The sequence below is a fragment of the uncultured Jannaschia sp. genome (assembly GCF_947494025.1).
Taxonomy (GTDB): Bacteria; Pseudomonadota; Alphaproteobacteria; order Rhodobacterales; family Rhodobacteraceae; genus Jannaschia.
This window is the reverse complement of the sequence record NZ_CANLTQ010000020.1, coordinates 1-52103: the sequence shown is the minus strand read 5'-3', so window position 1 is coordinate 52103 and position 52103 is coordinate 1. Positions and strand designations below refer to the sequence as shown.

Here is a 52103-nt window from a genome sequence, read left to right as displayed (position 1 = left end):
CGCGATAGGCTACCGTTCACCGGCCGACATGGAGCGCATGGCGGCATGACCCCGTCCACTTTCCCGGGGCAGGATCAGTATGGCTGTGACGCCTATGGTAGTCAGCAACGAACATGCTGGCTGACGTAGCAAGCGCGCGCCATGCCGAGTTGTGAGATGCCGAACCGTAGTTGATCGGTGAAGCTCAGCGGTTTCTCGATTCACGTTCCGTTTCCTCATGATAGAGTCCGGTCATGCCCTGCCCTGTCCCCTCTTTTCCGGAGACGACATGACCACCCCTGCCCGCACCCGCTCCGGCCCGATCGCGCTCGCCGGCGCTGCCGCGCTCGGCGCTCTCGCCAGCATTGCCCCGTCCACGGCCTCGGCTGCGGACTACGACATGGACTGCAAGCTGCTGCTGTGCCTGCCCGGCGGCTTCCCGTCCGGATGCAGCGACGCCTTCGATCACATGATGGACCGCCTGCGCGACGGCAAATCCCCCATCGGGTTCTGCGCCATGTCGAACGGCGCGGAGTACGACGCCTACGAGATCGACTACGCGATGAAGAGCCCGACCTCGCCGCAGGGCTGGGAATGCCCCGAGGGAAAGCACCTCTACCACCGGACCTCTTCCGACGAGAACGGATGGCGTCAGACCGTCAATACGTTCTGCTACGACACGGCCTATTCCCATACCGGATGGACCAGCGACGAGGGCTACAGCACCGTCACGACCTATACCAACAAGACCCCGCCGCAGCGGGCCGACGTCTGGGTCAACCTGACGCTGGAGCCAGACACGCCACAGGCGTATTCGCAAGGCTGGCAGAAGTTCGACACCGGCCGGGGCGTCCCCGTGACCGTGCGCTACACGGATTGATCCGCGTCGCGATCTTGCTGGTGGCAATGACGACAGCTCCGACCCTGGCCGCGGCCCAGGTCGGATGTCTGCCGCCCGAAGAGCCCTTCGCCTATGCGCCGCCCGAGGACGATCCCGAGCTGCGCGATCTCATCGACCAGCAGTACCAGGACTACATCGACGGCACCGAGGACTACCTGAACTGCCTCAACGACGAGGCGATGCGGGCGCGGACCGAGTTTCGGGCCATCTTCGACCGCTACGTCCGGTATTTCGGCGACGGGGCCGGCGTCCAGTTCGAGGCGATCGACTAGGGCGTGGTCCCGAACCGGCCGTTCGTCCCTGCTGCGGCGATTAGCTGCTTCGAGCCCACCTTGAGCGATGCTGCACGCCGTACCAACGGCTGTTTCGATAGCCCTCCGTTTGATCAGACTGGCCGATTGAAATTCAACCAGCTAACAAACGACTGTGTAGCTATTATCGACAATTCAATTTACGGGAAATAATTCGTTGCTAGAGAAGAACGCGAAAATACAGCATTCGGCCCTCAAATGGCTTACCGAAGCTGCGAAGAAACACCAACTGCCCTATCAGGTCGTCGGAGGTTTGGCAGCGCTGGCACACGGCGGTTTCCGCCCGTTGCACGATATCGATCTCTATATGCCGTTCGGCGACCCCAGGTGGACCGGTTTCTTAGACACAGTAAAGGGTTACGTGACTTGGGGGCCTGATTCAGTTGTAGAAGGTGCATGGGACCTAACCTACGTCAAAATCAACTACCACGGGCAGAAGATCGAGATTGGTGACTGTGAAAATTTGATGATTCAGGACTGGCAAACTGGAAAGTGGATCAATCAGTCTATTGAGTTCGGCTCTTCCGTATCGAGAACGATCTTGGGCTGCGAAATCGACGTGATGCCTGTAGATCAATTGATTGCATACAAGCAACTTCTCGGACGGGATGTTGATCAACAGGATGTTCGAGAGCTGACATCCAGCAGGCTATAACGAAAGTTCACTTTGTCCCGCACAGTAGACCTTCCGGCGTCGCGCAGCGAACAGCTGCTTCACATGATTTCCACGCCCCGCTCTACCGGAGCGACCCTCGCCACTTGTCTGCGGCGAGCCGCAGATGCGGGCAGGCCCGGACCAGATCGACGGCCTCGCGCAGCGTCGGCAGGTGCATCCGCACGACGGGATCACCGGCCGAACTAAGACGCCCCTTCGACATCGCGAAACGGTGCATGACCCCCGCGAGGTCGTCGCTCGTCCGCCGGTTCACCGGATCGCCCCGCTTTCCCTCCACCGCGATCACCAGCCGAACCGCGTAATGCTCGCCGCCGATGTCGGCGGGCGGGGCCGGGAAGTCGTCCGCCGTCACCCCGATCAGGCGGAGCTGGAGGCAGGACAACACCAGCCGGCAGGCATCGGCCAGGTCCTCGACGAAGACGAAGGTGACGGCGTTGTAGGGCTGGACATAGTGCCCGCCCCGGAGCCGTGCGAGATAGGGCGGCAGGTAACGGTAGGCCGTGGGCTCGGCCGCGAGGCGCACTGCGAAGCAATGCGGCGCGTATTCGTGGCGGCGTGGTCTCCGTGTTCCCATAGCCGAGAACAATAACAGAACATCCGCCGGGACAAGCGGTGCCGCCGTGTCCCGACCCGAGCGGTGCGCCCGGCCGCGCCCGTCCCGCGGGAGAGGGAAAAGCGGGCTTCTTTCAGGGTGAATGTCCGGAAGGGAGAGACGGGAGCGGTGCGCCACGGCGAGACCGGACCACGACACGCGAGACCGGCCGGGCAGCGTCCCAGCCCCGGCCGAGGCCGAGCGTGCCCGCGCAGGCTCAAGGGCGCACGAAGACGCCCCACCGGGACCCCACCAGCAACTCCGAAAGGGGGTGAGACCAACGAAGACCTTCGATGACTACATCGCAGCGCGCCGGCCCGAGGCTTGGGCGCTGCTGAGGAAGGGCGGCCTGTCCACCAAGATCGCCCGCGCCTTCCTCCTCCAGCACGGCACCGTCTGACGACGAGCCCCGCCGTAGCCCCTCGCGGGGCTACGGCACCTCTATCCCATCCGGCGCTGCGGCACCAAGCAGAATGGAGGCCCTCATGCCCGACTTCACCCGACACAAGCATCCCGTCCTCGCCGTGCCCTGCGGCGAATGCCGCGCCGCCGCCGGCGCATGGTGCAAGCGCCCGAGCGGCCACCGCGCGGCCGACCTGCACCTGTGCCGACGCATGGCGGCCGATCGCACCTTCGTCACGCAGCACGGCGCCGACGCGACGATCCGCTACGACGCGGATCTCGGCCGCTGGCAGGTCGAGGCCGTCGAGACCTGCGCCCCGGCGGTCTCGTGACGATCGCGGACTGGCTGGAGCTGGCCTATGCGATCGACCAGCGCCGGCTGTCGGCCGCGAAGTACGCCGCCGAGGCCCGGCACATGCGGGCGTTCCCGGTGGGCGAGATCGAGGCCGAGATGGACGTGCAGCTCCTCGAACGCATCGTCGCGCTGCTGAAGGGCCCGCCGCATTATCGTCGCACTGGCTTCGGGCAGCCCCACCGGGGCGCGCGTGGCGCGGCACCGCAGACGCCGATCATCGTGGCGCTGAAGAACCGCGTGACGCGGCTGCGCGCGGCGGGCGTGGGCGGCAATCTCCCCCCGTCCGGCTGATCCGAAGGCTCCCGGTCCCGAGAGGACAAAGGGGCCTTTTTTCGTGGTGGATTTTCACCCCGGAGAAAGGACCCGGACCGATGGCCACGAAGCAGAAGCTCGATCCCGCCACGGAGATCACGAACGAGATCATCGCCCTATTAGAGAAAGGCACGATGCCTTGGCGGCAGCCGTGGCGGATCGCGGGCGGCGGCGTGCCGCTACGCCACAACGGCGAACGCTACCAGGGCATCAATGCCTTCCTGCTCGGCCTGCGCGCGGCGATGATGGGCTACAGCTCGCCCTACTGGATGACGTTCGCGCAGGCCAAGGCCCTCGATGCGAGTGTCCGCCGCGGAGAGCGGTCCTCCATTGTCGTGTACTATGGCACCGCAAGAAAACGCGGCGCGGAAGCGAGCGATGCGGGTGGTGACGCCGCTGGCGAGGACGAGGGGCGCGACGGTGGCGGCAGCTACCGCTTCCTGAAGTCCTACCGCGTGTTCCATGTCAGCCAGATCGAGGGGTTGGACGCGTCCTACCATCCCGAGCCCGAGGGCGATCCGAACGACGGTCCAACGATGGACCCGGACGCCCAAGCGTTCTTCGACGCAATCGACATCGACGTGCGCTACGGCGGAGACCGGGCGTGCTACATCCCGTCCCTCGACCAGGTTCACATGCCGCCGCTGGATCGGTTCGAGAGCGCGGGCGGATTCATGTCTACCCTGACCCACGAACTTTCCCATGCCACGAAAGCGAAGCACCGGCTCGATCGCAGCTTCGGCGTCTCCAGCTTCGGCAATGAGGCATACGCGAAGGAGGAGCTGGTGGCCTGCATAAGTGAAGCCCTCATGGGTCAGCGCATGGGCTTCTATGCCGATCACATCGACAATCACGCTGCCTATATCTCGTCGTGGATCAAGGTACTGAAGACCGACACCCGGTTCCTGTTTACCGCGGCCGCCCATGCGCAGCGGGCCGTTGACTACCTCGTCGCGGCGTCCGAAGCGGGCATGAAGCAGAAGGAGATCGTCGATGCGGCAACGTGACGAACTGGCGATCCACAACGAGCGAGTAAAGCTCTACGTGACGATCTCGAACGCCGTCGGGCTTGCCTTCTTCGGGCTCGGCGTCGCGGCCCTTGGCGGATGGAACGGTCCCGATCACGCCTTGGGTGATCGTACATCTCGCCGTGGCTGTCGTAATGGTCGCAAATGCCTATATTGGTCTTGGACGTATTGAAACGGAAGACAGCGACCTGAACAGGGAGACACGCAAATGACCGGGCAACTCATCCTCATCGGCATGGTGCTGAGCTTCTCGTTCGGTGGTCTATTCTGGGCGCGCTGGTCTCAGAAGCGCCTCGAGCGCGACGATCCCGCCGCACGCGGCCCCGCCGAGTAGCCGCCCCACCTGCCATTCGATCACGCTGCGAGGCCCCCGCCCGAAAGGGAATGGGGGCTTCTTTTCGTTTGGATTTGGACCGAACGGAAAGGACGACACCATGAAGATCACCCGCACCTCCCGGCTGACCGGCACGGAACGGACCCGCGAGATCGACCTGACGCCGGCGCAGCTCGCCGCGTGGGAAGGGGGCGAGTTCATCCAGGACGCGACGCCGCATCTCTCCGACGCGGACCGCGAGTTCGTGATGACGGGGATCACCGCCGAGGAATGGACGGCGGCGTTCGGCGACGACGAGGAGGAGACCGCCTCGATCCACTAGACCACCCGGCCCCGGCCCGAAGCCCCCGCCCGAGAGGGAGTGGGGGCTTCGTCTCGTTCAGGCCCGAGCTGACCGGAAAGGATACCCCTCATGCCAGACCGCATCCGGCACATTGTCGCCTTCTACGAGATCGACCGCGCGTATGGCGGCCCGGAGGAAGGCGGCTGGTGGTACGATTGCGGCGAGCTGCGCCGCGTCCTGCGGGTCGTGCCGAATGCGGATGCGGCCTACGACCTCGCCGCCCGCGCCAATCGGCTGATGGACCGGCTCCAACGGGGCAAGCGCGATGTCGGGTCCGTCATCTACTCGGGCGGACGGTACTCGGCCTGCGTCTTCGAGGACACCGCGCCGCGTGCCTTTCCTGAGACCGTGCCGCGCTACGAGTAAGCGTCTTATATGAAAATATTAGTTTTACTTCGTCCGCCCCTGCATCGTTGCAAATGTTACACCGCCCTGATGATTTTATAATACATAATAATAGCTGGTAAATAAGAAAACTAGAGTTTATTAAACAGACCATTGTTACAGAAATTCTATTGCCCCGAAATAAAATACAATACTAGGCTATCAGAAAGAATAGATAGTGAAAGAGAAACCAGAAGAACTACCCAAATATATAGGTTTTATTAAATACTATTGGCTACTAATATGGATGCCAGTAGTTGAGCTATTTTCACGAGTAGCGGACGAGTTGGCTTTGTCTATATGGCTACGAAACTTAATACTATACTGGAATATATTAACCAGGAAACTGTGGGAAGAATTTTTTCGAGTTTTAGGGATAAGTTTTCCTTTTGGAGAACCCGCAAAAGATGCGCTGACCCTAACTCTTATTTGTTTTATAGTATCTGCTAGGCTTGCTTTAAAAAAGAAATCTACTTCTATCATTCGAGAAATAAATGGGATGAAGGAAGGTAACAACGCCAGGTCTGTTGCTTCGGTAATCGTCAGTCTTGTATCATTGATAATACTCTTATCATACTATACAGCTTCAACTATAGCTGGTGTGCCCCAGAAAAATAGTCTATTGGATTTTTTAGAAACCCTATTGTATTTGCAGTTAGTTATTCTGTTACTTATTATAGTGTATATAATAATTTCAACACCTTGGAATAATGTTTTTGACGGTAATATCCATGTGTTCATGAGCAGGTTGTTAATTGCTGCTCTGGCTTCTTTCGTTCTCCTTTTTATTGCAATATATGGCCTATACGAGTCAAGTTATTTTCTGCCAGATAGAGAAGGTCCGGCAAGTATATTGTCATTCATATATTTTTATGGAACTGTGTTCCTGTTTTCAGTCATACCGACCTTAAGTATTACTACACTTATAATTGTGGATTTTAAATCTCCGGTAGTCATACTGGTTTTCCTGATCTTCTTGGTAGCTCTTGATTTTATGCTATACGTGACGGAAATTGCTTTACATTATTTGAATGAAATAATTTCGAAAGCTCAAGTTTAGCGGTTGGTAAGCCCAACGCTTACGAGGGCCGCTCGTACCTGGCCTAGGTTTTCGAGCATACCGCGCCGCGCGCCTTCCCCGAGACTCGGCCGCGCTACGAATTAACCGCCGCCCGGCCTGCCGGAGCCTCCCGCCCGAAAGGGTGGAGGGGGCTCCTTTTCGCGTGGACTCAACCCCTCTGAGCGGAGCCTCTCATGGCCGACAAGAACCTCGTCCACAGAAAGCGCATCTCGCCCACGCTTATCCGCGAGCTGTCCGTCGCCTACGACAAGGGGGGCATCAATTATTGGGACTACAGCACCAAGCCGAAGGGCATCTACTTCCGCTCGACGGTCTACGAGCAGGAGGAGGGCTCGGTCTTCAAGACCTACAAGATCGGCATGGGCGAGTCACAGCGCGACGTGGGCTACATCTGCGTCGTGCCGCTGACGAACTATCGCCCGAAGGCGCTGCGCGAGGTCCGCGAGCGGGTCGCGGCACATGCCGAGGCAATCCACGGGCTCTGTGACATCGGCGATACCGAGGCGCTGGAGCAGCTCAAGGCGATCCTGGCCGCTTCGAGAGATCGGAGGCGGCTCTTTGTCGTCGTGGTCCCCAGACAGAGGAGAGAGACCATGACCGACACCGCCGAATACGTCACTGAGCCCGCGAAGGTGGCCGCGCAGAACGACGCCTTCCGCCGCAATGCGTGCCTCGCCATACCCTACGGCCCGAACGATCCCGTGCTGCGGGGCCGGGCCGTTGTGACCCAAGCGGTCGACGCGAAAGGGATGCCATTCGTCCAGGCCAGTCTCGCCGCCATCGGGCGGGTGACGGACTTCCCGGCCGACAACGACCCGGACGGCCTCCACGACTTCGGCGCGGTCGAGGTCGCGGGCACGACTGTCTGGTTCAAACTGGACCTCTACGACGGGTCCGACCTGAACTACGGCTCCGAGGCCCCCGACGACCCGGTCCGAACCTTCCGCGTGCTGACGATCCTGCTGCCGTCCGATTGGTAGGACCGCACGCCCTTCCGGCCGTTCTGCCCGACTGCGAAGCCCCCGCCTCGAAAGAGGAATGGGGGCTTTTTTCGTGTGCGGCCATGAGGCCGGGAAAGAGACTTGAGGAGAGACCCCATGACGACGACCGACCTGACCGCGATGGACGTGGCGCTGAAGGACCTCGCGCTGCACGCGCTGAACGCCCGCGCGGGCTCGCCCGAGACCTACGAGGCCGACGACATCGCCAACCTCGCGGCCTCGATCGACACGCTCGGCCTGCTCAATCCGCTGATCGTGCAGCGGACCGGCAAGACGTGGGGCGTGCTTGCCGGCGGCCGCCGTCTCGCGGCGCTGCGCCAACTCGTGAACGACAAGGACGCGAAGGGCTGGACGCAGCGGACCAGGGTGGCCTGCCGGGTGCTGGGCGATGACGTGGCGACCGCGACCGCGATCACCGTGGCCGAGAACGTCACACAGAAGGCGATGGACCCCCTGGACGAGTTCGAGGCGTTCGCGCGGATGATGGAGACCGGCGGCCACGATCCCGAGGGCATCGCCAGGATGTTCGGCGTCGAGCGGCGCCGGGTGATCGAGCGGCTGCGCTTCGGCCGGGTTCACCCCGACATCCGCGCCGCCGCGCGTGCGAAGGAGATCACGCTCGACGCGATGAAGGCGTTTGCGGACCATCCCGACCAGGCCGTGCAGAAGGACGTCTTCGACGCGATGCAGGGCAGCTACATCCAGTCGTGGACCGTCCGGGACAAGCTCCGGAACCGCGGCGTGAAGATGGGCGACGCGGTGGCGCGGCTCGTGGCCGAGGACTACCGCGCGGCGGGCGGCGACATCGCGGCCGATCTCATCGAGGAGGACTCGATCCTGACCGACGAGACGCTGGTCGAGCGGCTGCTGATGGAGAAGCTCGCGGCCCATGCCGAGGCCGAGCGGGCGCGACTGGGCTTCGCGTGGGCGGAGGCCGTGCGCGCGGCGGACTACAAGGCGCTGCAGGAGTACGGCCGCGTCTATCCCGGCGCGGTCGAGCCCACGGGCGAGGCCGCCACGCGCTGCCGGATCATCGCCGACCGGCTGGCGGAGATCGACGAGGCCCGCGACGCCGCGATGGATGACATCGAGGGGAACGACGAGAAGCCCGACCTCGAAGTCCTCGACGAAGAGTACGAGGCGCTGAACGAGGAATACGAGGGCCTCACGACGGGGTGGGCCGAGGCCGATCTCGGCCGCGCCGGGGTGCTGGCCTACTGGGACCAGGGGCGCATCGCCACGATCGAGGGGCTGGTGCGGCCGGAGGACCGGACGGATCGCCAGCCCGCCGCGACCGGCGAGGGCGCCACCCCGGCAGGGGGCGCAGGGAGCGCGGATGGTGCCGAGAACGGCGAGGCGGGCGAAGACGCGCTGGTACTGTCGGACTCGCTGAAGACCGACCTGCGGACCGAGCAGGCCGCCGTGATCGGCAGCGCGCTCGCGGGCGATCCGGACCTCGCGCACGACCTGCTGCTCTTCAAGATTGTGGCCGACCTCCTCGGCCGGGCCGGTCCCGTCAGCTACAGCTTCGGGGTGACGGCGAGCGCGGCGGACCGGCCCCACGGCAAGCCCGACGAGGTGGACGGGCAGGCCGCCGCGGCACTGACGGAGCTGTTCGAGGGTCTCGACCTGCATTGGTGGGCGGACGGGAAGTCCATGCCGGAGCGGTTCGAGGCGTTCCGCGCGGTCGATCCGGCGATGAAGTCCCGCATCGTCGCGGTGGCGCTGGCCGACGCCGTGAAGCCCACGGGCTACGGCCACGGCGAGGCGCTCATGGCGCATATCGCGCGCCAGCTCGTCCCGGACCTGCGCGCCGTGTGGCGGCCGACCGGCGGCGCGTTCTTCGGACGACTGAAGAAGAGCGTGCTCCTCGGCCTCATCGCCCGCGACCTGCACCAGCCCGAGGAGGCGGCGCGGCTGGCGAGCGAGAAGAAGACGGCGATCGTCGACTTCGTTGAGTCGCTGTTCGCCGCGCCCTTCGCCACGCTCACGCCCGAGCAGCGGCAGGCGGTGGAGACGTGGTGCCCGCCGGGCATGGAGATCGGCGAGTCCCGGAACCCCTACGAGGCGTTCGGAGAAGCCCGGCTGCGCGGCATGGAGAAGGACGAGGCCGAGGATCAAGCCGACGTCGAGGCGGACGCCGCCGATACGGACGAGGACGCCGAAGCGTGGGACGAGGAGGTGCCGTTCGAGGACACGGACCCGGAGGACACGGATAGCGCCCGTGCATGGGCGGAGGCCGAACACGCCTGATTCAGCGATGCGCCGGGAAGGGCCGTCTCTCTCCGAAAGGGGAAAGGCGGCCCTTCGTCGTGGGGAACCCGTCATCCCGCGAAAGGACCGATCCCCATGAATTGCCCGGCCATCGACACCCTCCTGCCTCTCATCACCCGCGACCTGCGAACCAGCGGCCTGACCGCCGCGAGCCTCGCCGCGCAGATCACCGAAGCCATCGGCGGCACCGACGCGGCGGGCGCGTGGACGTGGCGGCAAGCCTATGACCTCGTGCAGTCGGCGGCGATCCTGGCAGACCGCGACGTGCCGCTCGCATCCGATCCCGCCACGCGCCTCGCCCTGCTCACCGCCGGCGCGGGCGCGCGGCCGACCGAGACGCGGCGCTCGGAGGCGCAGATCCGGCTGCAACAGTTCAGCACTCCTTTGCCTTATGCGTATGTCGCGGCCGTCGCCGCCGCGATCCGGCCCGGTGACGTGGCGCTGGAGCCCTCGGCCGGGACCGGGGCGCTGGCGCACATGGCCACCCGCGCCGGGGCGAAACTGGTGCTGAACGAGATCGACCCGTTCCGCGCAATGCTTCTGGACGCCGTGTTCCAGCTCGCGCCCTCCCGGCACGACGGCGAGCACATCGACGATTTGCTGGACCGCCAGCATATCCCCGACGTGGTGGTGATGAACCCGCCCTTCTCCTCGTCGGTGTCCCGCGCGGCGGACCCGACCATCGCGCTGCGCCACGCCGTCTCGGCCGCCAGGCGTCTCGCCCCCGGCGGGCGGCTGGTGGCGATCCTGCCGATGGCGGCCTGCGCCGAGCGCCAGCCCGCGCTCTGGCGGCGGCTGACCGCGATCGTCGTCCCGCGCCTGCATCTCGGCCTGCCCGGCATCGTCTACCGGAAGATGGGGACGAACGTGGAGACCGCGCTTCTCGTTGCCGACGTGCCGGTCGAGGGCGGCGTGGGTGAAGTCACGATCCCGCTTCGGCCGATGAGCTTGTCGGACGCCCTCGACACGATCCGCGCGGAGCTGCCCGACCGACCGGCCCGCGTCGCGGCCGTTCCCGTTCTGACGAAACCGCGTCCCGCGCCCGTGCGCCCAGCCCGTCCGGTTGCCGCGCCCGCGACCCGGACGGCGACCCCGCGGGCGGTCCGCGCCCCGGTGGACGTGCCGCTGGCCTATGTCGAGCGTGCCACGCCGGGCCGGAACCTCGCCGTGTCGGACATCTATGCGAGCTACGCGCCGCAGCGCATCGAGATCGCCGGCGCGGCCGCGCATCCGACGCCGCTCGTGGAGAGCGTGGCGATGGCCGCCGTCCTGCCGCCGATGCCCACGGCGCTGCCGACCCTGCCGCCGCGTCTCGTGGGCACGGGCGAGCTGTCCGAGGCGCAACTCGAGACGATCATCATGGCGGACGAGGCGCAGGACCATGACCTGCCGGGGCACTTCATCGTCAAGGACGACTGGACGGGTGCCGAGCCCGCCGCCGAGGGCGCGGGCGTGGCCTACCGGCAGGGCTACTTCCTGGGTGACGGGACAGGCGCCGGGAAGGGCCGCCAGGTCGCCGGGCTGATCCTGTCGAACTGGCTCGCCGGCCGCACCCGCGCGGTGTGGCTGTCGAAGTCCAGGACGCTGATCGAGGACGCGATCCGCGACTGGCGCGATCTCGGCGGCGCGCCCACCGACATCCATTCCATCGACCGCTGGAAGCCCGACGCGGCGATCACGCTCGGCCGCGGCATCGTGTTCCTGACCTACGCGACGCTGCGCGCGGTCGGAAAGACCGGCCGCACCCGGCTGGAGCAGCTCGTGGAGTGGGCGGGCGCGGACTTCGAGGGCGTCATCGCCTTCGACGAGGCCCACGCCATGCAGAACGCGGCCGGATCGAGCGAGGGCCGTGGCACCGCACCGTCGCAGCAGGGCATCGCCGGCCTGCGGTTGCAGCTCGCCCTGCCCCGCGCCCGCATCCTCTACGTCTCGGCCACCGGCGCCACCAACGTCGCGAACCTCGCCTACGCCACCCGGCTCGGCCTCTGGGGTCCCGGCGACGCCTACCCGTTCGCCACGCGCGAGGACTTCGTGGCGGCGATGGAGGCTGGCGGCGTGGCGGCGATGGAGGTGGTCGCGCGCGACCTGAAGGCGCTCGGCCTCTACATCGCGCGGGCGCTGTCGTTCGAGGGCGTGGAGTACGACATCCTCGAACACCGGCTCTCGGACGACGAGCGCAAGGTGTACGACGCATTCGCCTCGGCCTTCCGCACCATCCATCAGAACTTGCGAAAGGCGCTGGAAGCGACGGGCATCGTGGACGAGGAGGCGGGCCTGTCCGCATCGGCCGCCAAGGCGTCGGCGCTGTCGCGCTTCGAGAGCATGAAGCAACGCTTTTTTGGCCATGTTTTGGGAGGCTTCAAGGCGAAGAGCCTCATCGCCGCGATCGAGGCCGACCTGGCCGCCGGCTGGGCGCCTGTCGTGCAGATCGTGTCCACCGGCGAAAGCCATCTGGACCGCGCCATCGAAGGGCTGGAGGCCGGCGACGATCTCACCGAGGCGCACCTGACGCCGAAGGAGGTCGTGGTGCATTGGCTCGCCACCGCGTTCCCGATCCACGCGCAGCAGCTCGTCGAGATCGAGGGCACCGTCGTCGTGCAACCGCTCCTCGATGCCGACGGCAACCGTGTCGTCTCGCGCGAGGCCGAGGCCCTGCGCGACGCGGCGCTGATGGAGCTTTACACCATCGCGCCGATCCCCTCCGTTCTTGACCAGCTCGTCTGGCACTTCGGCGAGGAGCGGCTGGCGGAAGTCACCGGACGGTCGAAGCGCACGATCCGCACCGCGAACGGCGCGCTGAAGGTCGTGCCCCGCTCGGGCTCGGCCAACAGTTCCGAGAGCGCCGCCTTCATGGCGAACGCCAAGGAGGTCTTGTTGTTCTCCGATGCCGGGGGCACCGGGCGGTCCTACCACGCCGCGCGCGGGGCGGCGAACCAGCGCCGGCGGCGGCACTACCTCGTGGAGCCCGGCTGGCGGGCCGACGCGGCGATCCAGGGGCTCGGCCGCACGCATCGCTCGGCGCAAGCCTCGGCGCCGTTCTTCCGCGTCGTCACCACCGACGTCCACGGCGAGAAGCGGTTCACCTCGACCATCGCCCGGCGTCTCGACACGCTCGGCGCGCTCACCAAGGGCCAGCGCCAGACCGGATCGCAGAACCTGTTCCGCGCCTCCGACAACCTGGAGAGCCCGATCGCGCGGCGGGCGCTCGTCGCGCATTACCGCGAGCTGGCCTCGGACCGGTGCGAGGCGATGCCCTACGAGGCGTTCCACGACTGGACCGCGCTGGCGCTCGTCGCCAGCGACGGCGCGCTGCTGGAGGAGCTGCCGCCGATCCAGCGGTACCTGAACCGGCTGCTCGCCCTGCCGATCCGGATGCAGAACGATCTCTTCGCGGCGTTCACGAAGAAGATCGAGGCGCAGACCGAGGCGGCGCGGATGGCGGGCACGCTCGACATCGGGATCGAGACGCTCCGGGCGGATCGGATTACCGTCACCGGCGAGGCGGACATCTGGACCTGCCCGAAGAGCGGCTCGGTGACGCGCACCGTCACGCTCGCGACCGAGACGGCGGTGCATATCCCCTCGGGCGCGGGCGTCCTCTCCGATCATGGCCGCTACGACCGCCCGATGCGGAACGCCGCCTCGGGCAAGGTCGCGCTGATCTCGCGGCGGCCGAGCCAGATTTACGACGACGAGGCATTCACGGAGGTCCGCGACGTGCGGCGCCCCGGCGGCAAGACCACCGTGACGGAAGAGGCGTTCGCCGCGTCCCATTGGGAACCCTGCGACGAGGACACCTTCGTCGCCCTTTGGGACGCCGAGGCTAACGAACTGCCGAAGGTCCGCACCGAGGCAATCGTTCTGCTGACCGGGCTGCTTCTGCCGATCTGGAAGACGATCCCGTCCTCGAACCAGCGCATCTGGCGGGTGACGCCGGAAGACGGTCTCTCCCGCATCGGCCGCGCCATCTCGCCTGACAGAGGGGGTGACGAGGCGCTGGTGCTGAAGGGCCGGTTCCGGGGCGACGATGCAGCGCAACCCGACGAGCTGGTCGCGTCGGCGATGACCGGGGACACGGCGGTGGAGATCGGCCGCGGCCTGACGCTGCGTGCCCGCCGCGTCGCCGGGGCCAAGCGCCTCGAACTGGAAGGGTGGCAGCCCAGCCAGGTCCCGGCGCTGAAGGCGACAGGCTGCTTCTCGGAAATCATCGCCCACCAGCTCAGGGTGTTCGTCCCCGTGGGCGAGGCTGCGGCGGGCGTGATCGAGCGGATCGGCGGCGGGCAGACGACTATCCCGGTACTGAAAGTCACGAATGCTTGAAGGGCTTGACCGTCTCCGTCGTTGGAAGGCGTCACCCTTACGAACAACGTATCTCAGCGCCTAGAAGACGAAGTCATTGGCCTGCAGGTCTGCGGCGTTCGTGTCGAGAAGCGTGATCGTGTTGCCCTTCCCATCGTCAATAATGACGTCGTCGCCATCCTGAAAAAGATGATTGCGCCCAAGGTCTCGAAAGCTTCCGATAGCGCCGACGTCCGACAGGTTGATCCGCTCTCCGCGCATCTCGTGCGCGAAGTCGACAATCCGGTCGTTTCCGAAGTCTCCGGCAAACAAAAAGACGTCGTTTCCGCCGCCGCCCTCGAGTCGGTCATCTCCCGTTCCGCCGACAAGCCGGTCCCTGTCCGACCCGCCGAACAAGCGATCGTTACCGGCACCCCCGCGCAAGAGATCGCGGCCGTCATCACCTGACAGGAGGTCATTCCCTTTGCCCCCCGAAATCCTGTCCTCTCCACCGCCGCCATGCATGACGTCCCGGCCGGCTCCACCCGACATGATATCGGAACCCCCTTCCCCATCAAGCCGGTCGCGTCCGATCTCTCCGAACAGACGGTCTGAATGGCTACCCCCGAATATCCGGTCGTTGCCTGCGCCGCCCCGGATCAGATCGAGGCCTTTTCCACCATCTAGATTGTCGAAGCCGCCGTGGCCGTTTATGCGATCCGACCCGTTGAAGCCGAACAGCCTGTCGGCTTGATAAGAGCCTTCGAACATATCATCGCGGTTGAAGACGTAGCGCGATACGGCCACTGCATCTCCGGAATCGAGAAGATTGAAGAACCTGTTTGCGTCGCGGTCGATGTTCTCGACGCTGTACCATTTCTCGTCTCTTACAGTCACCTCGTAAGTATCGAGACGGCCATTGATTTCCTCACGATAGAAGTCGTACGAGAATGAGCCCCGATATGTCCCGGTATACTCACCACCTTCGAGCCTGATCTTGGTCTCGTCGGCATCCGTGACGGTTCCGGCAATCGTATCTTCGGTCAGGACATCGATTGCGTAGTTTGCGCTTGCGTAAGCCATTCTAAGTTTCTCTTTCTCAAATCATGCCGAATCAATAGACTTGTCTTTTGCCGCGCCGGGATTTTTCTAGCAGTGGCTAGTTTTGAAAAGATGGTATTGGAATGACGAAATTCGTATCAAATGAAGACAATTTAACCAAATTGTTCTGTTCCGCAGGACATCGTTGAACCTCCTCCATCTGTTCAGGTTTCCTGAGGTCACGGACCGGGTCCGATGTCGCGGCTAATCCGACAGGCCTTGGCGTGGTGCGTCGTTCTGCGAAAGGAAGAGAGGCAGCTTCGCTTGGTGTGATCCGAGTCCCGGATCGGGAAAGACATCCAGCCAAGGAGCCCCACGATGATCACCGGAACCCTGACGCAGAACGCCGACAAGACCACCTTCACCGCCTCGATCTCGACGATGATGTTCGACATCGCGCGCATCGCGGTCGTGGCGAACGCCTACAAGACCGCCGACAACCACCCCGACTTCCGCCTCGAGGTCCGCACCCCGCGCGGCCGGACGATGCGCGTGGGCTCGATGTGGAAGGCCGTCAGCGAGAAGAGTGGCCGCGCCTACTTCTCGCTTGGCCTCACCGACCGCATGGGCCGGACGTGGCGCATGAACGCGGTGCGGAACGAGGAGACGCCCGAGGGGACGTGGCAGATCGTGCCGCTGGCCGGGGGTCGGACCGAGCTGACGACGATGGCGGGTCAGGTGGAGACGCTCGACGACGGCAACCTCGCCGGCCTCAACGGCGGCTACGACTTCGACATGGATTTCGTGGCCGTGGAGAACGCGCACAAGCGCGAGGACAGCCATCCGGACTTCCACATCGAGGCGCGCGGCCCGGCGGGCGTGCTGATCCGCATGGGCTCGATCTGGAAAGCGACGTCGCCGCGCACCGGGACCGAATACCTGTCGATGGCGTTCTCCACCCCGACCGGCACGCAATACCGGGCCAACGCCTTGCCCCGCACCGGGGACGGCGAGGGCCTTTACGAGATCGTTGCCCAGACCGGCAACGACCTGGCGGCCGTCGCCTGATCTCTCCCCGGGCGACCGGCCCGGGCCGCGGCGACCTCCCGCGTCGCGGCCCCTCTCCACCCCCCAACCGAACTGAAAGGAAGGTGATCCCGCATCTCGCGGGCTGACGCGCCGCGTCGTCCGCGCATCATCGAGGGCCGTACCTGACCGGGTGCGGCCCTTTCCGCGCGTGATCTCAACCCGTGCGGAAAGGACCACGCATGACTTCGATACTTCACCCACGGACCGACGACCGGGCGGCGCTGGCCGCCGCAATCCTCGGGACCGTCGCGCAGCGGATGTGGCTCACACCGGAAAAGGTCGCGCAAGCCTTCGCGCTCTCCACCTGGACCACCATCGAGGAGATGACCCTGCGCGAGTTCGCAGGCGCCTATCGCGGCTACTACCCGAAATGCACCATGAACCTGCGCGCCGAGGCGGTGATCGCCGAGGTCTTCGACCAGCTCGCCATCGCCCTCGACGATCCGCGGCGTGCCTTGCGCGCAGGCGAATGGACCCCGCCCGGCGGATGGGTTCGACCGGGCGGCTGGACCGGAGGGCGCTCCGATGGGTGAAGGCCTCTACTGGAGCCGCGACGGCCGCACCGCCTATGCCAAACCCTACGACGACGACCTCGATCCCGAGGATGTCGATCTCTGGACGTGGGCGTACGACGATCTCGTGGCCACAATCCGCGCCTCGCTCAGCGCCGCGTGGTGGCCCGTCGAGCGGGAATGGCGTGAGCGATCGAGCCGGATCGTCGCCCGTAACGGGCTGCACGAGGTCTGGCTGACCGGCGACAGCTACAACCGGGTCCACGTCACGTTCGGCGTTCGCCAGAACCTCGACGAGACCGACGCGCTGGCCCGGCACGGCGTCGACGACCGGGCCGAGGCGTTCTTCGACCGGCTGCAGGAGACCTGCGACCTCCATGTCCGGACGAGCGCATGGACCAGTGCGCCCCGTGAGATGCGGAGGGTCGCGGCATGACGGCCAGACCCGCCCTCATCCGCATCCCCCGCGTCTTCCTCGACGACCATGAGGCCCACGACCTGCCCACGCCGGCAATCCGGAAGACCGAGCGATACCACGATCGCATCCGGGCCGACGATCCCGCCCTGCCCGAGCTGATCCCGGACGCCCGACACGACGCCGAGGGCGGCATCTCCACGCGGGACGTCCCTCACCTCTTCGGCGTGGTCGCGTCCGCTCGCGCCACCCTCCCCGCCATCCGCACATCGCAGGAGACCTCCGCATGACCTTCCGCATCGCGCTGAAGTCCAAGCCCTCGCCGCACTTCGCCGAGCCGCACAAACGCTGGCAGGTCCTCCTGAACGGCGAGCCGTGGGGCGACCCGTTCCGCTACAACATGCGCGGCTATCGCGGCGTGCTGCCCCTGCCGGACGGCCGGTCCTTCGACCCCGGCGAGGTGACGCTGACGCGGCTTCGGCAGGAGGTGGCGCGGATCAACCGCGAGGCGCGCGAGGCCGCGTCCGCGATCCCGGCGGCGGGCGCATGAACGTCCCCGCCGCCCTCCTCGGCCATTGGTACGCCAGCGGCCCCGAGGACAAGCCGTTCCGCGCGGACGATCCCGACTGGAACATCCACCGCATCGTCGAGGACGTGCCGGGCCTCCCGACCGTCACGGTCGAGAACGCCGGCGGCCAACGCTTCCCGCTCGAACGCGCCTTGGCGGCCGCGATCGCCCTCCCCCCTTCCGACCTCGAAAGGCTCTCCCAATGAAGATCGAACTCAAGGCCATCCAGTACGCCGCCTTCTCGTCCGAGGAGACGAACTGCTACACGGCCAACCTCTACATCGACGGCCGCAAGATCGGCACGGTCGACAATGACGGGCGGGGCGGGTGCGACCGCTTCTTGGGCGACCACGCCGCCTTCGTGGCGGCCGATGCGTGGTGCAAGGCCAACCTGCCGAAATGGACCGGCTACGACGGCACGCCGTGCGACACCGATCTGGAGTTTCATTGCGGCCAGCTCGTCGACGCCTGGCTCGTCGCCCGCGACCTGAAGACCGCGTTCCGCACCAACGTCGTGATGCGCGATCCCGCAGACGGGAACCTCTACACGGTGAAGCATCGCGGCCGGATTGACGCGACGATCGCCGGCATCGGCAAGCGCCACCCCGGTGCCGTGATCCTCAACACCCTGCCCTTCGACGAGGCGCTGACGCTCTTCCGCGCGGCGACCTCGCCATGACGGCGGACGCCATCCCGCCGGAGGTCACGGAGATGATCGCGACGGGTGCGCTCTTTGCCGTGAGCCACAGCGGAGGCAAGGACAGCCAGGCCCAGATGATCCGGCTGCGATCCATCGTGCCCCCGGATCAGCTCGTCGTCATCCACGCGCCCCTGGGGCGCGTGGAATGGCCCGGCACGCTGGCCCATATCCGCGCGACCATCGGGGACACGCCCCTGATCCTCGCACATGCCGCGACCGATCTGCTCACCGCCGTCCGCAAGCGCGGCAAGTGGCCCTCGCCCGGGGTCAGATTCTGCACGAGCGGAAGCAAGCGAGATCCTATTGCTCGGGAGCTGCGCCGCTACCTCAAGGCCAACCCGCGCTTTGGTGGGCGCATCGTCTCCTGCATGGGGCTGCGCGCCGTAGAAGGACGCGACCGGGCAAGACGCGCGCCGGTCATGCGGAACGAGCGCAACAGCAAGGCAGGCCGCGAATGGTGGGACTGGCTCCCGATCCACGGCTGGTCCGAGGCACGGGTATTCTCGGAGATTTCCGACGCCGGCGAGCGGCCGCATTGGGTCTATGCCAAGGGCATGACCCGCTGCTCCTGCTCGTTTTGCATCATGGCCACGCGCAAGGATCTCCGCCGCGCCGCGCGGCTCCGCCCGCGCCTCGCCGCCGAATACATCGCATTGGAAGAGGAGATCGACCACACGCTCAGTCCGACGCGCGTGCCGCTGCGCGGGATCGTCGCCTGATCGTCGGGCCTGTCCAGAATTGTGTCCGAATGTCCCGGAAAAACATCGACATGGCATCATCATGGGGTGTAAACAAAGCACGAACACACCAGATATTGGATATGCCATGTTCAAGATGAGCGACAGCGCGTCCGGCCTTTCACTCTGCATGAGTGTCGATCCCCAGCCGCGCAATCCGCGCCTCGTGAACGACAACGTGTTCCAGATCGTGACGTGGACCAAGGGTCTGGGCGATCCGCATGCCTGGCCGGATCGGCAGGCTTTTCTCGATGCCTTCCCGGCCGAGACGAATGTGCTGTTCCCGGTGCGGGCGCTGCACACCCGCAAGGGCCCGGTCCTCGTGCGCGTCTATTCCAACGACGATCCGATCGACGGCTACGCCTTCGCCACCCACGAGCGGCTCTGCATCGCCTTCGGCCTCGACAAGATCACCGGGGAGAACCACGACGACATGCTCGAAGAGGCCGACAGCCTCTGCCTCACCGAGTTGCAGGACTACGAGCATTTCGTGGACGGCGACGTGTACCGCTTCGAGATCACCGACAAGCGCGGTGAATGTGTCGAAACGGCACGCGATCTCTACGGCGAAGGCTACGCCCGTCACGTCGCGCAAGACACGCTCGACCGGCACCTCTATAGCGTCGCAATGGACGGCTGACCTCGAACCGGATCGAGACCCGACCAGCTCCGAAGCGCGGTCCCTCACGGGCCGCGCTTCTTGCATTCCGGATCGGCGCAATTCGACGGAAGCGACGCCTCGCTGCACCATTCATGCCGCATGGCGGCCACGGGCCGGCCCTACCGCGCCGATCATGCTTATGGCCCGTCTCCGATCCTACCTCGAATATCGCGCCGTCGTGCGCGCCGAAGCCGATCGGCTGGCCGCCTCGATGGGTAGCCTAAGTCTCAAAGTGGCGCAGACACGGGCCTACGCGCTCATCGACGCCCCGCAGGACAGCCCCCGCGCCCGGCTCGCCTGGGACGTCCTCCGTCACCTCGAACGCCGGTTCTCCAGCTAGAGCCGACCTCGACCGGCGCCGCTGACAGGACGCTCCGAGCCCGACGCCCCGCTTCGCGCGTCGGCCGAGGGCACAGATCGGTGGCGCGCGCCGTCCGGGCATCCGACATGGGCGATCCCGGTCCTTTCAGGTCGGTGGACCCTCGCAGCCGAACCTGCGGCAGCGTCGGCCCCGCGCAAGGGCTGCGCCCTTCGCAACTTCGTTCCGACCCTTCGGGTGCGCGCGGCTTTTCCGCCGCCGCGATCGGTGGCTGCAACCACCAATCTGAGCGGACCTCCACCCATGACCAAGATCCTCTCCACCCTGCGCTCCATTCTCAAGGCCCTCGGCCGACACGCGAAGCTCACCATCTCCGTCGCCCTCTCCGTCCCAGGCTTCCTCAAGATCGAGGTCGAGTACGCCCGCCAGCTGGGCAAGCCGCCCAGGGATGCCTGACGGCATCCATCAGAAAAGCTACCGGCCCGCGCCTCCCGGCGCGGGCTGTTGCTCAAGTTCTCTGATCAGAATTAGATCGAGATTTTTAAGAACACGCTTGGCCGTATCAGCGTCTAAATCAGCACGGCTGGTTTTTTCCACCTGACTCGATAGAAGAGCGACTATAGCAAATATGCTAAGAACAACGAGCAGTCCTCCGCCAATTTTTCTGAACCCGGCCAAAATTGGCCCAGGATTAGATATATGCCGCTCTTCAAAAACTTCCGATATTATGATTATTCCATGAACAAGAGGTAGTGAGGCGATTGTAAACAGAACGACGGATGCTAACATCAGTATCACTGTACAGCTCCGCCAGAACCAAACGGGCTCGAAATCCGACATTCCAGACGACGCAGAGAATAACAACCAGGCAAGTCCCATGAGCGTCACTGACTTGAAGGTCATCTCAAGTCCTTGGGATAAATCTTCGCGTACTTTTCTTTGAAGCCCCTTCGAGTCCGGCTCTTCCATTTTCTTTCTCGCTATCGACGTTTTGGTGTTGCTGATCTTCGCTCAGTGGATAGTTGTCACGCTGTTTCTCTCACTTTTTAAACGAAGTTTTTTCAGTACCTTTCTAGGATAGTTTGCAACCCTGTGTTGCATTGCCTCCCTGCGGGACCGCCGCCCTACTCGGCCCGCAAGCGGGCCTTCCCGAGGCCCGGACCCCTGCCCTCCCTGCGGCCTATCAGCGGACCGTAAGGCGATAGACAGGGCCTCCAGCGAAGCTGTCGACCTGTTCGACAGCACATTCGTAATCACCGCGCACCAGCGAAGCATCACCATTCGCTGCGGCGGCGGCATTGACCCAATCCCGGCACTCCTGAACGGACCGCAAGCCAGGTCCCGCTTGGTACGACGTCAGATTGGAGCGATCCGGATAATAGTAAGCATCGACCTCTTCCCAAGGCGCCGCACCATCGCTCCAGAACCAGTTCGCAACGGTCTTTGGAGGATCACCGAAAACAAACCAAGCCCCGACGATAAGGATGACGATGATGGGCATAGTCGGACGACCTAATAAAAGAGAACTATCCTTGATCGACGACAACCGAAGTCAATCAGGCTTCACCGGCTGAACTCTCCTTTATGGAGGTTCTCACGACCTCACTGATCTTCAGGTGGGCTCGTAGGCGCGTGGCCATATTCGCTCTAGATTTCTGCCATTCCTCGTCGAACTCGTTTTCAGGAGTGTCCTGCCTTTGCATGACGTTGAATATCTGCTGCAGCGTATCCGCCTCGAAAGACCCTGCTCGCGCTTCCTTCTTAAGCAAATGGACAAGCAACGTCTCAACGATCTCGAGTTGACCGCAAAGCGAAGCTATCTGTCTGTCTTTCTGATCCATCAGCGGCATCTTTCCCTCAGAACGTCCGCCAGGCCGACGGCACTCGAAGACCATTCGAGCATTTTCTAAAGATGTCGAGCAATGATCCCGCTCAAGGTTCTCCTGCTAGGTTGCGGCATTGCTAGATATGGCACCTCCCGCCCGGCTTGCGCCGGCCGGGACCGCCGCCCTACTCGGCCCGCAAGCGGGCCTCCCCGAGCCCCGGACCCCTGCCCTCCCTGCGGCCTGATGCGCCGGGCTCCGTCTCCTCCGGAGCCGCATCCCGCCGCGGCACGCATGGTCGGTCAGCGGCCCGTGTCTCGGCCCTCCGGGTGACGGTCGGACTGGTGCAGCGTCAGTCCGACCGCCAGTGTTTCAAATCGCAGCCTTGGCGCGCATCCGGCCCATGACGCCGAACCCGCCGAGACCCGCCAGAAGCAGCAGACCGGCGGCCGGCAGCGGAACGGGCGCGACATCGGGCGCAGGCGTCAGATCGGTCAGGCTGATATTGCCGATCAGCGGCGCAGACGTGAAATTGTGGGCCGTGAAGAGCAACTCCTGGCTCGTGCTGTCTGCAACGAAATCGATGAACTTGGTCTGCCACGGCAGCGCACCGCCGTCCCAGTCGACCGATGATCCGCCGACATAGAGACGGACATCTTCCAGCTTGCCACGCACCTTGAACGACACGGAGTCATCGGTGTCTCCGAACGACGAGAAAGCGAAGCGATACTCATGGCCGGCGATGAAATCATCGACGATCTGCGAGATCGTGGACCCTTTCGGCAGTTGCAGGACGGCACCGCCATCTTCCGCAATGCCGTACTCCCCGGCAATGCGGGCATCACCCGTGACGGTCCAGCCGTCGAGGCCGTGCGCGAAAGAGCCATTGGTGATCGTGGCCGCCGCCGCAGGCAGGGCGGCAACCAAGGACGAAATGAGTGCGATGACGGGGAGACGCATGGGAGAAACTCGCGTGATGATGATTACAATCCGAGGCGGCTCTTATGTGAGCCCCAACGAAAAGCGAAATCTTTTCCTAAGAGGTAGTTAAGCGGTTAACAGACCGGGGGTTCGGACTTCGCCGAACGCCCCTGCGTCGCACCAAGCGGCACCGCCGTCCTCGGGGATTCGCCGCTGTGCGACGAACGCCGCTCGGCCGGGGCTTCCTTCCGAACCAGCGCCCAGGGGCACCGCCTGTCCGCCCCCCGTGCCGATCGCGGCCCCATCGAACCTGACGGACCGGGGCGCCGGGGGTCCGGTCGCCTTTGGCTCCCCCAACCGCAAATACGGCTTCCACGCCCTGCGGGCGCGGACCCTCCGCATTTGCCGTTGCCCCCGTCCCCCCGCCCCGTCCTGTTCTGGCCGTGCGACCGACTGACGGGTGACGAACAAGCGATGCCCCCAACAGGTCTGTCCGTAATCAAGAACAAGGCGGCGCTGAATCGCCATTATCCTTGTATTCCGAATTGATGAATCAATTCGGAGTGTACTCCCTCATTCGGGGATCAAAACAAGCGGAATTAGATAATTGAAGCAAGCAAACAATTAGAGAAAAACGAATATAAAGCATTAGCTTAGGCCGCAATTAATTCGTAAAAAGGAGACAGGGAAAGCGAATGGCGCTCCCCTCCAAAGCCGGAAATGTCCGGCGCACATTCAGGAACGACTCCGATGCTCACGACCTACGACGAGATCGAACTCTTCGGCCTTACCGAGAACGGCAGCGACGACCTCCCCATTCCGAACGACGACGAATTGCAGGACCGCGCCGTGGGCGAGGCGTTCGAGGCGTTGATCGGCAACCTGCAAGGCACCGGGCTTGCGTCCGAGGTGGAACCCCTCGCCCATGCCTTCGCGACCATGTTGCAGCGCCGCGCCGTGTCGCTCGATCAAGCCGCAGACCGCCAGAAGGTGAAGGCCCGCGCGTTGATCGCATCGCAGGACGGCAGCGAGATCGCGGAGACCGAGCTGGACGAGACGACGCGGCTCTACACAATCCTGCAAGAGAAGGCCGACGCCCTCAAGATCATGGCCGAGTGCGCCGCGCAGCACTACGAACACGAGACCGGCGAGCACTACACCCCCGTCACCGGTGACCGCACCACGCGCCGCGCGATGGAGACGGGCGCGGTGTTCGAGGCGAAGAAGTTGCTGGACGCCGCAGACCGCGCCGAGGCGGAGCGCAACAAGGTTGCGGGCACCTTCATCGCCGTGGCAGGCGATGCCGACTGGATCGACAGCGCGACAATCTGGAAGCGGCTCGACGTGGCCCGCGACAAGTGCCCCGACATGGTGTTGTGCCACAAAGGATCGCGCGGCGCGGAGCGGATCGCCGCCGCATGGGCAAAATCGCGCAAGGTGCCGCAAGTCCTGTTCCGCCCGAACTGGTCCGCCTTCAACAAGGCCGCGCCGTTCCGCGCCAACGACGAAATGCTGACCGCCCGCATCCGTGGCGTGATCCTCTTCGGCGGCGGCGGCATCGGTCTGAACCTTGCCGAGAAAGCCGAGGCGAAGAAGCTGCCCGTGGCCCGCATCCCGAAGCCGGAGGCGCAGCGGAACGCCTGATCCGCACCCTATAGAACCCCGATAGAGGGCGGCCCGCGAGGGTCGCCTTTTCCGCATGTCCGCCCCCCAGGTCGCCTCCGTCGCCCTGGCGGCGATCGGGCTCGGATTGACCGGGGCGGGCGGAACCGGCTCGGCCGGCCCCGCCCGCCCCGGCCCTGCGCTATCCGCGCTGGAACGCCTGCGGCGCAGGATCGAACGGCGCGCGGCTGTTAACCTCCACCCCGCCTGCGGCGGCGCGGAGGGCCGCGCAAGACATCACACCCGCAGCTCCGGACACGGCCCTTCGGGCCGGGCAAGGAAGGCGGGGAAGCGACGCCGGAGGCTGCGGGACCGCTTCCTTCCGGGATGGACCGCCAGGTCGCGGCCGTTGCCCCTGCCCTCGGCTTCGCGTGTCGGGCAGGGAACGGGCCGGACGGCCCGTCGCGCAGTCGCGCGGGGTCGCACCCAGGACCCGCAGCCGAGGCGGCCGCGACGCCTCCGGTCTGTCGCTCTGCCGCCGATTTCGGTCCGGCCGGGATCGCGTTCCGCGACCGCTCCCTCCCCTCCATCGCCGTCTCCGCGTCAGCCCTCCACCGCGCGTCCACCGCCGGCTGCTGATCGGAAAACGCACACACTGAACTGCCAAGCATATCCTCCGGATGCGCCACCGGATCACGCCGCCTCAAGGATCGGAAAACTTTTCGGCCCCGTCGCACCGCCTGGCACGGTCGGTCATACCGGCGGCTGCGGTGCATGAAGCGGCGATGCACCCGGAAGACTTTTCCGCCCGGCTCCGCCGGCGCCTGCGGCGTCCTTGACCCGGCGCGGTCCGGTTTCGGGGGACCGGGACATGCTCGGCGATCCAGCGCGAGCAACATCACAGGAGACCGACCATGACCGACCGCGCTCGTGACAACCGCAAGCACCACGAGGTCCACGCCGGGAAGGGACAACCCCGCCCGAACTACAGCCTCGGAGAGTTCCTCGCCGCGATCGAGGCCGAGCCACATCGACTGGCCGACCTGCTCGATGACGACGCCCCGCCGTCAGCTTGGGAGGACGCCCAAGCCGCCGTCATCGCACGGAACGCAAGGCTGACGCCCGAAGTCCAGCCGGTGTCCTCGTGGACGTCGGAGCCCCGCGACGACAGTCCCGACCCTCGGGATGCCCGGATCGCCAAGCTCACGCGCCGGCTCTGGTGCCTGAGCCTCGCCCTGACCGCGGTCAGTGTCGCGGCCATCGTCGGATGGGTTGGCTGACGCCAAGTGCGGCCCCTTCGGGGGCCGCTTCGCCGTCGCCACCGAGGCGCGTCAATCCACGATGCCACGACATGCTTCGGGCCGGTCGCATGGCAGCGCGCCCGGCCCGGCCTGATGATGTTGCCTCGCAGACATCCCCGCCGCCAAAATAGCAGAATCTGGCCCTCGTTGCCAGGCGGATCACTCGTCAAGCGGCCCACCGCCGCTTGTCCCAGCGGCAACCGGCCCGCTGACGCCAAGCGCGGGTGACGCTCGATCGACGCAGCTTCACCGGTCTCGCGGCGGGTGTTCAGGACGGTATCGAGACGCAGGACGGCGGCACACAGTCCGGCCGTTCGTGACCACGCGGGACAGACCTTCCGGCGGCGGCGATCACCCCGGCCTCCTTCACTTCCTCCCTCATGGCACTTGGCGGATCGCGGGCCGGGCGTGCGCTCCCCTTCGGCTCGCCAACGACAAATACGGCTTCCACGCCCTTCAGGCGCGGACCCTCTGCATTTCCCGTTGCACCCGGCCCTTCTCCGATCCGCCTCTCAAGCGCCATCGGAAGCAAAGGAGCCCGACATGACAACCTACACCCTCAACGTCCCCTACGAGTTCACCAGGAACGGCCGCACCGAGCGCCGCTACCGCCGCGTCGGCGCCGTCTTCGAGAACACCCGCCGCGACACCGGCGAAACCTTCCTCTCCATCAAGCTCGACTTCCCCGTCGCCGTCACCGAACTGGTCGCCTTCCAGCCGAGCCCCCGCGACGGCGAGCCGCCGATCGACGAGTGATCGGCAGGGGCGGCCTCCGGGCCGCCCTTCGCCCTGGCGGGCGACGCCGGCCAAGGCCGGCACACCCGCCTTCGACTACGCAGGCCGGGCCGGCCGTTGTCCTGCTTACCGGGTCCTCATCTTTTCCGGATCAACCTCCAGCGTGACCCACACAGGTCCGGGACCCATTCGAGGAACTGAGTAACCGTCCCCCGAACACTGAAGGATAGCCCTTCGAGCCGCCTCGAACGCCATTTGAACGGTAGGATCTAGGCGATCGTCAACGATGATCGGACCCTGAGACCTGACTCCGACAAGCTGAAGCGAGTCTGGCTGAACTCGATCGCCGTCATCTACCTGGAACCTGACAGTAACTGACGTGGTGGGTCGATCTAGTGACCCCAAGTTCCAGCATCGAGATATATCCGGCGGTTGCTCCGCATGAAGGATGCTCGGAAGGCAGAAATTAAGGATGGCCCCAATAAGATAAGCTCTCATTCTGCTCTGCTAAATCCCATCAGTAAGTCTCGCAACCGGATCATCTAGGCCCCTTCGCGCACGGCCTGCGCCGTGCGCTTGCCGCCCTACTCGGCCCCCGCTGCGCGCGGGCCTCCCCGAGACCTGACCCCCTGCCCTCCCTTCGGCCTGATGCGCCGCCGGCCGTCTCCTCCGGAGCCGCCCGCCAACGCGGCCGAATGGTCGATCAGCGGGCCAGGTCTCGGCCCTTCGGGTGACGGTCGCCGGTGCGGTTGGACCGAGCCGGGCAATCGGAGGCAACCCGGTAGGGCATCAGTTCTCTGCCAGGGCGGCCTGATAGTCCGCTGTAACCTCTTCGACCTGTACGATCCCCGCGTCGATCTCTTCGAGGTTGATACTTGGTAGCCGTGGCACGACTCGGAATTGGGCCTCGCCGGGGGCCGGCAGCTCGAAAGAATCTATGTTTGCCTCGAGCCCTTCGATCTGCTCGACCTCGCGCCGCAGCGGCTCGCCGGTGCAAATGTTCGGGAGGCCCCGGACGAACAGATCATGCATCCTGTTCGCCTCGCGCAGTTCGTCACGAAGCGCCTGCAATTCCATGCAGGCGGGCACTAGGATATCGCGACGCTCTTGGAGGCTGGCTTTCAGTTCATGACTTTCGGCAGACACTTCCGCAAGTTCCACCTTCATTGCCTCGATCTCTACAGCGCGCTCGCCCGCGCGTTGCTCGGCTTGCCTCGCCTCTTGTGTGTCATCCAGCACAACAATCCGCTGAGCCAAGTCCGCACGGTCGAAGTCTTCCAGCGCCAACTCCATGCTGTTGCGCTCAGGGTCGTTCAGCCAACCTTGAAACATTTGGCGACAGTCGGTTTTCACCAGGCCGAGCATTTCCTCGGGCAAATCCTGATAAACAACCTCGTTGATCCCGCCCAAAAGCTCGGCGCACTCACGCGTTCTCCGCGTGATTTGAGCAGGCTCACCACCATCGCCCACAAGAGCAATGAGCTGTTCGTCGCTGACGTCTGCCAGAGCATCCTTGCAGGCTGCGAGAGCGAGGGCCGTACATCCTGCTAGGAAAACCGTTTCAAGTCGCATTCTTACCTCATAATCCCGTTCCGTGCCGGAATAAGAAATCGTGGCAGATGATGAAATCCGCACATTGGGCATAAGCTGCTTCGTGCCTGTCGATCACCTGTCGGGAATATCCTTGGAGCACGGACGGACCTGCCCACCGGCCACTCGTCTCCTTTCGCGATCTGGGGGCGCGTCCGACTCGCAGCCCGTGGACAGCTCCGGTCCCGGCCCTTCGGACCGGGCAGGACAGGGAAAAACAGGGAGAGAGGAAAGGCTGCTTCGCGAGGGGGTGATCCGAACAGGATCGGGAAACCTCATCACGGAGACGACGATGCCCCTGCATAGCTGCACCCTCACCGACATCGACCGCTACGAGCTGGCCACCATCCTCGCCGGACTGCGCCTCTTGCAGCAGACCCCTGCCCTGCCCCCGGAGATCGAGGAGATCGCCACCGAGTGCGGCGAGTTCACCTCCCTCGATTCCATGCAGATCGAAGACCTCTGCGCGCGCATCAACGCCGCCTTGGAGTTTCCGTGGCGCGACGTGACCGAGGACGATGCCGAAACTCGGGCGCTGGAAGCCCGCGTGGCCGCTCTCTTCGAGGAGATCGCGTGATGCTGCGCCAGTATAACCCCCAGCGTCAGCACCGCATCGAGATCGACGGCCGCATCCGCACCATCGGCACCGTGCCGGTCGGCACCATCGTCCTGATCCAGGGCCGAAAGGTGCAGGTCATGGCATGGCTGCCCCGCGACGACACCGCCTTCGAGCGCGGACGGTTCGTCACCAAGCGGATCGCGGGCGGGCACATCGCCCTGGTCCGCGACCTTGCGACTGGCCGCACCGGGCAGCTTTCGGATGCGTGGCTCGTCGATGCCGTGACGGTCCGCACCGACGAGCCGGACGGCCGCGCGCTCCTGCGCCGGGCCGCGCTGCGCGCCGCGCGCGCGCTCGCCGACGTGGCCGAAGGCACCCGCGAGATGGAGGACGCACGATGATCTGGTCCGTCTTTCTGCTTTCGATGACGCCCCGGCGCTTCGTCGTCCACAGCGACAAGGAACGGGCCGCGCAGATCACCGCCCGGCTCCTGGCCGAGCGCCATCCGGGCATGGCCTTCGGCTACGAGGAAGGACCGGACTTTCGGCACAGCGACTGTCATCCCTCGATCCGCGACACCGCGTTGTCGGTCGAGGTGCAGAACCTCATCGCGGCCGGGATCGCGATCGAGGCCGTGGCGAACCCGAAGGGCCTGCCGAAATGGTACGCCTTCCAGTACCGCAACGGCGGCGTCTGCGCCTACCGCGACCACGACCTGCGGGTGGTGGAGATGTGCCGCCGGGACTTCGACGTGGTGCAGGAACGGGCGATCTACGCGGTCTATCCGTCCACCGACGAGGTTCTCGATTGCTTCCGGACGAAGGCCGATGACGCCGCCTGAGTTGGGGCGGGAAGCCGCCTCAACCCCCTTATTTCTTTGGCCATTCGCGGCCCCCATGATAGGATCGGGACAAGATCATACCCGATGGAAAGGCCCCCCATGAACGCCCTCACCCCCATCAAGTCGGCGTGGAAGTCGGTCCAGCTCCTCATCGCCTTTCACCGCAACAAGGACGGCCGGCGGCGGCAGGACCCCCGGCTCTGGAGCCCGAAGAACGGGGTCGCCGGCGTCACCGACGATCCGAAGACGAAGGAATCCGTCCTTGTGGTGCGCGGTCACGGCGATGCGGGCGATGTGCAGATCAAGCTCCACCCCGACAAGATCATCCTGCGCCGCGACCCCGATGCGATCGGATGGTCCGGCCTCCAGGTCGACCATTACGGCGTCCGCGTGCTGGTCGGCGATGTCTGGATCACGGTGCAGGCGGACGGCTCGATCAAGCGCGAAGTCGAAGGCGCGGCGGACGACGAGAGCTGGCTGGAAGCGGACGGCTCTTACATCCGGATCGCACCGGAGGTGGAGATCAACGTCGCCGGCGATGGATCGAGGATGACGCGGCGCACGACCGAGCGGCTCGACAGGATCGACGACGAGGGCTCCGTGAGCCGCCGCCGGAAGCCGTCCGACCGGCCCCTCGTCCGCGAGGCGATGGCGCGACTGCCCGACGCGTAGCGCCCCCTCCCCTGCCCTGCCATGTGAAAGCCCCGCCTCTGGCGGGGCTTTTGTCGTTTAGCCAAGTGCGCTGCGGGAGGCCCGACCCGGTTTTCCACCCCGGGCCGGAGCGACTTCAGGAGCGGAGGTTCGGGGCGAAGCAGCCCCGAGAGAGACGTCAAGGATCGAACGAGGGGCTGTGGGAGACCGGGGGTGGGCCGGCGATCGGCGCGTTATGGGTGCTTATTATTACGCTCTTTCTCTTGGGCGACGAAATGGTTGAGCGCCCCTTGAACGAATGCTCGTCCCACTGTTCCGGGCTTCAGGATTCCGTTTGGATCGACTTTCCCGGCAAAGATTGCATAGCTGGAACTCGGGATTACTCTGGTGACTTGTTGCTTCTTAGGTAACGACGAGTAGATCGGGTCGATCTGAGTATGATTGACTTGGCCAGCTTCCAAAGCCTCCGTAAATGCCGCAATAGCTACCTCAACGAAATGCCGCATGGCAGCTCTGTCTCCGTAGACTGGTGCGATCTCATCATACCAAGCTGAAACACCGGAAGCCGGCTGTGCGGCATATCCTTTGATTATCATGCGATCAGGCTGATCCTCGTCGGTCGGTTCGACAATGTTGACCGGCGCTCGCGAGGTTTCCTGGTCCTTCTGGACGGACTGTCCGGACACAATCAAAGATTGCGGGGTGATATTCGAGTCTGCCGAGACCAGCGAACCGGAGGCAAGCTTGTGCGGTTCTGGATCGGGTTTGGGAAGGAGATCGTCGGACTCGCCTGAATCAATATCAGTGGCCGGAACGGTTTCGTCTTTCGTCTCTATCGGGCTCGAAGCCTCCGATACATCCGAAACCTCGGGGGTCTCGGGCTTGCGGGGCGGATCGGCGACGAGCTCTTCCGAGTCGTTCTTTTCGCGCTTTTTCTGTCGAGCCCGAACCGTATCGTAGTCCATTTCGGACGGCATTCTCTTCAGCTTGAAAGCCATCACGCGGTCTCTTCCGGCGTCGTCAGGATCGCGAGGACCTCGTCCGTCAAGGCTTCTGAATCTCGGATCGCCTTGAGGACTTCGGGTGCGACCAGTCGCCGGGCGGGTGTGGACCGGCAATACTCATAGTATCGTTTGAGTATTCCTGAGGAGGCGGTATCGGCATGCACTTGTCTGTCGGGCAGGCGGGTCTTCAATACAGGCAGTTCCGCTTCGATGAGTGTTGCGAGGCCCATGCGATGCGTTACCGGCAGGGCTGATTCGCGTGTGGGCGTCCTGTTCAGGAGGATCACGATAGGGATTTCATTTGCTGCGCCTTCGACGACTTCGACTAGGTAGTTGCAGGTCTCGAAGAGGGCATCCATTTCGGTCCCATCGAGACCGGACGGCACGATCACGAGCTGCGAATTCAGGATCAATGTCTGGTTGATGTCGGAGCCGCCGCCCTTGGTGTCGACCAGAACGTAATCCACCTTGTCCTTTTCGATCGCCTGGAAGACGACCGGGAGGTCTTCCGCGTGCCGAGCCTGATGGATGAAGACGTTCGGGTTCCACGTCTCCTTGCCCAACGCATGCTTCCGCCACTTGGTGATCGGTGTGACTTCATCGGCCTCGAGGGCGGCGATGCGAAGACCCCGTTCGACGAGGCCCGATGCGAGCGCCATAAGGCTGATCGTCTTTCCGGCCCCGCCTTTCATACTCATGAAGGTGATGATCTTTGGGGCGTCGGCTTCCTCGGGGGCCGGCTCTGCCGCCGCATCCTGTTTGCTGTCCAACATCTGCTCAACTCCTTTGCCTCCGCAGTTCTCGGCCTGCGGTTCGCGCGTTCGGGTTTAGGTGCCCGCTGATCTCAGGATCGTATCTCTCTATCACCCTGACTGCGCGCTACCCTTTCACCCTTTTACCCCAACTCCGCGTTACCCTGGTACCCTGTCACCACAACTCAGCAGCACCCTGTTACCGTATTACCCCATCACCCTGTTACCGCCGCACCGCTTTACCACCGCATCCTACTACCGCCGTACCGCTTTACCACAGCACCCTGCTACCGCCGTACCGCTTTACCCCATCACCCTGCTACCGCCGTACCGCTTTACCACAGCACCCTGCTACCGCCGTACCGCCTTACCCCATCACCCTGCTACCGCCGTACCGCCTTACCCCATCACCCTGCTACCGCCGTACCGCTTTACCCCATCACCCTGCTACCGCCGTACCGTCTTACCCTATCACCCTGCTACCGCTGTACCGCCTTACCCTATCACCCTGCTACCGCTGTACCGCCTTACCCTATCACCCTTCTACCGCCGTACCGCCTTACTCTATCACCCTGTTACCGCCGCACCGCTTTACCACCGCATCCTACTACCCCCCTACCGCATCACCCTGTCACCACCGTACCGCTTTACCGCATCACCCTGTCACCCTACGAAATCTTCTTACGAAGGTACTAGAGGCCATCCGACACTGAATCGGGAAAGGGTGACCACCCCCGATAAGATCGCGCTCTAAGGGGCTTCACACGCTCTCCTAGAGGCCCCTACTCCGTCCATCTTCGCGCATTCGCCTTATTCGCCATCTAACGATGCGAATGGCAGCAAGCGATTGACGACGATGAAGAGTGGTGAGTAAGATTTGTAGTGATTGGCAGGATATATTCAAATGTAGTACATTTGATATTAGAAGGCCAGACAAGCGAGAACGTGACCAGATGACGAACGACAACCCCAAAGTGCCAGCTTGGAAGAACCGCGAGATGAAGGGTGGTGATTGGGCTGTCCCATCGGCCGAAAAGTCCGTCCGACGTGCCGACAAAGTGGTGACAGTACGGGTAACAGAGGCCGAACTGGCAGAGTTCGACACGCAGGTCGCGCAGCTGGGGATCAAGAGAAGCCGCGCCTTGCGGATCGCGGTGCGTCGGATCGGCGGGTTCGTCGAGGCTGATCCGGCGCAGATTGAGGTCTTGCGGGACATCACACGCCAACTCATAGGCGTTGCCCGGAACATCAACCAGATCGCCAAGTCGGCCAACCGGACCCGCGATCCCGATTACAGGGCTTTCATGGAGGAGCGCACGATGCTCGCTCGTGAGCTGGCCCGCGTCCACAGCCAGACACAAACCATCCTTGATCTCGCGGCTCGGCGCGAGGATGGCCTGGCACGGCTTCAGCAAGCCTCGGCGGACTGAGGATGCTGGTCTTCGATCTTCTCAAGCGCGGCCGTTCAGCGCCTAACAATATCTCCGCGCTCGATGCCGTCATGGGAAAGGATTGGGCGATCGTCCAAGCCGGGCGAGCGCGGCGACACCACGAGGTCGAGACCGGACTGGCGCTGAAGGCGGCGCACAAGCGGAACGTCGAACGCATGAACGGGGGCGGGGGAGGTGGCGGGGGATTGCCCGGCCGCAAGCCGCAAGCGGTGATAAAGATGGTCCGTAAGGGCGGGGCGTCCGACGTGCACGGGCTGCGGGCGCAGATGGCGTACCTGTCGCGCGACGGCCAGCAACCGCTGGAGCGGTCCGAGACCTTGTTGGGGGCCGAGATCGACGACGTGCAAGCTGCGGAAATGGAGCGGTTGTGGCGGATGCCGCCGGAGGGATCGGGCCGGGCCGACCGGACGTCGCATTTCATCGCCAGCTTTCCCGAGAACACCGACCCCGATGCAGCGAAACGGGCAGGGCGGGCGTGGGCCGAAGAGATGTTCGGGTCGGGCCAGTACGGCGGCGACAGCTACGACTATTACACCGCGTTCCACACCGATCGGGCGCATCCGCACATGCACGTCGTCGTCTACCGGCGCGGGCTGGAGCATGGCGAATGGCTCAAGGTCTCGCAGCGCAGCGACATGAACTACGACCGGATGCGCGAGGTCCTCGTGGATGTCGCCGGGCGGGAGGGGATCGAGCTCGAAGCGACACCGCGCCTGGCGCGGGGCGTCCATGACCGTCCGGTGCCCGATGCCGAGTACCGGCTGGCCGGCAAGGAAGGCCGCGAGCCGGTCGCCCCAGCTCATACACAGGAGACGGCAACCCTCGCAGCAGCGGCGCTGCTGCATCAGTCACGGCGTTTCGCCATGCAGGCGCAGCTCGTCGAGGCCCGGTCGCCCGAAGCCTCCAGGATCCTCTACGCGGCCTCCGCAGCCGCGGCCGAGGGAAAGGCCCTTGCGGACATCACGGCAAAAATCAGCAATCGGCAGGAGGCCGACATGAACCAGCGCGTCGAGGCAGCAAAAGCGGAAATCCGCGACAACATCGACAAGATAGATCGCGGCATGGGGCAGGTGAGCGACAGCGCCACGCGCATGAGGATGACGCGCGACATCGCCGCGCTGAAGGCAAAGACCGCGCCGATCCTGGCCGATGCCCGCGACCTCGCACCCTACACCGAGCCGAGTACGAGCGGGCGGTATCGCGGCTTCGATGCGAACGATCCGAACGCCGCAGCGGCCCGCACCGCCGTGGAAGCGAAGGTAAGGGCGGTGGCCGTTCGCTTCGGTACCGATCCCGAAGCGACCGTCGAACGGTATGCGGGGCCTGCGCCATCCAAGGGACTGGAGCAACAGTTCGATCGCGCCGAGGTCGAGGAACGCGCCCGGACCCGCGTCGCGCGCGGCGACGGCCCGGAGGACGTGCAGTCGCGCGACCTCGCCCTGTCGAAGATGCACCGCGAGATCGCGACGATCTACGATGCGGTCCGGTCCCGTGAACCCGAGGCGTCCCGACAGGACACGGGACGTGGCACGACCGCCGCCACCGAGGCATCGCCGCAGGAGCGGGCGCGGCAGACGGCAGCGCAGGAGGAGTCCGCGCGCACCGCCGCACGAGAAGCCAACCCGATCTACCAGCAGGTTCAGGCCGAGCAGGCAGCCGAGAGGCAGGCGGCGGCGCAGCGCGAGGAAGCGAAGCGCCAGCAAGACCGTGCGGATGCCGAGCGCGCCAAGCGCGAGCGCGACGCCAACGGCCACGGCCTCTGAGACGAACTCCGGACAACAAGGACAGACAGAATGTCACCTGCAAAATCCATCCTGCCTCTGGCTCTGGGCGGCCTCGTGATCGGGCTGATGCTCGGGGCAATCGCGGCCGGCGCCTATGCGTCCTGGGTCACCGGGCGCGACGTCGCGAATGTCGGCTTCACCACGATCTTCGACTTCCTGCCCGCGACCCTCGGCGGCATCACCACGCTTGAGCCAATCCGTACGGCGCTGATGATCTGGGGCGGCCTCGGGATTGCGCTGGCGATCGCGATCCCTGCGTTCGGCACCAAGCGCCAGCTCACCAGTCATGGCTCGGCCCGGTGGGCAACGAAGGCCGAGATGAAGCGGTCCCGTCTCCTCACGCCCCTCAAGACGTTGAACGGCCCGATCTACGGAAAGGTCGGTACGCCGAAATCGAGGGCGGACTTCCTGTCGTCTCGGGACATTCCGCACAGCATCACTTCGGCTCCGACCGGATCGGGGAAGACCCGCAGCGTCGTGATCCCGACGATCCTGGTCTATCCGGGCTCGATCCTCGTGCTCGATCTCAAGGGCGAGCTGTTCGCCAAGACCAGCCGGCGTCGCGTCTCGTTCGGCGATGCGGTCTACAAGTTCTCGCCCTATGCCGAAGACGGCCGGACGCATCGCTACAACCCCTTGCAGGATGTGGCCGACACGCATGAGCGCCGCCGGTTCACCGAGGCGCGGCGGCTCGCCGCCTCCTTCATTATCGCGCATGGCAACGGCCAGGGCTTCCTAGAAGGCGCGCGCGACATCTTCGCGGCCACGGCGATGCTCGCGGTCGAGCGCAAGACGCCGACCATCGGTGCGGTCTTCGACGCGCTCTCGCAACCCGGCGATGCCTTCGCCACGCTTCGCAAGCTGGGCGACGAGGTGAAATCCCCGGAAGCCAAGAAGATCTTCTACAAGATGGGGGGCATGGAGGCGCGCATCCTCAGCTCCTACCTTTCGGTGCTGAGCGACGGTGGCCTGAGCCTCTGGGCCGATCCGGCCGTGCGGGCAGCGACGTCGGCCTCGGACTTCTCGATCAAGACGCTGCGCTCCGAGCCCGCCTCGATCTATCTCGTCGTCTCCCCCAACGATCTTGTCCCGCTGGCTCCGCTCATCCGCCTGATGTTCCAGCAGACGATCTCCATCATGCAGCGAGCGGAACCCGATCTGGAGAAGGGCGAGAAATACACGGTCCTGTTCTGTCTCGACGAGTTCCCGGCCCTCGGAAAAATGGATGTGCTGGTCTCGGCGATCGCCACGCTCCGCAGCTACGGCGGCCGGATCATGATCGTGGTGCAGACGATCTCCTCGCTCGACGTCTACGGCAAGGAGGGCGCGGCGGTGATTCTCGCGAACTGCCGGATGCAGCTCTTCATGGCCCCGGCCGACAAGGACACGCCAGCCTACATCAGCTCCGCGATCGGCGACTTCACCCGCAAGTCGCGGTCGAAATCGTGGAAGGGGGGCGATCTGTCGACCTCGTACCAAGAGCGCGAAGATGGCGCTCCGCTGATCCGTCCCGAGCAGCTTCGGATGCTTGGCGACGATCTGATCGTGGCCCTGGTCCAGAACTCCAACCCGATCCTCGTCAGGAAGGTGCTGTACGACCAGGACCGGGTGCTCAAGCCGTTGTTTGAGGGTCAGACCGGCCCCTATCCCGAACCCCCGGAGCTTCCCGACGAGCCGCTTGCGATCCCGCAGGAGCCCGTCGTGCCCAAGCCGACGCAAGGCGGGGCCGCCGTCAATCCGATCGCGGACCATCGACCCGTCGAGGAGGAGCCAGCCGCCGTCGCCGCCCCGGTCGAGGCCAAGGTCGAACCGGAGACGCAAGACACCGCTGAAACACCGACCGTCGAAGACGATGCTGACTTGGCTGCCGAACCGGCCGACGAGCAGCATGTCTACTCGGTTCGCAACCAGTGGCGACATATGAGCGAGGCGCTCATTGTCGCGCAGAAGCTGTATCGTCCGGACCCCGATCAAGACGACACCGGACAAACGGACAATGCGTCAGGCAATAGCGAAGTCACTCCAACCCAATCTGAGGCGGATGCAAAAGAGAACGCAAATTTCGTCAATAAACCGAGTTTGAAGAAGACGAATCTCGCGGAGGCCCAAGCGAGCCACGCTCGAAACAAAGGTAATTCCGAAGACTCGTTCGACGCTTAGTCTACCAAAGTCGGCATGAACACTTGCAGGACGCCACGACGCCCCTCGTGGCGTCCTGTCTGTATCACGAGGTCGATGGTGGCGCGGGCGTAGTCGAGGATGTCGTCCCGGCCGAGATCGAGGCCCGCACGCAGCACCATCATCGCCATGCGTTCGAGCGCGAGTTGCGGGCTGTCGGCGTGGATGGTGCTGATCGAGCCGGGATGCCCGGTGTTGATCGCCTCGAGGAAGTTGAACGCCTCGGCGCCGCGGATTTCGCCCAGGATCAGTCGGTCGGGCCGCATCCGCAGCGCGCTTTCGAGAAGCCGGGCCGGGGAGCGTTCCGAGTCCGTCCGCCGGTCGGCCACGAGGCCCACAGTGTTCGGATGCGGCAGGTGCAGCTCGGGCGCGTCCTCGATCGTGACCATGCGCTCGCCCCGGTCGGCCATCGACATGATCGCGCGGGCGAGGGTGGTCTTGCCCGAGGACGTGCCGCCGGAGACGAGGATGTTGAGCTTCCCGGTGACGGCCCGGTGCATGAGGTTCGCGAGATCGCCGGCCTCGGCCAGCGCGCGCAACGTCTCCAGCCGGTTGCGCCGCTGTGCCTCGACATCGACCTCGGCCCCCATGAGGAAGCCCACTTCGTGCAGTTCGAGGATGCGGGAGACGTACTTGCGGATCGACACCGACACGCCGGTCTCGATCGCGGGGGGCACGATGACCTGCACGCGCATGGATTGACCGAAGACATGGACCCGGCCCGAGACGATGGGGTGGTGGCGGCCAAGCTGGGTCTTGGCCTCGCCGGCGAGATGGGCGCCGAGCGCCGACAAGCGATCGGGTGGGATCGTTCCGTCCCATCGCTCCATGTGGCCACGCTGCGCGTACTCGACCCAGACGCTGCGGTCGGGGTTGATGACGACCTCGTTGACGTCTTCGGAGACGAGGAGATCGCGCAGCGGCAGAAGGCCCTGCTCGGCGTAGCTGGCGGGGCTCGGAGGCTGGTTCAAAACACCAGGTCTCTATTGACGAAGACCGTCATGTCGACGCCCTGGTCGATGTAGATGACCGGTCCGGCGTTCAGGTAAGCGCCCATCACGCCCTGCGTGGCGTTGGCGAGATCGTCGCCCACGTCCTGCATCGCGTCCGCCGCGTCGCCCCGCGTGTCGTCGCGGATGACCACATCCGGCCCGGCGCCGATCAGCGAGATCAGCGCGGCCGAGCCGAACCGCTGGCGGAACCGGCTGTCCACCGTGCCGACCTGTCCCGACATGCCGAGCGCGTCGGCGCCGTGGCCGCCCAGCTCGACGCTGACGCCCTCGGGCGTCACCGCCCGGTTCCAGGCCATCTGCACCCGGTCCTGGATGACTGAGACGTCTGAGTTGTACGACCCGATCAGGCGCGTGCCCTGCGGGATCAGGACGTTCAGGCCGTCGTAGCTCATCACGTCGTCGGTCACGACGGCGCGGATCATGCCGGGCAGCTCGGTGGAGACGGCGGTCTCCAGCACGGCGTTCAGCGTCGTGCCCTGCACGATGGTCCGGCCCGGGTTGGCGATCCGGGTGGCGCGTACGGTGTCGTAGCTCTGTGTGCTGGCGTCCTGAATGAACTGCTCGTTCGACGACAGCGTGCGGCCGGAACCGCCACCGGCCTCGGCCGCCGCACCCTGGCCGGCGCCTGTCTTCGCGCCCGCCGCATCGAGGACGATGCCGTTCGACATGATCTGCGCCTCGGCGATCGCCGCCCGGCGCTGGCGCTCTTCTTCGAGACGCTGACGCGCGGCGCGTTCGTCCTCGCTCATGCCAGTGTTGCCGCCAGTGTTCTGCGAAAGCTGGGTCAGCAGCGCCTGGTAGCGCGCGTCTGCTTCTTGCCGCTCCCGGTCGAGCTTGTCCTGCATTTCCTGCAAAGCCTGTTCGACGGCTGGGTCATTACCGTTTTGTGCTTCCCGAAGAGCTTCGAGCTGCGCTTCGAGATCGGAAATCCGCTGGCGATCGGCGGCGCTGCCATCGTTGCCCGGAACCGGCGCCGTCTCGGGGGCCATCACGGCAGGGATCGGCGTCGTGTCGGGTTGATCCGAAGTCTGGACGGCCGGCATGGCCGTATCCACCGCCGGCGCTGTCTCTTCTCTCTGCATCTCCTGCGTCTGCGACGTGTCGGTCCCGCCGGTGTCCATCGAGGCGGGCGTGAACATGAAGTAGGCGACAAGGCCGACCGCGCCGAGAAACGCGACCCCGGCTATGGCACGGCCGCGGCCGCCTTGCGACCCGCCGTCGATCATCTGGTCGCGTGAGTTTGCTTCCTGATCGCTCATTTCGTCACCACCGTGCCTCGGATTTCGGGATCGTAGCCGTAGCCCTGGCCGAGCTGCGGGGCGCGGCGCCCGCCCGGCACCGAGCGGATCACGTCGCCATGCGCCACGCAGATCTCCTCGTCGCCGATGCGGATCGTCCAGCGGTCCGACACACGGTCGACGACCGAGGCGTTCTCGGCGTGGCGGACGTTGACGATGCTCTCGCGTCCATCCGGCCCGACGAGGAAGATGCCGGGCCGCCGGGCGTTCTGGGGAAAGACGAAGATCGTCCGGCGCCCGTCGTCGTAGACCTGTATGGGCTTCAGATCGGTCGCGTCGCCGGCGGCGTAATAGTTGAAGTCTTTTGGCCGCTCAGCCCGCTCGATCGCCGCGCGACGGGCCTGCGCCTCGACCCCGGGGTAACGGAAGCTGACCCGGTAGTTCAGGTTGGGCGCGCCGACCTGGCCCGAGCGCGCGCGCAGCTCGAACGTGTAGGGCCGCTGGTTGGTGTAGACCGTCATGTTGGTGTAGGCGCCCTCGATCAGCGGCTTCACCGACAGGATGTCGCCGCGGTCGAGGCGGACGATCTGCCAGCTCTCACTGTCGCCCACCTGCACGGACTCGATGTTCTCGCCGGGCTCGAACTCGATCGAGGTGATGAAGCGCATGTAGGTGTCGAGCCGGTAGACCTCGTGCTCGTCGTAGCTGAACCACCGGATGCGGCTGTCCTGCGGGTAGGGGCGCGGCTGCGTCTCCGCGAGGACCGGGCTGGCGACGGCGAGAAGCGCCAGGAAGGGGAGGGCGAGTTTCATGGTCAGCCTCTCGGATCGAGGGTTTCGGCGTCGATGCGGTAGCCGGTCACGGTGAAGCCCAGCGGGTTGCGCCAGACCTGATCGAGCGTGCGTTCCGTGCGGGGCTCGAAGCGGTAGCCGACCACCGCCACGAAATCGCGCTCGACGGGCGCGATCCCCTCCCGCTCCAGCCGACGCACGAAGCGGACCTGCGCGGTGTCCTCGTCGAGGATCGACACCGAGCGGACGCGCGTGGTGATGACGGTCTCGCCGCCATAGAGCGTGGGCGGGTATTGCTCGGCGCCGCTGTTCCAGATCGCCCGGAGTGACGTCTGCGCCTGGGCCTCCGACATCGCGTCGACGAGCGGGATGCGCTCGGGGTTGTCGTTCGGGTCGTAGGTCTCGCGGTTGGTGACGTAGCGCACCAGCTCGGCCTCGAGGACGGCGCGCTGGTCGTCGAGCGAGGTCGGGCGGACCGAGACGACCTGCTCGGACTCGCCGGTGGTGCGGTCCACCATCACGACGTAGGGCCGGGTCTCCTTGAGCGGCATCGTCAGGGCAAGCGTCGTGACCGCGGCCAGCCCGATCCCCATGCCGAGCCCGCCCACGACCCAACCGAGATTGCGCTGGCGGCGCAGCGAGAAGAACACCTCGTTCTCGAAGGCTTCGGCGGTCTCAGCGGGTGTTTTCTTCGCCATCGGGGCAGATTCCTTCCGGGCCGCGTCGCAAGGGGCGCGGAGTGTCGCTGGATCGTTGGTTGTCGAACCTGTCGGCTACCGGGCAATCGCGATGGCCCGGCGACTAGTCTTTCCTGTCCTTTATGCGGTTCTCGACCCGCAGGCCGGCATTGGCCGCCTTGAACCGATCGATCCCCGAGGCTTGCTTGCCGTGCATTGCGGCCGACTTGCTCGCCCAGTCCGAATACTTGAGACGATGCTCCTTCTGGCGCTTCATCTCGGCATGGCGGCCTTCCCAGTAATTGCCCCCGGCGGCTTCGGCCGCGCGGCCGGCCTGATGCCCCCTGATCTCGCCACCGATGACGGGCGCCGCGGCTTGCGAGGCGGCGCGAATGCCTTTGCCGGTGCCGATTGCCATCGTTCCGGCGTAGCCTGCTCCGCCCATAGCCATTGCCACGCCGTTGGCGGTCGCGGTGATCGTGCCGGACAGGCCGTTGACCAGCGTGGGCACCATCAGCGTCATGAAGATCGCGCCAACCCCGACAATGAGAAAGCCTCCGGCGCCCTCCAGATTGGTGGCATTACTTGCATCGCCGATAAGGCCCTGGCCAATTCCGACAATCGCACCGACGACGCCCGCCATGACCAACGGGATCAGCGCGAAACCGAGCGTGAAGCGCACCCAGCTCTCGAACAGGTTGGAGGTTGCCTTGAACATGAGGGCCGGGATGAAGATCGGGGCCAGCGCGATCGCCATACCGAGCCCGATCTTGCCGAGCGAAATCACGATGATCGCCGCCGCCGCCATCAGCGAGCCGATGATCCAGACCACGATCGCAGCCATGCTGATGCCGAAGATGATGCTAGCCTCGTCCCCGAGCCTGTCAGAGAACTCGAACATCGTGGAAATCATCTGATCGAACGCGGTATTAAGATTGGGCGCGTTCACGTTACCCATGAGCTTGGCGCCCAGTTCGCCGGGGACGTTGGTGACGATGTCGTAGATCGGCCCGAACTGCGCCCAACTCGTCGCGACGGCAGTAATGATGACGTAGCGGATGCCCCATTTGAGATACTCGCTGGCACGGATCGGCGCCCATTGCGTCAGCGCATTCATCGCGATGAAGGCCAGACCGACGACGCCCATGGCTTGGCACACCGTTGCGATCGGGCCGGCGAACGCGGCGAAGCTGCTCTCCGCGTAGTTTCCAATCGCGGTATCCACCATGTTCAGGGTGTTCTCGACATATGTCGCCATCGGTCCGGTCCTCCGCTACTCGATGGCGCCGACGTCGCGGCAATAGCGAGCGACTGCGATGGCTTCATCGGTGTTGTTCTGGATCGCCTGGAAGTGCGGCGTCAGGGACTCGCTCGACATGCCGAAGTATTCCTCGGGAACCATCGCTTTGATCTCGTCCCAGTCTCGACGATCGTTCAGGCAAGAGATTTCGTAAGGGCGACCTTCCGCATAGGCTTCGCATTGCTCGCGCCTGTGTGCGATGTCCCAGTTCTCACGGGTCTTCATCAGGATCTGGTAGAGTCCGTTGTTCGCGCCCGAGATTGCACGGGCCTCCTCGTGATCCATGTCCATCTGATTCTCGCAAATCCACGAGCCGCCGGTGGCGTGTGCCATCGGCGTGGCAAGGATCAGCGCCGCGGCCGCAGCCGCCAAGATCGAGTTCATCGTCATCCGTCATCTCCCACGCGCATAAAGGTCCGGGACGCCGCCTGTTCGCGCGCTGCCAGGAGGGCGTCCGTCCCGGTGGCGTTGGCCTGCGCTGCCTGGAGCCGCAGGCTCTCGTTCAGCAGCACGGCGATCTCGCCCAGCATCCGGGTGTTGTAATCCACCGACGCCTTCAGGTCGGCGTTGCTGTCGATCTGCCCGATGAGCTCGTTCACCCGGCCCATCGAGGTGTTGGCCCGCGCATAGGTGTCCTCGGCCGTGGCCACCGCCGCGAGGCCCGCGCCGGCCTGCGTGGCAAGCGCCCGGTCCTGCGGCGTGTCCGAGGCGAGGAAGGAATTGATGTCGGGCAGGGCGAAGGTCGTCTTCAGCTCGTCGATCCGCGCGGTCAGCGCCGAGGCATTGCCGGGGATCGCCGAGTTCGTCATCGCGCCGGACATGATCGCCGACAGGCTGTCGGCCGATTCCCGTGCGGCGATGTCCTGCGCGGAGTTCAGGATGCCGGAGATTGCCTTGCTCCCGGTCATGCTCTGGAGCTGCTCGATCTGGTTGGCGTAGTCCTGCCGCATCTGTTCGAGCTGGGCGATGGCCTGCGCCACCGAGGCCGCGTCGAAGGTCGGCACGCCCTGGGCCTGCGCCGTGCCGGCGAGGACGGACAGGATCGCGGCCGCGGCCGCGTTGCGAAGTCTCCGGGTCATACCGTGGCCTCTCCTGTGACGTTGACGGGTTGCCAGTTGCACACGCAGGGCGACGTGCGTTCGGTGTAGGTCGCGCAGCCCGCGAGCAGGGCGGAGAGCGCGAGCGCGGCGATGATCCGGGCCATTAGACAGCCTCCTTCAAGATCAGGGGTTCGTCGTCGTCCGCGTCGGGGTCAGCCACGACGCGGCCGGCACCGAGCGTGCCGAGCATCGGGCCGAGGACCGACAGGTCGAGATCGACCACCGTGCTGGCGTCGTTCGCCCGCACCAGCGCCAGGCGCGCGCCCGCGGATGACGCGCAGAGGAAGGTCTCCTCGCGATCGGTAAGGCCGAGCGGCGCCAGTTCCCGGGCCGTGTTCCGCGAGCTCGGGAACAGGATCTGCGTCACGCAGCTCTCGAAGATCGAGCCGCCCGCCGCGCTCTCGGCGATGTGGCCCACGCGCTGCGTCAGCATGACGACGACCACGTTCTTCTTGCGCATCGTCAGCATCCAGTCCTTCAGGCGGGACTGGAAATACGTGTCGTCGAGCAGCTTCCATGCCTCGTCGAGCACGATGATCGTCGGCCGGCCGTCCTCGACCGTGCGCTCGACGCGCCGGAACACGTAGGAGAGCCACGCCGTCCGCACCGCCGGGCTGTCGAAGATTTCCGTCAGGTCGAAGGCGGTGATCCGGTTCTCGAAGGTGAGCGGGTCGGTCCCGGTGCCCGGGAACAGCCAGTGGTATTTGCCGTCGTCCCATTGGCCGAGCCGGGTATGCAGGTCGCCGCCATCGTCGACCGCGACGAGCTGGCTGCGGAAGGCGGCCAGATTCTGCAGGTAGGGGTCGGACTCGGCATTGGCGCGCACGGCGTTCGACAGGGCTTCCTCCTGCACCGCCGTCAGCGGCGGGGCGTCGGTGGTCAGCAGCGCGCCGAGCCAGTCGGTGAGCCAGCCGACGCCGCGCAGATCGGCCTCGGAGCGGAACGGGTTGAACCCGGTCGGCACGCCCATCTGCACGGGCGAGTAGCTGCCGCCCAAGCCGCGGATCGCGCTCTCGAGACCCCGATCCTTGTCGAAGGCGATGATCCGGGGGCCGAGCCGCTGCGCCTGCGCCAGGAGGAAGGCAGTGCCGAGCGTCTTGCCCGAGCCGGTGCGGCCGATCACCAGCGTATGCCCCACCGTGCGGTCGCCCGGCTCGCCGGGCTGGTGGAAGCTGAAGCGGTAGGGCTCGCCGCCGAGCGTCGGAAGAACCGTGATCGGGGCGCCCCAGGGCTCGGTGCCGGGCCGGAGCCCGCGCCCCGTAGCGTGCAGCGCGGCGAAGTCCGCGAAGCAGGCCGTGGAGATCATCGCGTCGCGCGCCCGGAAGGAGAAGTTACCGGGATGCTGGGCGAAGTATGCCGTCCGCGCGCCGATGCCCTCGCGCACGGCCACGGCGAGTGCGCGCTGCGACTGCGTGCGGATCTCCGACGACAGATCGTCCAGTTCCTCCCGGCTCCGCGCCACGGCCATGATCGAGACCTGGTGCTGGCCGAAGCCGATCCGCCCCGAGGCCAAGTCGTCGGCGGCGTCCTCGAGCTGCGCCTGCGCCGAGCGCGCGGCGTCGTCGGCCGCGCTCATCTGCCGAACCGTACGCTGCACCCGCGCCAGCGCCGGCACGAGGTCGATCGGCGTGAAGGAGTGCGTCACCACCGTGTCGCCGGGCAGGTCGAGCCGGTCGAGAAAGCCCGGCGCGGTCTCGGTCGGGTACTTCTTGAAGGTGAATATCGCGCCGAAGCGCAGATCGTCCTCGTCGCTGCCCAGCACGACGAAGCTGTCGCCCCGGAAGTCCACGCGGCTGTCGACGAGAAGGTTGCCGATCGGCGTGAAGGCCGCGCCCGGCGTGAGTGGTGCGTACTTGCCGGTCACGGCCGCCCGCAGAAGCCCGAGCCAGCGGCCGTCCGCGAGCGTCAGCCGCTCCGGCCGCGCCGGCGTCAGGGCCTGCATCAGATTGGTGGTGATCTCGTTCAGCAGGGCGATGCGGCGGCCGCGCTCGGCGCGCAGGTCGCGCGTCATGCCGCCGGTGATCCGCGCCCACAGCCCGGCGAGCGTCCGGGGCCGGACCACCACGGAGACCATCGAGACGCGCTCGCGCAGCGAGCCGCTGGAGACGAGACCCTGCCATTGCCGGTCGATCCGCGCGGCGAGGCCCTCGCCTGTGATTGGAGGCAGCGTCGGCCGGGTTTCGTGCGAGACGCGGTGCACGTAGAACGCCACGTCGGGCCGGGATTGCGCGATCGAGGCCGCGAACGTCCGTGCCAGATCATCGACGAACGTCGCGTCCGCCGTGTCCGCCGCGATGCCCGCGACGAGGAACGACGCCATCACGTCGCCGTCGCGCAGCATGATGACGTCCTCGCCCACGCCGGTCACGTAGGGGAGGTAGCAGGCCAGCATGTGCTCGCGCTTCAGGCCCGACGGATCGACCGCGCGGCGGCCGAGGCCCTGCTTCACGTCAAGCATGGTAGGTGTTCCCTTCGCCCCGGACGGCGCCCGGCGTCGGCGGGGTCTTCCCGAGGCTGGCGAAGATCACGTCGAGAAACCGGGCGTCGTAGTTCGCCAGCGCCCGGAGCGCGGCGTAGCCGAGGGCCGTGCTTCCGATAAGCCACAGGAACGAGAGCGACACGATGTAGCCGCCGACCACCACGAGGAAGAGGATCACGAGGTAGGTCATCGGCAGGCCGGCCATCGAGACCGGCCGCGTGAGCGCCAGGAAGCACGGGTTCCGCATGGATCAGGCGGTCGTGCCGATGCCGCCGAGGATCGTGGCCGCACCGAACAGGATCACCAGACCGAGGACGACCGAGCCCGCGAAGAGCCAGTTCATCCGACCCATCAGGAACAGGAGGCCGACCGCGCACAGGGCGACGAGACCGATGGCCTTGCCGGTCGTGCCGGTCAGCGCCGTCCCGAGCGTGGTGAAGAACGTGTTGATGGGCGAGAGGTCCTGCGCGAAGACCGGCGAGGCCGCGCAGACCGCGAGCGCGAGCGCCACGGCCCCGATGCGACGGGTGGAGGGGGTCAGTATTGCCATACCGAAGAGTCCTTCTGACTTCTGGTGGAGCGAACGGTGTGTCCCGTTCGGGGGAGTACGGGCACGGGATTCACGGTTTGTACCGAAGCCGCCGCGGCCGTGACCCTGGCGACATAGGCCCGCGTCTCCCGGTAGGGGGGCACGCCGCCATACTGCGCTACGCGGTGCGGCCCGGCATTGTAGGCCGCAAGCGCGAGGTGCACGTCGCCGAAGCGGTCGAGCTGCGCCGCGAAATAGCGGGCGGCGCCGTCGAGGTTCTGTTCCGGGTCCCAGGGATCGCGCACGCCGAGGAGCCGCGCCGTGTCCGGCATGAGTTGTCCCAGGCCCTGCGCGCCTTTTGGCGACAGCGCCCGGGGATTGAAGCTGCTCTCGGCGCGGACCAGCTCGACGAACACCTGCGCGAAGGTGAGGGCGTCGAGACCGGCGCGGCGCGGACCCTCGCCGCCGGCGTGCCGCAGCGCGACCTGTTCGGCCATGTCGCGGTAGACGGCGCGAGAGGCCGCAATGCGCGCCGGACGGGTCGGCTGCGACCGGGTTTGCGCCCGCGCGCTCAGCGAGTCCTTCACGACCACCCGTCCGTCGCGCGTGTACTCGTAGACCGTGGCGCCTGATGAGGCTGGAACGGACACGATAAGCAGGCAGAGCGCGGCGAAGGCGCTGCGGCGCCCGCTGCCTGATCCTGTCTGGCCGGGTTTTCGATATGCAGAACGGGTGAAGCCGACGGAACGCCATGCCGCGGCCCGTACTTGCCGACCGTGTTTACCTTCGTTAACGGCGCAGCCGATCTGTTGGCTGAACGGGCCGTTGCCACAGGTGGAATCGGTCTTGGTGACCGGCGCGCGTGGCCGATCCCGTAAGGGCATGTCCATGTCCGGGTCTCGCATTCTGCGAAGCAGTCGGGACCACGAAGCACCGATCGAAATCGAGCGAAAGTAGATAATGTAGTTTTATATCCGAAAGGATATATAAGTTTACGCGAGGTAATCCCGCTGCAGGGCGATTGCCACCGCGTGGATGCGGTTCGTCGCACCGAGCTTCTTCGTCGCGGAAACCGCTCGCTGCTTTACCGTGACCTCGGCAATGCCGAGCGTCTCGGCAATCTCGCGCTGCGAGTGACCGACGCTCAGAAGCTTGAGCACCTCGATCTCCCGATCCGTCAGCGCAGCACGGTTCGTCACGTGGTCGCACCACGTCCCGAACCGTTCCTTCAGATCGGCGATCTCGGTGTCCGTCAGTTCCCGGTCGCCACGCGCGACCGAAAGCACCGAACGCTTGCGGCCTTTTTTAACCGAGATCACCGCACCGTAGCGGAGGTCGAACTTCAGCGCGGCCTTCATGATCCCTCGCGGATCGGGCAGCTTGATCTCCGACCAGCGCTTCACGCCCGAGTTGACGAAAGACCACAGGAGCACGGGGTCGCCGACGAAGTAGTTCCGCTCCTCGTATTCCTTGTGCCAGACGTCCGGGTAGCCCGAAGCCATGACCTCGGGACCGCTCACCGTATAATTGAAGGCCATGACGAAGCCCGCAGGACCGAGCGCGTGCAGATGGTCGAGCTCCGTCTCGAAGTTCGGGATGAGCATGTGAAGTATGGCGCGCCGGTCCTTGACAGGCAATTCGGCCTCCCGCAATAGGACGTATCTTTTCGGACATGGCTCTCCGTCATTCTGCGGCGCGTCGCAACCCCGTTCATTCATCATATCGATCCCGAGGCAAAAACATGCCGCAGACCCGACCCGAACATATTGTCGATGCCGAGTTCACGCGGGACATGGTCGAGACATTGAGCATTTGGTTCGAACATTACGCGACCGGCGGCGTCGTGACGGTGGAGGTCACGACTCACGGGCTTTGGCTCAGGAACCCCTACACGAAGGCGCGGCAGTTTCTAGGTCGGGCGGATGTCCCGGATGAACCTGTCGCTTACCGCCCAGCAATCGACGGCCTCGACGATGGCTAGATCAGCCGGACTCGATCCGGAACGCTCGCGCAGGCAGATACTTCAAGGCATTCGAAGCCATGACGTCCCACACCGGCAGAAGGGTAGAGGGGATACGGCAGGCTTGACTGGAGGCAGTCTCTCGCTCTCCGGGCCTGGGCCTGGGCCTGGAACAGGATACCGGTTCGTTCGAAGCATGGGCACGAATGAGGATCGAAAGTTTCTTGTTGGAGCGGCCAGTCAGGTAGTCAAGATCTCTTACCCATCGCGCACCAGTCGTGTTACCGTTTCGCTGCGTAATTGTCCGAATTGTGACAAGCGCTCAAGAACGCTACCAAAAGCGTCAATGACGACAGGAATCGAGGACAGCAGCCACCACACATGAGAAACCCCGCGAGGCGGGCGGCCTACACGGGGTGCAGAAGGACGGCAATCCTTCGGAAACTCTCGGGTCACACCGAGTTTCTAGCACCCCCCCAAAGCGCAGACAACGAAAAAACGCATCTTGTGCGAACGATGTCCTGCGCCCTGCTGTCCGCGTTCCGTCTCGCCAAGTGTCGAGCGACAGATGAGAGTGGAGTCACAACCCCATGCGCCGCAGGCCTTCCGGCCGCGACCGCATGCAACCCTGCCCGAGGGATGGACGAAGAACAGCCTGCTGACGCTGGTCTTCGGCATCGCCCATCGGATCGGGCTGAACGCGACGGATCTGATGGTCCTGCGGCGGATCGCGCAGAAGACGCGGGCACCGGATTACGCGGACCCGACGCGCAGCCCGATCTGCTTCGAGCGCCAGATCGACATGGCCGCGAGCATCGGCCTGAGCACCGAGCAATGGCGGCGGGTAGAGCGAAAGCTGGAGCGCCTGCGCCTGATCGTCCGCGAGACAGCCGCGAACGGTCACCGAGGCCGCGTCTCCGGGTCGATCGGCCTGGAGAGCTGCGCGGGCCTATCATTGGAGCCGCTTGTCGCCCGGCTCGACGAGCTTGTCGACATCGAAGCTTGGCAACTCGAGGCGACCGAGCGGCTCGCTCTGTGTCGTCTCGAGATCAGCAAGGCGCGTCGTGAAATCAGGCGGCTCGAGAGCGATCTCGGGGATCATTCTGTCGTGGCGTTGCTCACCGAAGCACGCACGGCGTGGTTGTCTCCGCGTGGCTACACTACGCTGGAGAGGGCCGAGGCACATCTCCGCGAGCTCGAATCTCTTGTGGAGCGACTCAAAGAAACCGATCGATTGTCGTCAAATATGACCGGCGCGGCGGTCGCAAATGACCGATGCCATAAACAGAATACAACTGAGACCTTATCTGAATCCTGTAGAACGCCTCATGGCGCCAAAAGTGGTGAAGAAAAGCGTGAAGCGTCCGATGCCGGCGTCAACGACGAATTCATGCCTCATCTCACGATTGCCAGCCTGCGCGACCTCGCCTCCGCCGATCTGCGTCTCTACATCGATCACGCGCCGGGGGAGGGCGGTTCTCCGACCCTCTCCAACATCGACTGGGCCGTGCTGCAGCGATTGCGCGACCTCGGGATCAACCCGTCGGCCTTCGAACAGGCGGTCGAGACCATGGGCTGGCTCCGGGCCATGCTGTCGGTCATCGTCATCGACCGCAACCGGGCGCATCCGACCAAGCCGATCCGGAACCCCGGCGGCGCGCTGCGGGCCTTCACGAAACGCTACCTGCGCGGAGACCTTGATCTCAGGGCCAGCATCTTCGGCATTTGGGGTCGGGATGGCAGGGTCCATTGAGGGCAATTATGTAAGTCAAGTGTTGCGAGCGGGCCGGCAGCGGTTCGATCATTGTACGAAACGAGATTCTGTGATGTATATCGCGGTCCTTGTGACGCTAGCCGACGTTCAAGGCATCCTCGGCCATGTCTGCCACCGGGGTTTCGAGCGGTAGCCAGCGGCGGATGCGGCCTTTGCGGTGGGTTTCGTGACGCTTCCGGCCGGCCGGGCAGAGCGTCTCACCCTCAAGCGCTATCGTTGTGACGGCGATTGCGATAGCCATTCGCCCTGAAGAACGCCCGCTTTGGGCCTGCAGACCGACGACGCGGAACGGAGGACATGCTGACCTTGGAAGACGCTCAGTGGAACGAAACAGTCCGCTCATCCGTGCTTCATGCCTACGGCGTTCTCGACACGCCGCGGGAGTCGGATTTCGACGACCTAGCGCAGATCGCGGCGACGATCTGTGGAACGCCGATCGGCGTCGTGAACTTCGTCGATACGACGCGCCAGTTCTTCAAGGCGGAGGTCGGGCTGGGTGTTCGCGAGACGCCGCTGGAATCGTCGTTCTGCCGCCAGGCCATTCTGTCGGACGATACACTCGTCATACCTGACATGACCCGGGACCCGGGACCCGAGATTTCGGGACAATCCCTTGGTGATCGGTGCGCCGAAGCTGCGCTTTTATGCCGGAGCAATCCTCAGATCGCCGGAAGGTCATCCGATCGGTACCGTCTGCGTGCTCGACCGTGAACCCAGAACCCTCGATCCGACGCAGGTCAGGATCCTCGGAGCCTTGGCGCGGCAGGCGATGACGCAACTCGAAATGCGACGTCTGCTTGGCGCGCAGAACGAGATCCTGAAGGCAACAGAGGCAGTCAAACGAGAGAAAGCGATCCTCGCCCGTGTCGTGGAGCAATCCTCCGATTTCATCGGCATGGCCGATCCCGAGGGGCGCGTGTTCTTCCTGAACGATGCTGCCCGGGAGATGGTCGGACTTGATGAGACCGAGATAGCCACGACGAATGTGGTCGACTATTTCCACGAAGACGACCGGGCGACTATCCTGGACGACGTGATGCCGAGGGTTGCCCGGGACGGGTTCTGGGAAGGCGAGTTGAGGTTCCGGAACTTCGCGACGCGCGAGGTCGTTCCGGTCCTCTACAACATCTTTTCGATGAAGGACGACAATTGAAACCCGGTCGGCTACGGCACGTCGTCCAGGAACATCTCCGCGCAAAAGCAGGAGCTACAGCGGCGCGCGGACATCACCGCCGAGATGGCGCACCGGATGAAGAACACGCTGGCCATGGTCCAGGCGATCGTGACCCAGACGTTCCGGACGGCCGGATCGCTCGAGGAAGGCCAGGAGGCGATCACGGGAAGGCTGATGGCGCTCGCCAATGCCCAGGACATCCTTACCTCCGCCGGCGCATCCCAGGCTTACTTTGGCGAGATCGTCGAAACGGCGCTTGCGCCGTACCGAACCGGCGAAGGACGCTATGCGGTGTCCGGACCGTCCATCAGCATCAATGCACCGCAGGCCTTAGGCCTTTCTCTGGCGATCCATGAACTGGCGACGAACGCAGCCAAGCACGGCGCCCTCAGCAGCGAACGCGGACGCGTCGACATCACCTGGAAGCTGCTCGGTGATGGGCGCCTCCGCTTCGACTGGATCGAAGCTGGCGGTCCTCCCGTGACGGCTCCAGTTCGAACCGGTTTTGATCCTGCCCCGTTCGAGTGGACACCCATGATAGGCTTTCGAGCCAACACGAGGAGTGTCCGATGGAGAGGAAGAA

63 protein-coding genes are annotated in these 52103 nt (G+C 65.0%); 41 read left to right on the top strand and 22 right to left on the bottom strand.

All coding sequences use genetic code 11. From position 1 onward, the window contains the following. The first annotated feature begins 268 nt into the window (after nucleotides 1-268). The 3 genes from Q1B08_RS16375 (at nucleotide 269) to Q1B08_RS16365 (ending at nucleotide 1846) form a co-directional block, all read left to right on the top strand. Nucleotides 269-859, top strand: a complete 591-nt coding sequence (locus tag Q1B08_RS16375) for a hypothetical protein (protein WP_299821300.1) — start codon at nucleotides 269-271, stop codon at nucleotides 857-859. Between the two features lie 20 nt (nucleotides 860-879). Beyond that, complete coding sequence (locus Q1B08_RS16370; protein ID WP_299821298.1) at nucleotides 880-1152, top strand: hypothetical protein; 273 nt, start codon at nucleotides 880-882, stop codon at nucleotides 1150-1152. A gap of 196 nt (nucleotides 1153-1348) precedes the next feature. Beyond that, nucleotides 1349-1846 (top strand): hypothetical protein, encoded by a 498-nt coding sequence (locus tag Q1B08_RS16365; RefSeq protein ID WP_299821296.1) that lies wholly within the window; start codon nucleotides 1349-1351, stop codon nucleotides 1844-1846. Between the two features lie 82 nt (nucleotides 1847-1928). On the opposite strand, the gene Q1B08_RS16360 is transcribed toward Q1B08_RS16365, so the two are convergent. Continuing rightward, nucleotides 1929-2453, bottom strand: a complete 525-nt coding sequence (locus tag Q1B08_RS16360) for a hypothetical protein (RefSeq protein WP_299821294.1) — start codon at nucleotides 2451-2453, stop codon at nucleotides 1929-1931. A gap of 277 nt (nucleotides 2454-2730) precedes the next feature. Here Q1B08_RS16360 and Q1B08_RS16355 point away from each other — a divergent pair, with 277 nt between their 5' ends. The 12 genes from Q1B08_RS16355 (at nucleotide 2731) to Q1B08_RS16300 (ending at nucleotide 14293) form a co-directional block, all read left to right on the top strand. Further along, nucleotides 2731-2859 carry a hypothetical protein gene (locus Q1B08_RS16355; RefSeq protein WP_299821292.1) on the top strand — a complete coding sequence of 43 codons (129 nt, stop codon included), beginning with the start codon at nucleotides 2731-2733 and terminating at the stop codon, nucleotides 2857-2859. A gap of 85 nt (nucleotides 2860-2944) precedes the next feature. Beyond that, nucleotides 2945-3193 (top strand): hypothetical protein, encoded by a 249-nt coding sequence (locus Q1B08_RS16350; protein ID WP_299821290.1) that lies wholly within the window; start codon nucleotides 2945-2947, stop codon nucleotides 3191-3193. Then, on the top strand, nucleotides 3190-3507 hold the full coding sequence (locus Q1B08_RS16345) for a hypothetical protein (protein WP_299821288.1): 318 nt from the start codon (nucleotides 3190-3192) through the stop codon (nucleotides 3505-3507). Before Q1B08_RS16350 ends, Q1B08_RS16345 begins: the two co-directional genes overlap by 4 nt. An 80-nt stretch (nucleotides 3508-3587) precedes the next feature. Beyond that, complete coding sequence (locus tag Q1B08_RS16340; protein ID WP_299821286.1) at nucleotides 3588-4535, top strand: zincin-like metallopeptidase domain-containing protein; 948 nt, start codon at nucleotides 3588-3590, stop codon at nucleotides 4533-4535. Continuing rightward, nucleotides 4522-4728 carry a hypothetical protein gene (locus Q1B08_RS16335; RefSeq protein ID WP_299821284.1) on the top strand — a complete coding sequence of 69 codons (207 nt, stop codon included), beginning with the start codon at nucleotides 4522-4524 and terminating at the stop codon, nucleotides 4726-4728. Before Q1B08_RS16340 ends, Q1B08_RS16335 begins: the two co-directional genes overlap by 14 nt. Nucleotides 4729-4764: 36 nt before the next feature. After that, nucleotides 4765-4890 carry a hypothetical protein gene (locus Q1B08_RS16330; RefSeq protein WP_299821282.1) on the top strand — a complete coding sequence of 42 codons (126 nt, stop codon included), beginning with the start codon at nucleotides 4765-4767 and terminating at the stop codon, nucleotides 4888-4890. A 100-nt stretch (nucleotides 4891-4990) separates the two neighbouring features. After that, nucleotides 4991-5212, top strand: a complete 222-nt coding sequence (locus Q1B08_RS16325) for a hypothetical protein (protein ID WP_299821280.1) — start codon at nucleotides 4991-4993, stop codon at nucleotides 5210-5212. A gap of 90 nt (nucleotides 5213-5302) precedes the next feature. Beyond that, entirely contained in the window at nucleotides 5303-5599 is a 297-nt protein-coding gene (locus Q1B08_RS16320; RefSeq protein WP_299821278.1) for a hypothetical protein, read from the top strand. A 196-nt stretch (nucleotides 5600-5795) separates the two neighbouring features. Continuing rightward, the gene (locus Q1B08_RS16315; RefSeq protein WP_299821276.1) at nucleotides 5796-6677 is read left to right on the top strand and encodes a hypothetical protein; all 882 of its coding nucleotides are present in this window, start codon (nucleotides 5796-5798) and stop codon (nucleotides 6675-6677) included. Between the two features lie 194 nt (nucleotides 6678-6871). After that, nucleotides 6872-7678 (top strand): DUF3768 domain-containing protein, encoded by an 807-nt coding sequence (locus Q1B08_RS16310; RefSeq protein WP_299821274.1) that lies wholly within the window; start codon nucleotides 6872-6874, stop codon nucleotides 7676-7678. 117 nt (nucleotides 7679-7795) lie between these two features. Further along, on the top strand, nucleotides 7796-9952 hold the full coding sequence (locus tag Q1B08_RS16305) for a ParB/RepB/Spo0J family partition protein (protein ID WP_299821272.1): 2157 nt from the start codon (nucleotides 7796-7798) through the stop codon (nucleotides 9950-9952). A gap of 96 nt (nucleotides 9953-10048) precedes the next feature. Next, on the top strand, nucleotides 10049-14293 hold the full coding sequence (locus Q1B08_RS16300; RefSeq protein WP_299821270.1) for a strawberry notch-like NTP hydrolase domain-containing protein: 4245 nt from the start codon (nucleotides 10049-10051) through the stop codon (nucleotides 14291-14293). A gap of 60 nt (nucleotides 14294-14353) precedes the next feature. On the opposite strand, the gene Q1B08_RS16295 is transcribed toward Q1B08_RS16300, so the two are convergent. Beyond that, complete coding sequence (locus Q1B08_RS16295; protein ID WP_299821268.1) at nucleotides 14354-15334, bottom strand: calcium-binding protein; 981 nt, start codon at nucleotides 15332-15334, stop codon at nucleotides 14354-14356. A gap of 336 nt (nucleotides 15335-15670) precedes the next feature. Here Q1B08_RS16295 and Q1B08_RS16290 point away from each other — a divergent pair, with 336 nt between their 5' ends. The 11 genes from Q1B08_RS16290 (at nucleotide 15671) to Q1B08_RS16240 (ending at nucleotide 20749) form a co-directional block, all read left to right on the top strand. Then, a complete protein-coding gene (locus tag Q1B08_RS16290) occupies nucleotides 15671-16360 on the top strand; it encodes a DUF736 family protein (RefSeq protein ID WP_299821266.1) in 690 nt (229 codons plus the stop codon). Nucleotides 16361-16560: 200 nt separating this feature from the next. Continuing rightward, the gene (locus Q1B08_RS16285; protein WP_299821264.1) at nucleotides 16561-16914 is read left to right on the top strand and encodes a hypothetical protein; all 354 of its coding nucleotides are present in this window, start codon (nucleotides 16561-16563) and stop codon (nucleotides 16912-16914) included. Beyond that, nucleotides 16907-17329 (top strand): hypothetical protein, encoded by a 423-nt coding sequence (locus tag Q1B08_RS16280; RefSeq protein WP_299821262.1) that lies wholly within the window; start codon nucleotides 16907-16909, stop codon nucleotides 17327-17329. Before Q1B08_RS16285 ends, Q1B08_RS16280 begins: the two co-directional genes overlap by 8 nt. Then, entirely contained in the window at nucleotides 17326-17598 is a 273-nt protein-coding gene (locus tag Q1B08_RS16275; RefSeq protein ID WP_299821260.1) for a hypothetical protein, read from the top strand. The genes Q1B08_RS16280 and Q1B08_RS16275 overlap by 4 nt, the downstream gene beginning before the upstream one ends. Continuing rightward, on the top strand, nucleotides 17595-17858 hold the full coding sequence (locus Q1B08_RS16270) for a hypothetical protein (protein ID WP_299821258.1): 264 nt from the start codon (nucleotides 17595-17597) through the stop codon (nucleotides 17856-17858). Before Q1B08_RS16275 ends, Q1B08_RS16270 begins: the two co-directional genes overlap by 4 nt. Continuing rightward, a complete protein-coding gene (locus Q1B08_RS16265) occupies nucleotides 17855-18082 on the top strand; it encodes a hypothetical protein (RefSeq protein ID WP_299821255.1) in 228 nt (75 codons plus the stop codon). Before Q1B08_RS16270 ends, Q1B08_RS16265 begins: the two co-directional genes overlap by 4 nt. Continuing rightward, the gene (locus Q1B08_RS16260) at nucleotides 18079-18555 is read left to right on the top strand and encodes a hypothetical protein (RefSeq protein WP_299821252.1); all 477 of its coding nucleotides are present in this window, start codon (nucleotides 18079-18081) and stop codon (nucleotides 18553-18555) included. Before Q1B08_RS16265 ends, Q1B08_RS16260 begins: the two co-directional genes overlap by 4 nt. Next, nucleotides 18552-19295 carry a phosphoadenosine phosphosulfate reductase family protein gene (locus tag Q1B08_RS16255; protein ID WP_299821249.1) on the top strand — a complete coding sequence of 248 codons (744 nt, stop codon included), beginning with the start codon at nucleotides 18552-18554 and terminating at the stop codon, nucleotides 19293-19295. Before Q1B08_RS16260 ends, Q1B08_RS16255 begins: the two co-directional genes overlap by 4 nt. A gap of 106 nt (nucleotides 19296-19401) precedes the next feature. Then, a complete protein-coding gene (locus Q1B08_RS16250; protein WP_299821245.1) occupies nucleotides 19402-19953 on the top strand; it encodes a hypothetical protein in 552 nt (183 codons plus the stop codon). A 160-nt stretch (nucleotides 19954-20113) separates the two neighbouring features. Continuing rightward, entirely contained in the window at nucleotides 20114-20314 is a 201-nt protein-coding gene (locus tag Q1B08_RS16245; RefSeq protein ID WP_299821243.1) for a hypothetical protein, read from the top strand. A 282-nt stretch (nucleotides 20315-20596) separates the two neighbouring features. Then, nucleotides 20597-20749, top strand: coding sequence for a hypothetical protein (locus Q1B08_RS16240; RefSeq protein ID WP_299821241.1), 153 nt, complete (start codon nucleotides 20597-20599; stop codon nucleotides 20747-20749). Nucleotides 20750-20767: 18 nt separating this feature from the next. Here Q1B08_RS16240 and Q1B08_RS16235 read toward each other — a convergent pair whose 3' ends face one another. The 4 genes from Q1B08_RS16235 to Q1B08_RS16220 form a co-directional block, all read right to left on the bottom strand. Continuing rightward, nucleotides 20768-21262: a hypothetical protein gene (locus Q1B08_RS16235; protein ID WP_299821239.1), complete on the bottom strand. Its 495-nt coding sequence runs from the start codon at nucleotides 21260-21262 to the stop codon at nucleotides 20768-20770. A gap of 214 nt (nucleotides 21263-21476) precedes the next feature. Then, entirely contained in the window at nucleotides 21477-21794 is a 318-nt protein-coding gene (locus Q1B08_RS16230) for a hypothetical protein (protein WP_299821237.1), read from the bottom strand. Between the two features lie 55 nt (nucleotides 21795-21849). Next, nucleotides 21850-22134: a hypothetical protein gene (locus tag Q1B08_RS16225; RefSeq protein WP_299821235.1), complete on the bottom strand. Its 285-nt coding sequence runs from the start codon at nucleotides 22132-22134 to the stop codon at nucleotides 21850-21852. A 354-nt stretch (nucleotides 22135-22488) separates the two neighbouring features. Further along, nucleotides 22489-23076: a VPLPA-CTERM sorting domain-containing protein gene (locus Q1B08_RS16220; protein WP_299821233.1), complete on the bottom strand. Its 588-nt coding sequence runs from the start codon at nucleotides 23074-23076 to the stop codon at nucleotides 22489-22491. A 711-nt stretch (nucleotides 23077-23787) separates the two neighbouring features. Between Q1B08_RS16220 and Q1B08_RS16215 the strand changes: the two genes are divergently transcribed. The 3 genes from Q1B08_RS16215 (at nucleotide 23788) to Q1B08_RS16205 (ending at nucleotide 26696) form a co-directional block, all read left to right on the top strand. Next, complete coding sequence (locus Q1B08_RS16215; RefSeq protein ID WP_299821231.1) at nucleotides 23788-24681, top strand: DUF2493 domain-containing protein; 894 nt, start codon at nucleotides 23788-23790, stop codon at nucleotides 24679-24681. Between the two features lie 872 nt (nucleotides 24682-25553). Continuing rightward, nucleotides 25554-25919, top strand: a complete 366-nt coding sequence (locus Q1B08_RS16210) for a hypothetical protein (protein ID WP_299821229.1) — start codon at nucleotides 25554-25556, stop codon at nucleotides 25917-25919. Between the two features lie 564 nt (nucleotides 25920-26483). Then, the gene (locus tag Q1B08_RS16205) at nucleotides 26484-26696 is read left to right on the top strand and encodes a hypothetical protein (RefSeq protein ID WP_299656168.1); all 213 of its coding nucleotides are present in this window, start codon (nucleotides 26484-26486) and stop codon (nucleotides 26694-26696) included. A gap of 768 nt (nucleotides 26697-27464) precedes the next feature. On the opposite strand, the gene Q1B08_RS16200 is transcribed toward Q1B08_RS16205, so the two are convergent. After that, nucleotides 27465-28319 (bottom strand): hypothetical protein, encoded by an 855-nt coding sequence (locus tag Q1B08_RS16200; RefSeq protein WP_299821227.1) that lies wholly within the window; start codon nucleotides 28317-28319, stop codon nucleotides 27465-27467. Between the two features lie 238 nt (nucleotides 28320-28557). On the opposite strand from Q1B08_RS16200, the gene Q1B08_RS16195 reads away from it, so the two are divergent. The 4 genes from Q1B08_RS16195 to Q1B08_RS16180 all read left to right on the top strand — a co-directional run bounded on the left by Q1B08_RS16195 (nucleotide 28558) and on the right by Q1B08_RS16180 (nucleotide 30337). Continuing rightward, nucleotides 28558-28842 carry a hypothetical protein gene (locus Q1B08_RS16195; protein ID WP_299821225.1) on the top strand — a complete coding sequence of 95 codons (285 nt, stop codon included), beginning with the start codon at nucleotides 28558-28560 and terminating at the stop codon, nucleotides 28840-28842. Further along, nucleotides 28842-29225: a hypothetical protein gene (locus Q1B08_RS16190; protein ID WP_299821223.1), complete on the top strand. Its 384-nt coding sequence runs from the start codon at nucleotides 28842-28844 to the stop codon at nucleotides 29223-29225. The genes Q1B08_RS16195 and Q1B08_RS16190 overlap by 1 nt, the downstream gene beginning before the upstream one ends. Next, nucleotides 29222-29665, top strand: a complete 444-nt coding sequence (locus tag Q1B08_RS16185) for a hypothetical protein (RefSeq protein ID WP_299821222.1) — start codon at nucleotides 29222-29224, stop codon at nucleotides 29663-29665. Before Q1B08_RS16190 ends, Q1B08_RS16185 begins: the two co-directional genes overlap by 4 nt. 99 nt (nucleotides 29666-29764) lie before the next feature. Next, nucleotides 29765-30337: a hypothetical protein gene (locus Q1B08_RS16180; RefSeq protein WP_299821219.1), complete on the top strand. Its 573-nt coding sequence runs from the start codon at nucleotides 29765-29767 to the stop codon at nucleotides 30335-30337. A 212-nt stretch (nucleotides 30338-30549) separates the two neighbouring features. On the opposite strand, the gene Q1B08_RS16175 is transcribed toward Q1B08_RS16180, so the two are convergent. Then, a complete protein-coding gene (locus tag Q1B08_RS16175) occupies nucleotides 30550-31314 on the bottom strand; it encodes a hypothetical protein (RefSeq protein ID WP_299821215.1) in 765 nt (254 codons plus the stop codon). Next, complete coding sequence (locus Q1B08_RS16170) at nucleotides 31314-32093, bottom strand: hypothetical protein (protein ID WP_299821212.1); 780 nt, start codon at nucleotides 32091-32093, stop codon at nucleotides 31314-31316. The genes Q1B08_RS16175 and Q1B08_RS16170 overlap by 1 nt, the downstream gene beginning before the upstream one ends. A 932-nt stretch (nucleotides 32094-33025) precedes the next feature. Here Q1B08_RS16170 and Q1B08_RS16165 point away from each other — a divergent pair. The 3 genes from Q1B08_RS16165 to virD4 are packed head-to-tail and all read left to right on the top strand — an operon-like array spanning nucleotide 33026 to nucleotide 37467. Continuing rightward, entirely contained in the window at nucleotides 33026-33502 is a 477-nt protein-coding gene (locus Q1B08_RS16165) for a DNA mobilization endonuclease VirD1/MobC family subunit (RefSeq protein WP_299821209.1), read from the top strand. A gap of 2 nt (nucleotides 33503-33504) precedes the next feature. After that, the gene (locus Q1B08_RS16160) at nucleotides 33505-35286 is read left to right on the top strand and encodes a relaxase/mobilization nuclease domain-containing protein (protein ID WP_299821206.1); all 1782 of its coding nucleotides are present in this window, start codon (nucleotides 33505-33507) and stop codon (nucleotides 35284-35286) included. Nucleotides 35287-35316: 30 nt separating this feature from the next. Beyond that, the gene (virD4, locus tag Q1B08_RS16155; protein WP_299821203.1) at nucleotides 35317-37467 is read left to right on the top strand and encodes a type IV secretion system ATPase VirD4; all 2151 of its coding nucleotides are present in this window, start codon (nucleotides 35317-35319) and stop codon (nucleotides 37465-37467) included. On the opposite strand, the gene virB11 is transcribed toward virD4, so the two are convergent. The 13 genes from virB11 to Q1B08_RS16090 form a co-directional block, all read right to left on the bottom strand. Beyond that, the gene (virB11, locus tag Q1B08_RS16150) at nucleotides 37464-38456 is read right to left on the bottom strand and encodes a P-type DNA transfer ATPase VirB11 (RefSeq protein ID WP_299821200.1); all 993 of its coding nucleotides are present in this window, start codon (nucleotides 38454-38456) and stop codon (nucleotides 37464-37466) included. The two genes, virD4 and virB11, sit on opposite strands and share 4 nt — an antisense overlap. Next, on the bottom strand, nucleotides 38453-39757 hold the full coding sequence (locus Q1B08_RS16145) for a TrbI/VirB10 family protein (protein WP_299821197.1): 1305 nt from the start codon (nucleotides 39755-39757) through the stop codon (nucleotides 38453-38455). Before Q1B08_RS16145 ends, virB11 begins: the two co-directional genes overlap by 4 nt. After that, entirely contained in the window at nucleotides 39754-40548 is a 795-nt protein-coding gene (locus Q1B08_RS16140; protein ID WP_299821195.1) for a TrbG/VirB9 family P-type conjugative transfer protein, read from the bottom strand. The genes Q1B08_RS16145 and Q1B08_RS16140 overlap by 4 nt, the downstream gene beginning before the upstream one ends. A 2-nt stretch (nucleotides 40549-40550) precedes the next feature. Further along, the gene (locus Q1B08_RS16135) at nucleotides 40551-41225 is read right to left on the bottom strand and encodes a type IV secretion system protein (RefSeq protein ID WP_299821192.1); all 675 of its coding nucleotides are present in this window, start codon (nucleotides 41223-41225) and stop codon (nucleotides 40551-40553) included. A 103-nt stretch (nucleotides 41226-41328) separates the two neighbouring features. Continuing rightward, on the bottom strand, nucleotides 41329-42462 hold the full coding sequence (locus tag Q1B08_RS16130) for a type IV secretion system protein (protein ID WP_299821188.1): 1134 nt from the start codon (nucleotides 42460-42462) through the stop codon (nucleotides 41329-41331). Between the two features lie 15 nt (nucleotides 42463-42477). Beyond that, a complete protein-coding gene (locus Q1B08_RS16125) occupies nucleotides 42478-42894 on the bottom strand; it encodes a hypothetical protein (RefSeq protein ID WP_299821185.1) in 417 nt (138 codons plus the stop codon). Further along, nucleotides 42891-43583, bottom strand: coding sequence for a type IV secretion system protein (locus tag Q1B08_RS16120; protein ID WP_299821182.1), 693 nt, complete (start codon nucleotides 43581-43583; stop codon nucleotides 42891-42893). Before Q1B08_RS16120 ends, Q1B08_RS16125 begins: the two co-directional genes overlap by 4 nt. Then, entirely contained in the window at nucleotides 43580-43708 is a 129-nt protein-coding gene (locus Q1B08_RS16115; protein ID WP_299821179.1) for a hypothetical protein, read from the bottom strand. The genes Q1B08_RS16120 and Q1B08_RS16115 overlap by 4 nt, the downstream gene beginning before the upstream one ends. Beyond that, nucleotides 43708-46062, bottom strand: a complete 2355-nt coding sequence (locus Q1B08_RS16110) for a hypothetical protein (protein ID WP_299821176.1) — start codon at nucleotides 46060-46062, stop codon at nucleotides 43708-43710. The genes Q1B08_RS16115 and Q1B08_RS16110 overlap by 1 nt, the downstream gene beginning before the upstream one ends. Next, nucleotides 46055-46330, bottom strand: a complete 276-nt coding sequence (locus tag Q1B08_RS16105; protein ID WP_299821173.1) for a VirB3 family type IV secretion system protein — start codon at nucleotides 46328-46330, stop codon at nucleotides 46055-46057. Before Q1B08_RS16105 ends, Q1B08_RS16110 begins: the two co-directional genes overlap by 8 nt. A 3-nt stretch (nucleotides 46331-46333) precedes the next feature. Further along, nucleotides 46334-46633 (bottom strand): TrbC/VirB2 family protein, encoded by a 300-nt coding sequence (locus Q1B08_RS16100; protein ID WP_299821170.1) that lies wholly within the window; start codon nucleotides 46631-46633, stop codon nucleotides 46334-46336. Further along, on the bottom strand, nucleotides 46621-47109 hold the full coding sequence (locus Q1B08_RS16095; protein ID WP_299821305.1) for a lytic transglycosylase domain-containing protein: 489 nt from the start codon (nucleotides 47107-47109) through the stop codon (nucleotides 46621-46623). The genes Q1B08_RS16100 and Q1B08_RS16095 overlap by 13 nt, the downstream gene beginning before the upstream one ends. A 495-nt stretch (nucleotides 47110-47604) precedes the next feature. Beyond that, nucleotides 47605-48249, bottom strand: a complete 645-nt coding sequence (locus Q1B08_RS16090) for an autoinducer binding domain-containing protein (RefSeq protein ID WP_299821167.1) — start codon at nucleotides 48247-48249, stop codon at nucleotides 47605-47607. 104 nt (nucleotides 48250-48353) lie between these two features. Here Q1B08_RS16090 and Q1B08_RS16085 point away from each other — a divergent pair, with 104 nt between their 5' ends. The 5 genes from Q1B08_RS16085 to Q1B08_RS16065 form a co-directional block, all read left to right on the top strand. Beyond that, nucleotides 48354-48593, top strand: coding sequence for a hypothetical protein (locus Q1B08_RS16085; RefSeq protein WP_299821164.1), 240 nt, complete (start codon nucleotides 48354-48356; stop codon nucleotides 48591-48593). Between the two features lie 553 nt (nucleotides 48594-49146). Continuing rightward, the gene (locus Q1B08_RS16080; protein ID WP_299821161.1) at nucleotides 49147-50325 is read left to right on the top strand and encodes a helix-turn-helix domain-containing protein; all 1179 of its coding nucleotides are present in this window, start codon (nucleotides 49147-49149) and stop codon (nucleotides 50323-50325) included. A 318-nt stretch (nucleotides 50326-50643) separates the two neighbouring features. Next, nucleotides 50644-51057 (top strand): hypothetical protein, encoded by a 414-nt coding sequence (locus tag Q1B08_RS16075; protein ID WP_299821158.1) that lies wholly within the window; start codon nucleotides 50644-50646, stop codon nucleotides 51055-51057. Next, complete coding sequence (locus Q1B08_RS16070) at nucleotides 50963-51499, top strand: PAS domain-containing protein (protein WP_299821302.1); 537 nt, start codon at nucleotides 50963-50965, stop codon at nucleotides 51497-51499. The genes Q1B08_RS16075 and Q1B08_RS16070 overlap by 95 nt, the downstream gene beginning before the upstream one ends. A gap of 96 nt (nucleotides 51500-51595) precedes the next feature. Beyond that, nucleotides 51596-52103 (top strand): sensor histidine kinase (locus Q1B08_RS16065; protein ID WP_299821152.1); only part of this gene is annotated, 508 nt, incomplete at its 3' end.

What these genes read in the sequence shown, in the direction of transcription:
- Q1B08_RS16375 (WP_299821300.1), top strand. Translation starts at nt 269, where the DNA reads ATGACCACCCCTGCCCGCACCCGCTCCGGCCCGATCGCGCTCGCCGGC.
- Q1B08_RS16350 (WP_299821290.1), top strand. Translation starts at nt 2,945, where the DNA reads ATGCCCGACTTCACCCGACACAAGCATCCCGTCCTCGCCGTGCCCTGC.
- Q1B08_RS16340 (WP_299821286.1), top strand. Translation starts at nt 3,588, where the DNA reads ATGGCCACGAAGCAGAAGCTCGATCCCGCCACGGAGATCACGAACGAG.
- Q1B08_RS16335 (WP_299821284.1), top strand. Translation starts at nt 4,522, where the DNA reads ATGCGGCAACGTGACGAACTGGCGATCCACAACGAGCGAGTAAAGCTC.
- Q1B08_RS16330 (WP_299821282.1), top strand. Translation starts at nt 4,765, where the DNA reads ATGACCGGGCAACTCATCCTCATCGGCATGGTGCTGAGCTTCTCGTTC.
- Q1B08_RS16325 (WP_299821280.1), top strand. Translation starts at nt 4,991, where the DNA reads ATGAAGATCACCCGCACCTCCCGGCTGACCGGCACGGAACGGACCCGC.
- Q1B08_RS16320 (WP_299821278.1), top strand. Translation starts at nt 5,303, where the DNA reads ATGCCAGACCGCATCCGGCACATTGTCGCCTTCTACGAGATCGACCGC.
- Q1B08_RS16310 (WP_299821274.1), top strand. Translation starts at nt 6,872, where the DNA reads ATGGCCGACAAGAACCTCGTCCACAGAAAGCGCATCTCGCCCACGCTT.
- Q1B08_RS16305 (WP_299821272.1), top strand. Translation starts at nt 7,796, where the DNA reads ATGACGACGACCGACCTGACCGCGATGGACGTGGCGCTGAAGGACCTC.
- Q1B08_RS16300 (WP_299821270.1), top strand. Translation starts at nt 10,049, where the DNA reads ATGAATTGCCCGGCCATCGACACCCTCCTGCCTCTCATCACCCGCGAC.
- Q1B08_RS16295 (WP_299821268.1), bottom strand. Translation starts at nt 15,334, where the DNA reads ATGGCTTACGCAAGCGCAAACTACGCAATCGATGTCCTGACCGAAGAT.
- Q1B08_RS16290 (WP_299821266.1), top strand. Translation starts at nt 15,671, where the DNA reads ATGATCACCGGAACCCTGACGCAGAACGCCGACAAGACCACCTTCACC.
- Q1B08_RS16285 (WP_299821264.1), top strand. Translation starts at nt 16,561, where the DNA reads ATGACTTCGATACTTCACCCACGGACCGACGACCGGGCGGCGCTGGCC.
- Q1B08_RS16280 (WP_299821262.1), top strand. Translation starts at nt 16,907, where the DNA reads ATGGGTGAAGGCCTCTACTGGAGCCGCGACGGCCGCACCGCCTATGCC.
- Q1B08_RS16275 (WP_299821260.1), top strand. Translation starts at nt 17,326, where the DNA reads ATGACGGCCAGACCCGCCCTCATCCGCATCCCCCGCGTCTTCCTCGAC.
- Q1B08_RS16270 (WP_299821258.1), top strand. Translation starts at nt 17,595, where the DNA reads ATGACCTTCCGCATCGCGCTGAAGTCCAAGCCCTCGCCGCACTTCGCC.
- Q1B08_RS16265 (WP_299821255.1), top strand. Translation starts at nt 17,855, where the DNA reads ATGAACGTCCCCGCCGCCCTCCTCGGCCATTGGTACGCCAGCGGCCCC.
- Q1B08_RS16260 (WP_299821252.1), top strand. Translation starts at nt 18,079, where the DNA reads ATGAAGATCGAACTCAAGGCCATCCAGTACGCCGCCTTCTCGTCCGAG.
- Q1B08_RS16255 (WP_299821249.1), top strand. Translation starts at nt 18,552, where the DNA reads ATGACGGCGGACGCCATCCCGCCGGAGGTCACGGAGATGATCGCGACG.
- Q1B08_RS16250 (WP_299821245.1), top strand. Translation starts at nt 19,402, where the DNA reads ATGTTCAAGATGAGCGACAGCGCGTCCGGCCTTTCACTCTGCATGAGT.
- Q1B08_RS16245 (WP_299821243.1), top strand. Translation starts at nt 20,114, where the DNA reads ATGGCCCGTCTCCGATCCTACCTCGAATATCGCGCCGTCGTGCGCGCC.
- Q1B08_RS16240 (WP_299821241.1), top strand. Translation starts at nt 20,597, where the DNA reads ATGACCAAGATCCTCTCCACCCTGCGCTCCATTCTCAAGGCCCTCGGC.
- Q1B08_RS16235 (WP_299821239.1), bottom strand. Translation starts at nt 21,262, where the DNA reads ATGGAAGAGCCGGACTCGAAGGGGCTTCAAAGAAAAGTACGCGAAGAT.
- Q1B08_RS16230 (WP_299821237.1), bottom strand. Translation starts at nt 21,794, where the DNA reads ATGCCCATCATCGTCATCCTTATCGTCGGGGCTTGGTTTGTTTTCGGT.
- Q1B08_RS16225 (WP_299821235.1), bottom strand. Translation starts at nt 22,134, where the DNA reads ATGGATCAGAAAGACAGACAGATAGCTTCGCTTTGCGGTCAACTCGAG.
- Q1B08_RS16220 (WP_299821233.1), bottom strand. Translation starts at nt 23,076, where the DNA reads ATGCGTCTCCCCGTCATCGCACTCATTTCGTCCTTGGTTGCCGCCCTG.
- Q1B08_RS16215 (WP_299821231.1), top strand. Translation starts at nt 23,788, where the DNA reads ATGCTCACGACCTACGACGAGATCGAACTCTTCGGCCTTACCGAGAAC.
- Q1B08_RS16210 (WP_299821229.1), top strand. Translation starts at nt 25,554, where the DNA reads ATGACCGACCGCGCTCGTGACAACCGCAAGCACCACGAGGTCCACGCC.
- Q1B08_RS16205 (WP_299656168.1), top strand. Translation starts at nt 26,484, where the DNA reads ATGACAACCTACACCCTCAACGTCCCCTACGAGTTCACCAGGAACGGC.
- Q1B08_RS16200 (WP_299821227.1), bottom strand. Translation starts at nt 28,319, where the DNA reads ATGCCCAATGTGCGGATTTCATCATCTGCCACGATTTCTTATTCCGGC.
- Q1B08_RS16195 (WP_299821225.1), top strand. Translation starts at nt 28,558, where the DNA reads ATGCCCCTGCATAGCTGCACCCTCACCGACATCGACCGCTACGAGCTG.
- Q1B08_RS16190 (WP_299821223.1), top strand. Translation starts at nt 28,842, where the DNA reads ATGCTGCGCCAGTATAACCCCCAGCGTCAGCACCGCATCGAGATCGAC.
- Q1B08_RS16185 (WP_299821222.1), top strand. Translation starts at nt 29,222, where the DNA reads ATGATCTGGTCCGTCTTTCTGCTTTCGATGACGCCCCGGCGCTTCGTC.
- Q1B08_RS16180 (WP_299821219.1), top strand. Translation starts at nt 29,765, where the DNA reads ATGAACGCCCTCACCCCCATCAAGTCGGCGTGGAAGTCGGTCCAGCTC.
- Q1B08_RS16175 (WP_299821215.1), bottom strand. Translation starts at nt 31,314, where the DNA reads ATGGCTTTCAAGCTGAAGAGAATGCCGTCCGAAATGGACTACGATACG.
- Q1B08_RS16170 (WP_299821212.1), bottom strand. Translation starts at nt 32,093, where the DNA reads ATGTTGGACAGCAAACAGGATGCGGCGGCAGAGCCGGCCCCCGAGGAA.
- Q1B08_RS16165 (WP_299821209.1), top strand. Translation starts at nt 33,026, where the DNA reads ATGACGAACGACAACCCCAAAGTGCCAGCTTGGAAGAACCGCGAGATG.
- Q1B08_RS16160 (WP_299821206.1), top strand. Translation starts at nt 33,505, where the DNA reads ATGCTGGTCTTCGATCTTCTCAAGCGCGGCCGTTCAGCGCCTAACAAT.
- virD4 (WP_299821203.1), top strand. Translation starts at nt 35,317, where the DNA reads ATGTCACCTGCAAAATCCATCCTGCCTCTGGCTCTGGGCGGCCTCGTG.
- Q1B08_RS16145 (WP_299821197.1), bottom strand. Translation starts at nt 39,757, where the DNA reads ATGAGCGATCAGGAAGCAAACTCACGCGACCAGATGATCGACGGCGGG.
- Q1B08_RS16140 (WP_299821195.1), bottom strand. Translation starts at nt 40,548, where the DNA reads ATGAAACTCGCCCTCCCCTTCCTGGCGCTTCTCGCCGTCGCCAGCCCG.
- Q1B08_RS16135 (WP_299821192.1), bottom strand. Translation starts at nt 41,225, where the DNA reads ATGGCGAAGAAAACACCCGCTGAGACCGCCGAAGCCTTCGAGAACGAG.
- Q1B08_RS16130 (WP_299821188.1), bottom strand. Translation starts at nt 42,462, where the DNA reads ATGGCGACATATGTCGAGAACACCCTGAACATGGTGGATACCGCGATT.
- Q1B08_RS16125 (WP_299821185.1), bottom strand. Translation starts at nt 42,894, where the DNA reads ATGACGATGAACTCGATCTTGGCGGCTGCGGCCGCGGCGCTGATCCTT.
- Q1B08_RS16120 (WP_299821182.1), bottom strand. Translation starts at nt 43,583, where the DNA reads ATGACCCGGAGACTTCGCAACGCGGCCGCGGCCGCGATCCTGTCCGTC.
- Q1B08_RS16115 (WP_299821179.1), bottom strand. Translation starts at nt 43,708, where the DNA reads ATGGCCCGGATCATCGCCGCGCTCGCGCTCTCCGCCCTGCTCGCGGGC.
- Q1B08_RS16110 (WP_299821176.1), bottom strand. Translation starts at nt 46,062, where the DNA reads ATGCTTGACGTGAAGCAGGGCCTCGGCCGCCGCGCGGTCGATCCGTCG.
- Q1B08_RS16105 (WP_299821173.1), bottom strand. Translation starts at nt 46,330, where the DNA reads ATGCGGAACCCGTGCTTCCTGGCGCTCACGCGGCCGGTCTCGATGGCC.
- Q1B08_RS16100 (WP_299821170.1), bottom strand. Translation starts at nt 46,633, where the DNA reads ATGGCAATACTGACCCCCTCCACCCGTCGCATCGGGGCCGTGGCGCTC.
- Q1B08_RS16095 (WP_299821305.1), bottom strand. Translation starts at nt 47,109, where the DNA reads ATGGCCGAACAGGTCGCGCTGCGGCACGCCGGCGGCGAGGGTCCGCGC.
- Q1B08_RS16085 (WP_299821164.1), top strand. Translation starts at nt 48,354, where the DNA reads ATGCCGCAGACCCGACCCGAACATATTGTCGATGCCGAGTTCACGCGG.
- Q1B08_RS16075 (WP_299821158.1), top strand. Translation starts at nt 50,644, where the DNA reads ATGCTGACCTTGGAAGACGCTCAGTGGAACGAAACAGTCCGCTCATCC.